The organism is Pseudomonas oryzihabitans (genome assembly GCF_001518815.1).
In the GTDB taxonomy this organism is placed as follows: domain Bacteria; phylum Pseudomonadota; class Gammaproteobacteria; order Pseudomonadales; family Pseudomonadaceae; genus Chryseomonas; species Chryseomonas oryzihabitans_E.
On record NZ_CP013987.1, the window covers coordinates 2,585,395 to 2,642,291 of the forward strand.

Annotated in this window: 50 protein-coding genes (2 of these 50 only partly in view); 33 read left to right on the forward strand and 17 right to left on the reverse strand. The window is 67.5% G+C overall.

Annotated elements, in window-relative coordinates:
• The 16 genes from APT59_RS11985 to madM all read left to right on the forward strand — a co-directional run.
• Positions 1-48, forward strand: the 3' end of a protein-coding gene (locus APT59_RS11985) for an enoyl-CoA hydratase-related protein (RefSeq protein WP_059315048.1). Its footprint begins 753 nt before the window's first position; only the last 48 of its 801 coding nucleotides appear in the window; the start codon falls outside the window, past its left edge; its stop codon occupies positions 46-48.
• Entirely contained in the window at positions 45-1,979 is a 1,935-nt protein-coding gene (locus tag APT59_RS11990; protein WP_059315049.1) for an acetyl-CoA carboxylase biotin carboxylase subunit, read from the forward strand. The genes APT59_RS11985 and APT59_RS11990 overlap by 4 nt, the downstream gene beginning before the upstream one ends.
• Complete coding sequence (locus APT59_RS11995) at positions 1,976-2,890, forward strand: hydroxymethylglutaryl-CoA lyase (RefSeq protein WP_059315050.1); 915 nt, start codon at positions 1,976-1,978, stop codon at positions 2,888-2,890. Before APT59_RS11990 ends, APT59_RS11995 begins: the two co-directional genes overlap by 4 nt.
• A gap of 79 nt (positions 2,891-2,969) precedes the next feature.
• Positions 2,970-4,001 (forward strand): LacI family DNA-binding transcriptional regulator, encoded by a 1,032-nt coding sequence (locus APT59_RS12000; RefSeq protein ID WP_059315051.1) that lies wholly within the window; start codon positions 2,970-2,972, stop codon positions 3,999-4,001.
• 308 nt (positions 4,002-4,309) lie between these two features.
• Complete coding sequence (locus tag APT59_RS12005) at positions 4,310-5,665, forward strand: MFS transporter (protein WP_059315052.1); 1,356 nt, start codon at positions 4,310-4,312, stop codon at positions 5,663-5,665.
• 18 nt (positions 5,666-5,683) lie between these two features.
• On the forward strand, positions 5,684-7,042 hold the full coding sequence (gudD, locus tag APT59_RS12010) for a glucarate dehydratase (RefSeq protein ID WP_059315053.1): 1,359 nt from the start codon (positions 5,684-5,686) through the stop codon (positions 7,040-7,042).
• A gap of 206 nt (positions 7,043-7,248) precedes the next feature.
• Positions 7,249-7,959, forward strand: a complete 711-nt coding sequence (locus APT59_RS12015) for a YfdX family protein (RefSeq protein ID WP_059315054.1) — start codon at positions 7,249-7,251, stop codon at positions 7,957-7,959.
• Between the two features lie 164 nt (positions 7,960-8,123).
• Complete coding sequence (gene mdcA, locus APT59_RS12020; RefSeq protein WP_059315055.1) at positions 8,124-9,800, forward strand: malonate decarboxylase subunit alpha; 1,677 nt, start codon at positions 8,124-8,126, stop codon at positions 9,798-9,800.
• A complete protein-coding gene (locus APT59_RS12025; RefSeq protein WP_059315056.1) occupies positions 9,800-10,657 on the forward strand; it encodes a triphosphoribosyl-dephospho-CoA synthase in 858 nt (285 codons plus the stop codon). Before mdcA ends, APT59_RS12025 begins: the two co-directional genes overlap by 1 nt.
• Positions 10,657-10,971, forward strand: coding sequence for a malonate decarboxylase subunit delta (locus tag APT59_RS12030; RefSeq protein ID WP_059315057.1), 315 nt, complete (start codon positions 10,657-10,659; stop codon positions 10,969-10,971). The genes APT59_RS12025 and APT59_RS12030 overlap by 1 nt, the downstream gene beginning before the upstream one ends.
• Positions 10,964-11,830, forward strand: coding sequence for a biotin-independent malonate decarboxylase subunit beta (locus APT59_RS12035; RefSeq protein WP_059315058.1), 867 nt, complete (start codon positions 10,964-10,966; stop codon positions 11,828-11,830). Before APT59_RS12030 ends, APT59_RS12035 begins: the two co-directional genes overlap by 8 nt.
• Positions 11,827-12,642 carry a biotin-independent malonate decarboxylase subunit gamma gene (mdcE, locus tag APT59_RS12040; RefSeq protein WP_059315059.1) on the forward strand — a complete coding sequence of 272 codons (816 nt, stop codon included), beginning with the start codon at positions 11,827-11,829 and terminating at the stop codon, positions 12,640-12,642. The genes APT59_RS12035 and mdcE overlap by 4 nt, the downstream gene beginning before the upstream one ends.
• Before the next feature lie 134 nt (positions 12,643-12,776).
• On the forward strand, positions 12,777-13,343 hold the full coding sequence (locus tag APT59_RS12045) for a malonate decarboxylase holo-ACP synthase (protein WP_237140512.1): 567 nt from the start codon (positions 12,777-12,779) through the stop codon (positions 13,341-13,343).
• Positions 13,340-14,275 carry a malonate decarboxylase subunit epsilon gene (gene mdcH, locus APT59_RS12050; RefSeq protein ID WP_059315060.1) on the forward strand — a complete coding sequence of 312 codons (936 nt, stop codon included), beginning with the start codon at positions 13,340-13,342 and terminating at the stop codon, positions 14,273-14,275. Before APT59_RS12045 ends, mdcH begins: the two co-directional genes overlap by 4 nt.
• Positions 14,276-14,388: 113 nt before the next feature.
• Positions 14,389-14,823 (forward strand): malonate transporter subunit MadL, encoded by a 435-nt coding sequence (gene madL, locus APT59_RS12055; protein ID WP_059315061.1) that lies wholly within the window; start codon positions 14,389-14,391, stop codon positions 14,821-14,823.
• Between the two features lies 1 nt (position 14,824).
• Positions 14,825-15,589, forward strand: a complete 765-nt coding sequence (gene madM / locus APT59_RS12060) for a malonate transporter subunit MadM (protein WP_059315062.1) — start codon at positions 14,825-14,827, stop codon at positions 15,587-15,589.
• Here madM and APT59_RS12065 read toward each other — a convergent pair.
• On the reverse strand, positions 15,586-16,494 hold the full coding sequence (locus APT59_RS12065; protein WP_059315063.1) for a LysR family transcriptional regulator: 909 nt from the start codon (positions 16,492-16,494) through the stop codon (positions 15,586-15,588). The two genes, madM and APT59_RS12065, sit on opposite strands and share 4 nt — an antisense overlap.
• Before the next feature lie 132 nt (positions 16,495-16,626).
• Between APT59_RS12065 and APT59_RS12070 the strand changes: the two genes are divergently transcribed.
• The 3 genes from APT59_RS12070 (at position 16,627) to APT59_RS12080 (ending at position 20,077) form a co-directional block, all read left to right on the forward strand.
• Positions 16,627-17,526, forward strand: a complete 900-nt coding sequence (locus tag APT59_RS12070) for a LysR family transcriptional regulator (protein WP_059315064.1) — start codon at positions 16,627-16,629, stop codon at positions 17,524-17,526.
• Between the two features lie 188 nt (positions 17,527-17,714).
• Positions 17,715-19,031 (forward strand): MFS transporter, encoded by a 1,317-nt coding sequence (locus APT59_RS12075; RefSeq protein WP_059315065.1) that lies wholly within the window; start codon positions 17,715-17,717, stop codon positions 19,029-19,031.
• Positions 19,032-19,078: 47 nt separating this feature from the next.
• Positions 19,079-20,077: a succinylglutamate desuccinylase/aspartoacylase domain-containing protein gene (locus APT59_RS12080; protein ID WP_059315066.1), complete on the forward strand. Its 999-nt coding sequence runs from the start codon at positions 19,079-19,081 to the stop codon at positions 20,075-20,077.
• A gap of 72 nt (positions 20,078-20,149) precedes the next feature.
• On the opposite strand, the gene APT59_RS12085 is transcribed toward APT59_RS12080, so the two are convergent.
• Positions 20,150-21,031, reverse strand: a complete 882-nt coding sequence (locus tag APT59_RS12085; RefSeq protein WP_059315067.1) for a LysR family transcriptional regulator — start codon at positions 21,029-21,031, stop codon at positions 20,150-20,152.
• On the opposite strand from APT59_RS12085, the gene APT59_RS12090 reads away from it, so the two are divergent.
• Genes APT59_RS12090 through APT59_RS12100 form a run of 3 tightly spaced genes read left to right on the forward strand, consistent with a single transcriptional unit; the run spans position 20,974 to position 24,134 of the window.
• Positions 20,974-22,470, forward strand: coding sequence for a citrate:proton symporter (locus tag APT59_RS12090; protein WP_335343158.1), 1,497 nt, complete (start codon positions 20,974-20,976; stop codon positions 22,468-22,470). The two genes, APT59_RS12085 and APT59_RS12090, sit on opposite strands and share 58 nt — an antisense overlap.
• The gene (locus tag APT59_RS12095) at positions 22,471-23,823 is read left to right on the forward strand and encodes an acyclic terpene utilization AtuA family protein (RefSeq protein WP_059315069.1); all 1,353 of its coding nucleotides are present in this window, start codon (positions 22,471-22,473) and stop codon (positions 23,821-23,823) included.
• Positions 23,820-24,134, forward strand: a complete 315-nt coding sequence (locus tag APT59_RS12100; protein ID WP_059315070.1) for a hypothetical protein — start codon at positions 23,820-23,822, stop codon at positions 24,132-24,134. Before APT59_RS12095 ends, APT59_RS12100 begins: the two co-directional genes overlap by 4 nt.
• An 18-nt stretch (positions 24,135-24,152) precedes the next feature.
• Here the strand turns inward: APT59_RS12100 and APT59_RS12105 are convergent, their stop codons facing one another.
• On the reverse strand, positions 24,153-24,434 hold the full coding sequence (locus APT59_RS12105) for a hypothetical protein (RefSeq protein ID WP_059315071.1): 282 nt from the start codon (positions 24,432-24,434) through the stop codon (positions 24,153-24,155).
• Positions 24,435-24,834: 400 nt separating this feature from the next.
• On the opposite strand from APT59_RS12105, the gene APT59_RS12110 reads away from it, so the two are divergent.
• Positions 24,835-25,116: a hypothetical protein gene (locus tag APT59_RS12110; RefSeq protein ID WP_059315072.1), complete on the forward strand. Its 282-nt coding sequence runs from the start codon at positions 24,835-24,837 to the stop codon at positions 25,114-25,116.
• A gap of 60 nt (positions 25,117-25,176) precedes the next feature.
• On the opposite strand, the gene APT59_RS12115 is transcribed toward APT59_RS12110, so the two are convergent.
• Positions 25,177-26,148, reverse strand: a complete 972-nt coding sequence (locus APT59_RS12115) for an SDR family NAD(P)-dependent oxidoreductase (RefSeq protein ID WP_059315073.1) — start codon at positions 26,146-26,148, stop codon at positions 25,177-25,179.
• A gap of 169 nt (positions 26,149-26,317) precedes the next feature.
• Complete coding sequence (locus APT59_RS12120; RefSeq protein ID WP_059315074.1) at positions 26,318-28,201, reverse strand: sigma-54-dependent Fis family transcriptional regulator; 1,884 nt, start codon at positions 28,199-28,201, stop codon at positions 26,318-26,320.
• Positions 28,202-28,566: 365 nt separating this feature from the next.
• On the opposite strand from APT59_RS12120, the gene APT59_RS12125 reads away from it, so the two are divergent.
• From APT59_RS12125 to APT59_RS12145, 5 genes are read left to right on the forward strand one after another with little or no spacing between them, the layout of a single operon-like run.
• Positions 28,567-29,616, forward strand: a complete 1,050-nt coding sequence (locus tag APT59_RS12125; protein ID WP_059315075.1) for an ATP-NAD kinase family protein — start codon at positions 28,567-28,569, stop codon at positions 29,614-29,616.
• Position 29,617: 1 nt separating this feature from the next.
• Entirely contained in the window at positions 29,618-30,595 is a 978-nt protein-coding gene (locus APT59_RS12130) for a thiamine pyrophosphate-dependent dehydrogenase E1 component subunit alpha (protein WP_059315076.1), read from the forward strand.
• Positions 30,596-30,620: 25 nt separating this feature from the next.
• The gene (locus APT59_RS12135; protein ID WP_058791369.1) at positions 30,621-31,640 is read left to right on the forward strand and encodes an alpha-ketoacid dehydrogenase subunit beta; all 1,020 of its coding nucleotides are present in this window, start codon (positions 30,621-30,623) and stop codon (positions 31,638-31,640) included.
• Entirely contained in the window at positions 31,637-32,758 is a 1,122-nt protein-coding gene (locus APT59_RS12140; protein WP_059315077.1) for an acetoin dehydrogenase dihydrolipoyllysine-residue acetyltransferase subunit, read from the forward strand. Before APT59_RS12135 ends, APT59_RS12140 begins: the two co-directional genes overlap by 4 nt.
• Before the next feature lie 12 nt (positions 32,759-32,770).
• The gene (locus APT59_RS12145; RefSeq protein WP_059315078.1) at positions 32,771-33,835 is read left to right on the forward strand and encodes a 2,3-butanediol dehydrogenase; all 1,065 of its coding nucleotides are present in this window, start codon (positions 32,771-32,773) and stop codon (positions 33,833-33,835) included.
• A 46-nt stretch (positions 33,836-33,881) separates the two neighbouring features.
• Here the strand turns inward: APT59_RS12145 and APT59_RS12150 are convergent, their stop codons facing one another.
• From APT59_RS12150 to APT59_RS12160, 3 genes are all read right to left on the reverse strand, one after another.
• Complete coding sequence (locus APT59_RS12150; protein ID WP_059315079.1) at positions 33,882-34,460, reverse strand: glutathione S-transferase family protein; 579 nt, start codon at positions 34,458-34,460, stop codon at positions 33,882-33,884.
• A 65-nt stretch (positions 34,461-34,525) separates the two neighbouring features.
• Positions 34,526-35,488 carry a methyltransferase gene (locus APT59_RS12155; protein ID WP_059316891.1) on the reverse strand — a complete coding sequence of 321 codons (963 nt, stop codon included), beginning with the start codon at positions 35,486-35,488 and terminating at the stop codon, positions 34,526-34,528.
• A 69-nt stretch (positions 35,489-35,557) separates the two neighbouring features.
• A complete protein-coding gene (locus tag APT59_RS12160; RefSeq protein WP_059315080.1) occupies positions 35,558-37,030 on the reverse strand; it encodes an iron-containing redox enzyme family protein in 1,473 nt (490 codons plus the stop codon).
• Positions 37,031-37,301: 271 nt separating this feature from the next.
• On the opposite strand from APT59_RS12160, the gene APT59_RS12165 reads away from it, so the two are divergent.
• Entirely contained in the window at positions 37,302-38,219 is a 918-nt protein-coding gene (locus APT59_RS12165) for a sensor domain-containing diguanylate cyclase (protein ID WP_059315081.1), read from the forward strand.
• Here APT59_RS12165 and APT59_RS12170 read toward each other — a convergent pair.
• Together APT59_RS12170 and APT59_RS12175 are read right to left on the reverse strand one after the other, a co-directional pair.
• Complete coding sequence (locus APT59_RS12170) at positions 38,216-38,524, reverse strand: hypothetical protein (RefSeq protein WP_059315082.1); 309 nt, start codon at positions 38,522-38,524, stop codon at positions 38,216-38,218. The two genes, APT59_RS12165 and APT59_RS12170, sit on opposite strands and share 4 nt — an antisense overlap.
• 155 nt (positions 38,525-38,679) lie before the next feature.
• Positions 38,680-40,299 carry a methyl-accepting chemotaxis protein gene (locus APT59_RS12175; RefSeq protein ID WP_059315083.1) on the reverse strand — a complete coding sequence of 540 codons (1,620 nt, stop codon included), beginning with the start codon at positions 40,297-40,299 and terminating at the stop codon, positions 38,680-38,682.
• Between the two features lie 225 nt (positions 40,300-40,524).
• On the opposite strand from APT59_RS12175, the gene APT59_RS12180 reads away from it, so the two are divergent.
• Entirely contained in the window at positions 40,525-43,605 is a 3,081-nt protein-coding gene (locus tag APT59_RS12180) for a response regulator (protein WP_059315084.1), read from the forward strand.
• A gap of 21 nt (positions 43,606-43,626) precedes the next feature.
• Here APT59_RS12180 and APT59_RS12185 read toward each other — a convergent pair whose 3' ends face one another.
• Positions 43,627-44,943, reverse strand: a complete 1,317-nt coding sequence (locus APT59_RS12185) for an APC family permease (protein WP_059315085.1) — start codon at positions 44,941-44,943, stop codon at positions 43,627-43,629.
• A 392-nt stretch (positions 44,944-45,335) separates the two neighbouring features.
• Between APT59_RS12185 and APT59_RS12190 the strand changes: the two genes are divergently transcribed.
• The gene (locus APT59_RS12190; RefSeq protein ID WP_082696342.1) at positions 45,336-48,251 is read left to right on the forward strand and encodes a PAS domain-containing protein; all 2,916 of its coding nucleotides are present in this window, start codon (positions 45,336-45,338) and stop codon (positions 48,249-48,251) included.
• On the opposite strand, the gene APT59_RS12195 is transcribed toward APT59_RS12190, so the two are convergent.
• Together APT59_RS12195 and APT59_RS12200 are read right to left on the reverse strand one after the other, a co-directional pair.
• Complete coding sequence (locus APT59_RS12195) at positions 48,248-49,093, reverse strand: SphA family protein (protein ID WP_420480517.1); 846 nt, start codon at positions 49,091-49,093, stop codon at positions 48,248-48,250. The genes APT59_RS12190 and APT59_RS12195 overlap by 4 nt on opposite strands.
• Positions 49,094-49,276: 183 nt before the next feature.
• On the reverse strand, positions 49,277-50,260 hold the full coding sequence (locus APT59_RS12200; RefSeq protein WP_059315087.1) for a helix-turn-helix transcriptional regulator: 984 nt from the start codon (positions 50,258-50,260) through the stop codon (positions 49,277-49,279).
• A 277-nt stretch (positions 50,261-50,537) separates the two neighbouring features.
• Here APT59_RS12200 and APT59_RS12205 point away from each other — a divergent pair, with 277 nt between their 5' ends.
• On the forward strand, positions 50,538-51,503 hold the full coding sequence (locus APT59_RS12205; RefSeq protein WP_059315088.1) for an alpha/beta hydrolase: 966 nt from the start codon (positions 50,538-50,540) through the stop codon (positions 51,501-51,503).
• 15 nt (positions 51,504-51,518) lie between these two features.
• Here the strand turns inward: APT59_RS12205 and APT59_RS12210 are convergent, their stop codons facing one another.
• The 3 genes from APT59_RS12210 to APT59_RS12220 form a co-directional block, all read right to left on the reverse strand.
• Positions 51,519-52,676: a D-alanyl-D-alanine carboxypeptidase family protein gene (locus APT59_RS12210; RefSeq protein ID WP_059316893.1), complete on the reverse strand. Its 1,158-nt coding sequence runs from the start codon at positions 52,674-52,676 to the stop codon at positions 51,519-51,521.
• A gap of 121 nt (positions 52,677-52,797) precedes the next feature.
• Entirely contained in the window at positions 52,798-54,171 is a 1,374-nt protein-coding gene (locus APT59_RS12215) for a sensor histidine kinase (protein ID WP_059315089.1), read from the reverse strand.
• A complete protein-coding gene (locus APT59_RS12220) occupies positions 54,149-54,826 on the reverse strand; it encodes a response regulator transcription factor (protein WP_059315090.1) in 678 nt (225 codons plus the stop codon). The genes APT59_RS12215 and APT59_RS12220 overlap by 23 nt, the downstream gene beginning before the upstream one ends.
• 151 nt (positions 54,827-54,977) lie before the next feature.
• On the opposite strand from APT59_RS12220, the gene APT59_RS12225 reads away from it, so the two are divergent.
• A complete protein-coding gene (locus APT59_RS12225) occupies positions 54,978-55,766 on the forward strand; it encodes an extracellular solute-binding protein (protein WP_059315091.1) in 789 nt (262 codons plus the stop codon).
• Between the two features lie 17 nt (positions 55,767-55,783).
• Here the strand turns inward: APT59_RS12225 and APT59_RS12230 are convergent, their stop codons facing one another.
• Positions 55,784-56,897, reverse strand: the 3' portion of a protein-coding gene (locus tag APT59_RS12230; RefSeq protein WP_059315092.1) for a CitMHS family transporter. 200 nt of this gene lie beyond the right edge of the window; 1,114 of the gene's 1,314 nt are visible here — the last part of the coding sequence; its start codon lies beyond the right edge, outside the window; it ends in the stop codon at positions 55,784-55,786.

Here is a 56,897-nt window from a genome sequence, read left to right on the forward strand (position 1 = left end):
GCTTTCCTGGAAAAGCGCCGCCCCGCCTGGCAGGAGACCACGCCATGACCTTCGACCGTCTGCTCGTCGCCAACCGAGGCGAGATCGCCTGCCGGGTGATGCGCACCGCCAAGGCCCTGGGCCTGGGCACCGTCGCCGTGCACAGCGCCATCGACGCCAGGGCACGCCATGTGCGCCAGGCCGACCTGGCGGTAGACCTCGGGGGCGCCAAGCCGGCCGACAGTTACCTGGCCGGCGAGCGGATCATCGCCGCTGCCCTCGCCACCGGCGCCCAGGCCATCCACCCTGGTTATGGCTTTCTGTCCGAGAACGCCGCCTTCGCCGAAGCGGTGGCCGCGGCGGGACTGGTCTTCGTCGGGCCGCCCGCCGCGGCGATTCGCGCCATGGGCAGCAAGTCCGCGGCCAAGGCGCTGATGACCGACGCCGGGGTGCCCCTGGTGCCGGGCTATCACGGCGAGGACCAGTCCCTGGCCACCTTTCGCGACGCCGCGGCGCGCATCGGCTATCCGGTCCTGCTCAAGGCCACCGCCGGCGGTGGCGGCAAGGGCATGAAGATCATCGAGCGCGAAGCCGACCTGGCCGAAGGTCTCGCCTCCGCCCAGCGCGAAGCGCTCTCGGCCTTTGGCGATGCGCGGATGCTGGTGGAGAAGTACGTGCTGCAACCGCGCCACGTGGAGATCCAGGTCTTCGCCGACGGGCAAGGCCATTGCCTCTATCTCAACGAACGCGACTGTTCCATCCAGCGCCGCCACCAGAAGGTGATCGAGGAAGCTCCCGCGCCCGGTCTTACCCCCGAATTACGCCGGGCCATGGGCGAAGCCGCGGTACAGGCGGCCCAGGCCATCGGCTATGTGGGCGCCGGCACCGTGGAATTCCTGCTCGACGCCCGCCGCGACTTCTTCTTCATGGAAATGAATACCCGGCTGCAGGTCGAGCACCCGGTTACCGAGGCCATCACCGGCCTGGATCTGGTGGCCTGGCAGTTGCGCGTCGCCGCCGGTGAGGCGCTGCCCCTCACCCAGGCCCAGGTGCCCCTGCACGGCCATGCCATCGAGGTGCGCCTCTATGCTGAGGACACCGACCAGGGCTTCCTGCCGGCCTCGGGCACCCTGCAGCTCTACCGCGAGCCCACGGCGGGTCCGGGTAGGCGCGTGGACAGCGGCGTGGAGGAAGGCGACGAGGTATCGCCCTTCTATGATCCCATGCTGGCCAAGCTCATCGGCTGGGGCGACAGCCGCGAACAGGCGCGCCAGCGACTGCTGGCCATGCTTGATGAAACCGCGGTAGGCGGCTTCGCCACCAACCTCGCCTTCTTGCAGCGCCTGCTTGCCCATCCGGCCTTTGCCGCGGCCGAACTGGATACCGGCTTTATCGAGCGTCACCGGGATGCCTTGCTGCCCGTACCCTGTGAGCTACCGGAGGCCTTCTGGACCCTGGCGGCCCAGGCCTGGCTGGCGACGCTGCCGGCCGCTGCCGATCCGACGTCGCCCTGGGCTTCCCGCCAGGGCTGGCGCCTGGGTGGACCGCCACAGATATCGCTGCGCCTGGCCTGTCGCGGCGAGGTACGCACCGTCGCCCTTCCCGGTTCGTCGGCGGTGGAGCTGAGCGGTGATCGCCTCCATTGGCATGCAGACGACATCCGCCAGAGCGCCCGCTTCTATCGCCGTGGCCAGACACTGTTCCTCGAATGGGAGAATCGTTTCGAAGCCGTTACCTGGGCCGATCCCCTCGCCGAGGTCGCGCGCCAGGCCGATGCCGGTGGGCTCACGGCGCCGATGAACGCCAGTGTGGTAGCCGTCTCGGTGGCGGTGGGCGACACCGTGGACGCCGGTACGCCGCTGGTGGTGCTGGAGGCGATGAAGATGGAACACAGCATCCGCGCGCCCCGCGCCGGCGTCGTGACCGCGCTGTTCTGCAGCCCTGGCGAACTGGTGGCCGAGGGCACAGCCCTGGTGGAACTGGAGGAGTCGGCACCATGAGCGATGCCCTGCCGTCCCGGGTGCGGGTGGTCGAGGTCGGGCCACGCGATGGCCTGCAGAACGAACCCCAGGCGCTTGGCATTGCCGAGCGCATCCAGCTGTGCGAGGCCTTGGTCGCCAGCGGTGTGCAACATCTGGAAGTGGGCAGCTTCGTTTCGCCCAAGTGGGTGCCGCAGATGGCCGGGACCGCCGAGGTGCTGGCGGGACTGGGCTGCCCGGCGGGCGTGGTCCGTTCGGTGCTGGTGCCCAATATGAAAGGCTTCGAGGCTGCCCTGGCGGCGGGGGTAGATGAAATCGCCGTCTTCGCCGCCGCCTCGGAGGGCTTCTCCCAGCGCAACATCAACTGCTCCATCGCCGAGAGCCTGGCGCGCTTCGTGCCAGTGGTCGAGGGCGCGCGGGCGGCGGGGATCCGGGTGCGAGGCTATGTATCCTGCGTGCTGGGCTGCCCCTACGACGGCGAGATCGCACCTGATCAGGTGGCGAGCGTGACGCGCGAGCTGCTGGAGCTGGGCTGCGCCGAAGTCTCCCTGGGGGACACCATCGGCGTCGGTACCCCCGGCCGAACCCGGGCGCTCTGGCAGCGGCTGGGTCGGGAGGTGCCGCTCACCCGGCTGGCCGGGCATTTCCACGATACCTATGGCCAGGCCCTGGCCAATGTCTATGCCAGTCTGCTCGAAGGTATCGCGGTGTTCGACAGCTCCGTTGCCGGGCTCGGCGGCTGCCCCTATGCAAGCGGCGCCAGCGGCAATGTCGCCAGCGAGGACTTGGTCTATCTGCTCGACGGCCTGGGCATCGCCAGCGGTCTCGACCTGCCCCAGCTCATCGAGGCGGGCCACCAGGTGTCCGCCCAGCTGGGGCGGCGCAACGAGTCCCGGGTCGGTCGCGCCCGGGCAGCGCGAGCGGTCGACTAGCAAAGGCTCTGGCGGGCGCCCATGGCAACCGCCGGGGCTTGCTCTCATAATGGCGACTTCTCTTCTCCAAGGACCCGTTTTGGCCAGGAAGTCTCGACGCGAACTCGCCCAGCTCGATGGCACCGCGCTGCCTCTCACCGTGCGCGAGGTCGCCCTCGCCGCCGGGGTGTCGCCCATTACCGTATCCCGGGCGCTGCACCGCCCGACCCTGGTGAGCGCTGCCACCCGCGAGCATGTCCTGGCCGTGGTCAAGGAGCTGGGCTACGTGCCCAATCTGCTGGCGGGCAGCCTCGCCTCCAGCAAGAGCCGGCTGGTGGCCATCCTGTTGCCCACCATCGCCAACTCCATCTATGCCACGGTGGTGCAGGCGATCATGGAACGCCTCACCGAGGCCGGCTATCAGGCGCTGATCGGGCCCACCGGCTATTCCCCGGAAAAGGAAGAGGAATTGCTCGAAGCCATCCTCGGCCGTCGGCCCGATGGCATCGTGCTCACCGGCACCCTGCACACCCCGGCGAGTCGCGAGCGCCTGGCGGCGCTGAACATCCCCGTGGTGGAAGCCTGGGATCTGAGCGAAGAAGCCCTGGACATGCAGGTGGGCTTCTCCCATGAGCAGGTCGGTGTCGCCCTGGCCGACCACTTCGTCGCCCGCGGTTATCGCCGCTTCGGGGTGATCTCGGTGGACGATCCCCGTGCCATGCGCCGCAACCTGGCACTGCAGGCGCGGCTTGCCGCCCTGGGCGTCACCGAGGTACCCATGGAAGTCCTGCCCCTGCCGGCCACCTGGGAGGTCGGTCGCATCGGCCTCGCGCGGTTGCTGGCAAGGCCCGAGCCCGCGGAACTGGTGCTGTGCAGCTCAGACACCCTGGCGCTGGGCGTGGTCGCTGAGGCTACCAGCCGCGGCTTGAGCATTCCCGAGCAGCTGGCCGTGATCGGCTTCGGCGACACCACCAATGGTCGTTTCGCCAATCCGGCGCTGTCCACGGTCAGCGTCAACGCCGACGCCATGGGTCACCGCGTGGCTCAATCACTGCTCGATCGGCTGGCCGGCGATCAGCGGACCGTCCGCCTGGATACCGGCTTCGTGCTGATCGAACGCCAGAGCTCCTAGTGCGGTAGTCCAGGCGTCACCCACACCATTTTGACGGCACTTTTTTGACCTGGCAGGCGTCGCCCTTCTTGCAATAGCGCTGCCATGACTCGTCATGGCGTCTGGCACAAATCGCCAACCGCTCAACCGTGCCTGTACGATTTTTCGAAGCACCACGCTGACCAGTTTTTTGCGCCTTGCCACAGATTTACCGGTTGAATGATAGCGTTATCTGTTTAATGATACCGCTATCGTTGTCAGACGACTTACAACCTAAGACCGCTGCTCGATCTCCGCCCGCACACAAAAACAACCAGTGGGAGCTATCCATGCAAGACACCAAGCAGACGCGCGTCCGCTATCTGATCCTGTTCATGTTGTTCGTGGTGACCACGATCAACTATGCGGACCGCGCCACCATCGCCATCGCCGGCTCCAGCCTGCAGAAAGACCTTGGCATCAGTGCCGTCTCCCTCGGCTACGTCTTCTCCGCCTTCGGTTGGGCCTATGTGCTCGGCCAGATCCCGGGCGGCTGGCTGCTCGACCGCTTCGGTTCGAAGAAGGTCTATGCCGCAAGCATCTTCACCTGGTCGGTGTTCACCCTGCTGCAGGGCTACATCGGTGAATTCGGCATCGGCACCGCGGTATTCCTGCTGTTCGCCCTGAGATTCATGGTCGGCCTGGCCGAAGCCCCCTCCTTCCCCGGTAACGCCCGCATCGTCGCCGCCTGGTTCCCCACCAAGGAGCGCGGTACCGCCTCGGCCATCTTCAACTCCGCGCAATACTTCGCCACAGTGCTGTTCGCGCCGCTGATGGGCTGGATCGTCTACACCTTCGGCTGGCAGCACGTCTTCGTGGTGATGGGCGTACTGGGCATCGCCTTCTCGGCGGTCTGGATGGCGGTGATCTACAGCCCGCGCGAACATCCCCGCGCCAATGCCGCCGAGGTCGAGTACATCGCCAGCAACGGCGGCCTGGTCGACCTGGACACCCCCGGCAAGAAGAGCGAGGGTCCGAAGTGGAGCTACATTGGCCAGCTGCTGACCAACCGCATGATGGCCGGTATCTACCTGGGCCAGTTCTGTATCAACGCCCTCACCTACTTCTTCCTCACCTGGTTCCCCGTGTACCTGGTGCAGGAACGCGGCATGACCATTCTCAAGGCTGGCATCATCGCCTCCCTCCCGGCGATCTGCGGCTTCATCGGTGGCGTGCTGGGCGGGGTGATCTCCGACTACCTGCTGCGTCGTGGCAACAGCCTGAGTGTGGCGCGCAAGACCCCCATCGTCGCCGGCATGCTGCTGTCGATGAGCATGATCCTGTGCAACTACGTCGACGCCGACTGGATGGTAGTGGGCTTCATGGCCATGGCCTTCTTCGGCAAGGGCATCGGCGCCCTGGGCTGGGCGGTGGTCTCCGACACCACGCCCAAGCAGATCGCCGGTCTTTCGGGTGGCCTGTTCAACACCATCGGCAACCTGTCCTCCATCAGTACTCCGATCATCATCGGCTACATCATCGCCGCCACCGGCTCCTTCAAGATGGCCCTGGTGTTCGTCGGTGCCAACGCCCTGGTGGCCGCCATCAGTTACCTGTTCGTCGTGGGCGAGATCAAACGCGTCGAGTTGCGCGGCGTCACCACGCCGCCTGCCGAAGCCCCGCTCGCCGCTGAAACCTCTCGCTGATCGACAAGGAGCCCGACCATGACTCAATTCAATGCCTCCCCAGCCCTGCACACCGGCACACCCGTGGTCACCTCGCTGGAAGTCGTCCCCGTTGCCGGCCAGGACAGCATGCTGCTCAACCTCAGCGGCGCCCACGGTCCCTATTTCACCCGCAACGTGCTGATCCTCAAGGACAACGCCGGTCGCACCGGTGTCGGTGAGGTACCCGGCGGCGAGACCATCCGCCAGACGCTGGAAGACGCCCGCCAATTCCTCATCGGCCAGCCGCTGGGCCAGTACCAGCGCATCCTCGGCCAGGTCCGCCAGGCCTTTGCTGGCCGCGATGCCAGCGGCCGCGGCCTGCAGACCTTCGACCTGCGCGTCACCATCCATGCGGTGACCGCCATCGAAGCCGCCCTGCTCGACCTGCTCGGTCAGCACCTGGAGGTACCGGTGGCCGCCCTGCTTGGCGAAGGTCAGCAGCGCGATGCCGTGGAGATGCTCGGTTACCTGTTCTATGTCGGCGACCGCAACAAGACCACCCTGGACTATCGCAGCGAAGCCGAGAGCGACGACGCCTGGTTCCGCGTGCGCAACGAAGAGGCCCTGACCCCCGAGACGGTGGTGCGCCTGGCCGAGGCTGCCTATGACCGCTACGGCTTCAAGGACTTCAAGCTCAAGGGCGGGGTGCTCAGCGGCGACGCCGAGATCGAGGCGGTCACCGCCCTGGCCGAGCGCTTCCCCGAGGCACGCGTGACCCTGGATCCCAATGGTGCCTGGTCGCTCAAGGAAGCCATCCGCCTGTGCCGCGACCAGCACCACGTGCTGGCCTATGCCGAAGATCCCTGTGGCGCCGAGAACGGCTACTCCGGTCGCGAAGTCATGGCGGAGTTCCGTCGCGCCACCGGCCTGCCCACCGCCACCAACATGATCGCCACCGACTGGCGCCAGATGGGCCATGCCATCCAGCTGCAATCGGTGGACATCCCCCTGGCCGATCCGCACTTCTGGACCATGCAGGGTTCGGTGCGGGTGGCGCAGATGTGCAACGACTGGGGCCTGACCTGGGGTTCGCACTCCAACAACCACTTCGACATCTCCCTGGCCATGTTCACCCATGTCGCCGCCGCGGCGCCGGGCAAGATCACCGCCATCGACACCCACTGGATCTGGCAGGATGGCCAACGCCTCACCCGCCAGCCGCTGGAGATCAAGGGTGGCCTGGTCGAGGTGCCGCAGCAGGGTGGCCTGGGCGTGGAACTGGACCTGGACGCCCTCGCCCGCGCCCACGAGCTGTACAAGACCAAGGGCCTGGGTGCGCGGGACGACGCCATGGCCATGCAATTCCTCTCGCCCAACTGGACCTTCGATAACAAGAAGCCCTGCCTGGTGCGCTGAGCCGCTTCCGCCCGCCAGCAACGACCGCTCCGAGCCTTCGGGGCGGTCGCCTCTTCCGCTACAGCCTCCCGAAATACCTGGTTACAGCTACCGATAGCCTGCTAAGCGTTCGTTAAGCTCACCGGATCGACACTGAACTCACGGTATCTCGCAGCCCCGCCCGATACCTCCGCGGTTCCAGTCACTTTCGTATCCGGGAGAAGCACATGAACCTCAATCGTCGTATCGCCAAGAGCCTCCTCGTCCTGACCATCGCCTCGGTGTTTTCCACCGTCGCCCTGGCCGATACCCGTCCCGACGTTGCCAGCCAGCAGGTCGCCACCCTGCCGGCGATCTCCCAGCAAGGCCAATCGGCCTTCAAGGACGTGATCGCCGCACGCCAGGATCTCTTCGAAGGTCACGTCGATCAGGCCAAACAGCAACTGCGCGCCGCTGAAAGCGCATTGCAAACCGCCCAGACCGACAAGACCGTCTATATGAAGGCCGCCAAGGACCTGCGTGGGCAGACCGGCCAGGCGGTCCCGGTAGCGGAGCAGGACGCCAAGGCCACCGCCTGGCTACCGATCTGGAGCGGCATGACGCTCAGGGACGACTATGTCGCCACCCCCGCCAAGAATCAGGCCGTGGCCCAGGCCAGTGACAAGATCCAGCACGGCGACACCCAGGGCGCCAGCGAGATCCTCAAGGTGGCCGGTGTCGATGTCGACTACTCCACCGCCGTACTGCCCGCCCAGGAGGCCCTGGACCTGGTTCACAGGGCCAATCAGGAACTGGCCCACGAGCAGTTCTGGCAGGCCGGGCTGACACTCAAGCAGGTGCAGAGCAGCCTGAAATACGACAACGCCAACGTCGACGTGACCCCCACCAGCTGGTTCTCCAGGACCACCTCGATCTTCACTCCGGTCGACAAGACCTGAGCAGACCCTCGCCCGCCGGGACCTTGCCTCCCGGCGGATTTCCCCAAGGACTGAACAGCCTGAAAACGTTAACTTCAGCGTAATGGTTTCGCCTCCAGGTTGATTGAATGTCAGGCAGCCGAGGTCTAGGGTAGCTCCACGACAGGTGATTCGTGGAGACCACAATGACAACGACATCCTCCCCACCGGCTCGGATCGCCAGGCGCCGCAGCGACAAGCAGCAGCGCCTGGACCGGGTGGCCGCGCTGGCCGATGGCAAGGTGTTGCCCACCGCCTCCATCGTCGCCGCGCTGGAACAGCTGCTGGCCCCCGGTGATCGGGTGGTGCTGGAAGGCAACAACCAGAAGCAGGCCGACTTCCTCTCCCGCAGCCTGGCCCAGGTCGATCCGGCCAAGCTCCATGACCTGCACATGATCATGCCCAGCGTGGGTCGCGCCGAGCACCTGGACCTGTTCGAGCGCGGCATCGCCCGCAAGCTGGACTTCTCCTTTGCCGGCACCCAGAGCCTGAGGATCAGCCAGCTGCTGGAGGACGGCCTGCTGGAAGTCGGCGCCATCCATACCTACATCGAACTCTATGCCCGGCTGCTGGTGGACCTGATTCCCAAGGTGGTACTCAGCGCCGGCTTCATGGCCGACCGTGCCGGCAACATCTACACCGGCCCCAGCACCGAGGACAGCCCGGCGCTGATCGAGCCGGCGGCCTTCAGCGACGGCATCGTCATCGTCCAGGTCAACCAGCTGGTGGACGATGTCTCCGAGCTGCCACGGGTGGACATCCCGGCGGACTGGGTCGACTTCGTGGTGGTGGCCGACCGGCCTTTCTATATCGAGCCGCTGTTCACCCGCGATCCGCGCCACATCAAGCCGGTGCACGTGTTGATGGCGATGATGGCGATCCGCGGCATCTACGAACGCCACCAGGTGCAGTCACTCAACCATGGCATCGGCTTCAACACCGCCGCCATCGAGCTGATCCTGCCCACCTACGGCGAGCGCCTGGGCCTCAAGGGCAAGATCTGCCGGCACTGGACCCTGAATCCGCATCCCACGCTGATCCCGGCCATCGAGAGTGGCTGGGTGGAAAGCGTGCACTGCTTTGGCACCGAGCTAGGCATGGAGGGCTATATCGCCCAGCGCCCGGACGTCTTCTTCACCGGTCGCGATGGCTCGCTGAGATCCAACCGGCTGCTCTGCCAGCTGGCCGGTCAGTACGCCGTGGACCTCTTCATCGGCGCCACTCTGCAGGTGGATGGCGACGGCCATTCCTCCACCGTCACCCGAGGGCGCCTCGCCGGCTTCGGTGGCGCGCCCAACATGGGCCATGATCCGCACGGTCGCCGCCATCCCACCCCAGCCTGGCTGGACATGCGCCAGCAGACCGGTGACAGCGCGCCCGCCCTGCTGGAACGCGGCAGGAAGCTGGTAGTGCAGATGGTCGAGACCTTCCAGGAAGGCGGCAAACCCACCTTCGTCGACACCCTGGATGCCGTGGAGGTGGCGCGCAAGAGTGGCATGCCCCTGGCGCCCATCATGGTCTATGGCGACGACGTCACCCACCTGCTCACCGAAGAAGGCATCGCCTATCTCTACCGGGCGCGCTCGCTGGAGGAACGCCGGGCGATGATCGCCGCCGTGGCCGGGGTCACCGCCATTGGCCTGCGCAGCGACCCGGCCGAGGCCCGGCGCCTGCGCCAGGAAGGCCTGGTAGCCCTGCCCGAGGACCTCGGCATCCGCCGCACCGACGCCAGCCGCGAGCTGCTCGCGGCGAAGAGCATCGGCGAGCTGGTGGAGTGGTCCGGCGGTCTCTATCAACCTCCGGCCAAGTTCAGGAGCTGGTGATGCGCGCCCTCGCCCGCCTTGCCCCGTCACCCGCCGAGCGCCTGGCCGATTTGGCCGTTTCCGCCCTGGTGGACGAAGCCGAACTCTCGCCCAAGCCGGCCCTAGTGGATCGCCGCGGCCAGGGCGCCCACAGTGACCTCACCCTTGGCCTGATGCTGACCTCGGCCCAGGCATTGCAGCCCTGTTTCCAGGCCATGGCCGAAGCCGCCGAGCGGGGGCTGCCCGCGGCCGAACTGCGCTGCCTGATCGGCCAATTGGGGCGTGACGGCGAAGCCGCCATGCTGCAGGTCACCGGCGGAGTCAACACCCACCGCGGCGCCATCTGGGCGCTGGGGCTGCTGGTGACGGCGGCCGTACATGAGCGTCCGACTTCCGCCCAGGCGCTGTGCCTGGCGGCCGGTCGCCTGGCCAACCTGCCCGATCCGGGAGCGCCCCAGGCCGCGCCCAGCCATGGCCAGCGCGTCGCCCAGCGCTATGGCGTCGGCGGTGCCCGGGCCGAGGCCGCCGCGGGCTTTCCCGCCATCCATCAGCGCGGCCTGCCGCAGCTGCGCGCCAGCCGCCAGGCCAGTGCCGGCGAACAGAACGCTCGCCTGGATGCACTCCTGGCCATCATGACCGCGCTGGACGATACCTGTGTGTTGCACCGCGCGGGCCCCGCGGCCCTCACCAGCATGCAGCAGGGTGCCCGCGCCGTGCTGCAGGCCGGGGGCAGCGCCAGTCTCGCCGGTCGCCGCCAGCTGCTGATACTGGACCGCCAGTTGCTGGCCGCCAATGCCTCCCCCGGCGGCGCCGCCGATCTGCTGGCCGCCACCCTTCTCGTCGATCGCCTGGAGCCCCGGCTCCCTGGAGACCTCTGATGGAACACTTCACTTGCAGCTATCCGGCCAGCCAGCGCCGCCAGGGTCGCGCCCTGGTGGGCTGTGTCGGCTCGGGGGACCTGGAAGTCCTCCTCGAACCCGCCAACGCCGACTTCACCCTCAAGGTGACCACCTCGGTCAACGGCAGCGAGCCTCGCTGGCGTGCCCTCTTCGACCGGCTGTTCGCTACCCGCGAGGATCTGCCGGCCCTGACCCTGGACATCCATGACTTCGGCGCCACCCCTGGCGTGGTGCGCCTGCGCCTGGAGCAGGGCCTGGAAACCCTCGACCTGGAGGAAAGCACCCATGGCTGAAGCCCCTCTTCCCGATGTCCAGGAGCTGCTGCACAGCCGCAGCTTCGTCGAACTCGGCGCCCGCGAGCGGGCCCGTGTGGTGCTCGATGCCGGCAGCTTTCGCGAGCTGGCCGGACCCTTCGACCGGCTGATGTCGCCGTGGCTGCCCAAGCAGGGCATCGTTTGCCAGGCCGATGACGGCGTGGTGGTGGCCAAGGGGCTGATCGACGGCCAGCCCGCGGTGGTCTGCGCCATCGAGGGCGCCTTCCAGGGCGGCAGCATGGGTGAAGTGGGCGGCGCCAAGATCGCCGGTGCCCTGGAGCTGGCGCTGGAAGACAACCTCGCCGGTACCCCGACCCGCGCCGTACTGCTGCTGGAAACCGGCGGCGTGCGCCTGCAGGAAGCCAATCTGGGCCTAGCCGCCATCGCCGAGATCCAGGCGGCCATTGTCGCCCTGCGCAACCATCAGCCAGTGATCGGCGTCATCGCCGGCAGCGTTGGCTGCTTTGGCGGCATGTCCATCGCCGCCGGCCTATGCAGCCAGCTGATCGTCACCCGCGAGGCACGCCTCGGGCTCAATGGCCCCCAGGTGATCGAACAGGAAGCCGGCATCGAGGAATACGATTCCCGCGATCGCCCCTTCATCTGGAGCCTGACCGGCGGCGAACAGCGGGTCGCCACGGGTCTAGCCGACGTCTTCGTCGCCGACGACAGCACCGCCGTGACCGCCGCCATACGCCAGGGCTTCGCGGACGGCGGTGCAGCCCCCCTACGCAGCCAGCAGACCGAACACTACCTGACGCGCCTCGCCGACCTCGACACCCATCCCCAGGCGGACGCCGCAGCGGTTCGCCACCTCTATGCGGGAGACCAGCCATGAGCACCCAGCCTTCGCAACGCGGCCTGACCTGGTTCCAGGCCCTGGCCGGCCAGGGTGAGGCCGTCGCCGGCCTGCCCGCCTCCCTGCGCGTCGCCGACCTCGAACTGGCCGGCCGGCCCGCACGCTGGCTGGCCGTGGTGCCCGATACCGACAATCCCTTCCCCCGCGCCCGGCAGGGCGAGGTCGGCCTGCTGGAAGGTTGGGGCCTGGCCCGGGCGATCCAGCAGGCCGTCACCCAGGATCGCGACGCCTCGGTAAAACGCACGTTGATCGCCCTGGTGGACGTGCCCAGCCAGGCCTATGGCCGGCGCGAAGAAGCCTATGGCATCCATCAGGCCCTGGCCGGAGCCGCGGGTGCCTATGCCGAGGCGCGCCTGGCCGGCCACCCGGTATTGGGCCTGCTGGTGGGCAAGGCCATGTCCGGGGGCTTTCTGGCCCACGGCTACCAGGCCAATCGGCTGCTGGCCCTGCGTGATCCCCAGGTGCAGGTGCACGCCATGGGCAAGGCCTCGGCCGCGCGGGTGACCCTGCGCAGTGTCGAAGACCTGGAGCGCCTGGCCGCCGACATCCCGCCCATGGCCTACGACCTGGACAGCTATGCCTCCCTGGGCCTGCTCTGGCGCCAGCTGGAGGTCGCTCAGCCCGACCAGCCCTCGGCCGCCGATCTGGAGCAGGTACGCCAGGCCCTGGCCGAGGCTCAGGCCGATGTGCTCGCCAGCGGCGCCACCGATCTCAAACTGCGTCTGAACGGCGCCAATCGCGCGGCCTCTCGCGAGGTGCGCGAGCGCCTGCGGGCAGGTTGGAACGCGTGATGAGCGGGCGGAAGAGCCCGTTGGGCTTCGCTGGCGCTCAACCCAACCTACCGGACACCCCCATAGGTTGGGTTGAGCGCAGCGAAGCCCAACACAGGCCCCACGACCTCCTCTGGGGCCTGACCCCGGACGCTTTGCCCGCGCACGCTCCACTCTGGGCCCACCAGATCGCTCAGACTGGGCTGCCCGTGGTGGTGCGCCGAACCGCACCCGAGGCCGGCCGCATCCCGGTCGGCCTGCGTGGTGCCACCCGCGTCGAGCGCTTGGCGGCCTGGCTGGCACCGACCGCCGTAGTGCAACAGCGCGCGCCTGAAAACCTGCGGATCGCGGAGGGCTGTCGCGATCTACCCGTCTTCGACACCCTGGCCCGCGTGCAAACCCTGCTGGATGACCTGGGGCTGCCCTGGGGTCCTACCGGTGCTGCCGGTTACGAACTGGCCTCTGGCTGGCCGGCGCTGCATGCCGGGAGCGATCTGGACCTGCTGGTCCGCTGCGATGTCCCGCTGCCTCGCGATCAGGCACGGGCGCTGCTGGCGTCGCTGCAGGCGCAGGCCCTGTGCCGGCTGGATATCCTCCTGGAAACCCAGCATGGCGGCGTCGCTCTCGCCGATTGGGCTGGACGGACCGCTCGGGTATTGCTCAAGACCGATGCCGGCCCCTGCCTGGTGGACGATCCCTGGCAACGGGAGCGTGCCGCATGAGCACCCTCTTCCAGTTTCCCGGCCAGGGCGCCCAGCGTCCCGGCCTGCTGCATGCCCTGCCCGTGGACCCCGAAGTCCGGCGCACCCTGGAGGAAGCGGCCAAGGTGCTGGAGGCCGACCCCCTGAGCCTGGACACCGCCCACGCCCTGGAACACACCCGCGCCGTCCAGCTGTGCCTGCTGATCGCCGGCGTCGCCACCGCGCGCCTGCTGCTGAATCGCGGACCGGCGCCGCAGCTGGTGGCGGGTCTGTCCATTGGCGCCTATGCCGCGGCGGTGGTGGCCGAGGCCCTGGACTTCGCCGATGCCCTGCGCCTGGTGGCGCGTCGCGGCGAGCTGATGCAGACGGCCTATCCCAAGGGCTACGGCATGCTGGCGATCCTTGGTTTGGACCGTGCCACGGTGGAAGGGCTGGTCGCTGACCACCATCGTCCCGAAGCGCCTATTTATCTCGCCAACGCCAATGCCGAACAGCAATACGTGGTCGCGGGTAACGACGCCGGCCTGGCGGTGCTGTCCGAGGCGGCGCGCACCCAGGGCGCCGCAGCGGCCAAGCGCCTGGCCATGAGCGTGCCCTCTCACTGCCCGCTGCTCGCCGAAGCCGCCCAGACACTCAACCAGGCCTTTGCCGAGGTCGAGCTACGTGCGCCTCGGCTGGCCTATCTGAGTGGGACTTCCGCACGGCGGCTGGTGCGCGCCGAGCAACTGCGTGACGACCTGGCCTTCAACATGGCGCGGCCCATCGAATGGCACGCCACCCTGGAAGCCGCCCGCGAGCGCGGCGTGCGCCTGGCTATCGAACTGGCGCCCGGCAGCGTCCTCAGCCAACTGGCCAGGCGAGTCCTGCCTCCGGCCGGCGTACTGGCCTGGCAGGATACCCACCCCGAGACCCTGGATGCGCTCAGGCGCGAGGAGGCGGCACGACTGGACTGAGCATTCCCCATACGGCTATTGCCCTCACCCCAGCTCTCTCCCCGAGGAGGAGGTAAAAGCGGGAGCAGTGGCCAGGCTTCACCCCACCCCAAGCACAACCGAGGACAACAACAATGATCATCTACGGTGTAGCTCTCCTGGCCGTCTGCATGCTTGCAGGCGTCATCATCGGCGACTTCCTGGGCGTCTTGCTCGGAGTCAAGTCCAATGTCGGCGGGGTGGGCATCGCCATGCTCCTGCTGATCTGCGCCCGACTCTACATGGAGCGGCACGGTGGCATGAGCAAGGAATGCGAATTCGGCGTCGGCTTCTGGGGCGCGCTGTACATCCCGGTGGTGGTGGCCATGGCCGCCCAGCAGAACGTGGTCACCGCCCTGCATGGCGGACCCGTGGCAGTGCTGGCGGCCGTTGGCGCCGTGGGTATCTGCGGGGTGACCATCGCCCTGATCAGCCGCAGCCATCGCGGCGAACCGTTACCCCCGTTGCCGGACGCAGCCGTGGTACCCGCGCCAGCGGTCGCCCATGCCGCGCCGGCCGGAGGTCGCTAGGATGAACGACATCGTCACCAAAGCGCTGCAACACAATGGCCTGGTCGCTGCCTTCGCGCTGATCGGCCTGATCATGTGGATCTCGGTGGTTCTCTCGCGCAGATTGACCTTCGGCCGGGTGCACGGCTCGGCCATCGCCATCGTCATCGGCCTGGTGCTGGCCTGGGTCGGGGGTACCGTCACCGGTGGCCAGAAAGGCCTGGCTGACCTGGCCCTGTTCTCCGGCATCGGCCTGATGGGCGGCGCCATGCTGCGTGACTTCGCCATCGTCGCCACCGCCTTCGAGGTGCAGGCCACCGAGGCACGCAAGGCGGGGATGATCGGCGCCGTGGCCCTGCTACTGGGTACGGTGCTCCCCTTTATCGTCGGCGCCGCCGTGGCCTGGGCCTTCGGCTATCGCGACGCCGTGAGCATGACCACCATCGGCGCCGGTGCGGTGACCTACATCGTCGGCCCGGTGACTGGCGCCGCCCTGGGCGCCAGTTCCGACGTCATGGCGCTGTCCATCGCCACCGGCCTGATCAAGGCCATCATCGTCATGGTGGCGACGCCCGCCTCGGCGCGGCTGCTGGCGCTGGACAATCCGCGCTCGGCAATGGTCTTCGGCGGCCTGGCAGGCACCGTCAGCGGCGTTACCGCCGGCCTCGCCGCCACCGATCGCCGGCTGGTGCCCTATGGTGCCCTCACCGCCACCTTCCACACGGGTCTGGGATGCTTGCTGGGGCCGTCGCTGCTGTTTTTCTGCGTGCGGGCATTGGTCGGTTAATTACGCGCATACATCCGGCATTCAGCGACGAAGGCCAGCAGATTGGGATCGCGCTCGCGGCTGCGCAGGAACACCGCGCCAATGCGCTGCTGCAGACGGTAGCGCGGCGCCAGGGGCAACAGCTTGAGGCGGTTCTGGTAGACCGCCTCGACCCGCCCGGGCAACAGGGCGTAGCCCACCCCGGAGCTGACCATGCTCATCAGCGAGAAGATGTCGTTGACCTGCATGATCACCTCCGGCTCGAAGCCGGCCTGGGCGAACACCTGGCGCCCGTCGCGAAAGGTGGCGAAGCCCTGGGTCAGGGTCACGAAGGGCACGCCGGCGAGGTCGCGCAGGTCGACCTCGGCTTGGTCGGCGAAGGGCGAATCAATGGGCGCGGCGAGAAAGATGTCGTCACTGAACAGCTCCACGCTTTCGCAGTCGGCATCCACCACGGCGTCGTCCAGGGCCACCAGCATGGCGTCCAGCTTGAAGTCGTGCAGTTGCTCGGCGAGATCGGCGTTGGAGCCCAGCACCAGATCGATGTTGAGTTCGCTGCGCCTGAGCTTGAGCCCCATGATCAGCTGGGGCACGGTCTTGACCGTCAGCGAATAGAGCGCCCCCAGACGAAAACGATCAGCCGAGAAGCCCGCCGCCTGGCGCGTGAGCCGTACCGTCTCGGCCAGGTCCTGCATCAACCGTTCGGCACGGGCCTCCAGCACGAAGGCGCCGTCCAGCGGCGTCAGGGTGCGCCCCTCGTGCTTGAACAGCGGGCAGCGCAGGGCGTTTTCCAGCGAGTGGATGGCCCGATGCACGCTGACATGGCTGGTGCCCAGTTCAGCGGCGGCGCGTGCCAGGTTGCGACTGCGCATGAAGGCCAGAAAGATCTCCAGCTTGCGCAGAGTGAGTTCGTCGGTATCGGACATGGCGGCCAGCGGGCGAGAAAGACAGCTGCTCACCTTGCCCGGATGGGCGGGCGGCGTCGAGGCCCGTGGCGGACTGGTCGTGAACGCCTGCACACCGTACCCTGCCCTGGCCTCGAAACAGGTCTGGGATCTATGCAACTGGAATGGCTGGAAGACTTCATCGAACTGGCGCGCACCCGTAGCTTCTCGCGTGCGGCGGAAAACCGCTTCGTGACCCACCCGGCTTTCGGCCGACGTATCCGAGCCCTGGAAGACTGGTGCGGCGCTTCGCTGATCCGTCGTCAGCAGCCCATCAGCCTGACGCCCGAGGGCCTGCTGCTGTTGGAAACGGCGAGCGAGGTGGTCGATCGGCTGAGCGAATGCCGCTCGCTGTTTCAGGGCGCCGCCCTGCAGCGCGAACAGCCGATCCGTATCGCCACGGGCCGTACGCTGGCCAGCGACTTCTTTCCGGAGTGGTACGACAGCCTCAGTGCGCGCTTCGGCGAGTTTCCGGTCTCGCTCATTACCAGCGGAGCGCAGGAAGCCATCAGCCGACTGGCCGCGGGCGATGCCGATCTGATGCTGATCTTCAGCAGTCCGCTGACCGAACGACTACTCGATCCGGCACGCTTCGATACCCTGGTCATCAGCCAGGACGAGCTGCTGCCCGTGAGCGCGCCGGATGCCGACGGGCAACCCCGCCACCGTCTGGACGATGGCGCTCCCGCCGTACCCTGGCTGGCCTTCGCACCGTCGCTGGCCCTGCGTGGCGTCCTGGCGCGGCATCTCGCCCGCCTGCCAAGCAAGCTGGCCATGCGCATGATCTACCAGGCCGACTCCTACCCCGCCATCCACCAGATGGCCCGACGCGGCCACGGCCTGGCCTGGCTGCCCCGCATGGTGGTACGCGAGTCCCTAGCCCAGGGCAGTCTGGTGCTGGCGGGATCGACCGGTCTGGTCGCCACCTTCGACATCTGCCTGCATCGGCTGCGCGGTCGCCACGATGAGCGCCTCGAACGCATCTGGCAGACCCTGGCAGAAAGCGCCCCATAACGGTGCACGGCGAAATAATCGGCTCCAGGCACTCCGCCAGCACGCAGGCTCTTGAGCCCCTGTGCCCACTTGGCCCTCAGTTGTGCCGAAACGGCAATTGAGCCACTGCCCAACCATGACCCAAGGTTGAACCTCACTCGTGAAGGCGCCGCCACCCTCGGCCGCGCTCCGCCAAGGGGAACCAGGCCATGCCGCACTCCATATCGACCCTTGCCAGCGCCGAGGCTGGCGCACCAGCCCGGCGCGGCTCCTGGAAGGAAATCTGCGCGGCCGGCATCGGCAACGCGCTGGAATTCTACGACCTGCTGATCTACGGTTACTTCGCCGTCATCATCAGCCGGCAGTTCTTTCCTGCGGAAAATGAAACCACCTCCCTGCTGCTGAGCGTGGCCACCTTCGCCATCTCCTTCATCATGCGGCCTCTGGGTGCCGTGGTGCTGGGCTCCTATACCGACCGCCGCGGTCGCAAGGCCTCGCTGACGCTGTCCATCGCCCTGATGATGATCGGCACCCTGCTGATGACCTGCGTCCCCACCTACGGCCAGATCGGCCTGCTGGCGCCGCTGATCGTGATTATCGCGCGGATGCTGCAGGGCTTTTCCAGCGGCGGCGAGTTCGGCGCCTGCACCGCCTTCATGGCCGAGAACGCCACCGAGGGTCGGCGCGGCTTCTTCGCCAGCTGGCAGCTGTCCACCCAGGGCCTGGCCACGGTCTTCGCCGCTGGCGTGGCGGCGGTCCTGAGCTATGTGCTCAGCCCCGGGCAGCTGGACGACTGGGGCTGGCGCCTGGCCTTCGGCATCGGCCTGCTGATCGGCCCGATCGGCCTGTATATCCGCCGGCAGATGGATGAAACCCCTGAATTCAAGGCGCTGGCCCGCCGCGAAGGCCCGGAGCCAACCCCGGTGCGGGATCTGCTGAAGGCCGACTGGCGCGTGCTGCTGCTGTGCATCGGCGTGGTGTCCGGCGCCACCGCCTTCAACTACGTGCACAAGCTGTACATGCCCACCTACGCCATGAAGCAACTGCACATCGCCGCCACCTCCTCCTTTCTGGGCGCCTTCATTACTGGCCTTGCCATCATGCTGATGTCCCCGGTATTCGGCATCCTGTCCGATCGCTTCGGCCGCCTGCGGGTGCTGGGCATCGCCATGACCCTGGTCGGCCTGTCGTCCTATCCGCTGTTCCTGCTCCTCAACGCCCTGCCCTCCATCACCACCCTGCTGCTGGTGCAGGCGCTGGTGGGCGTCTTGATCGCCGCATCCCTCGGGCCAATCCCGGCGATGCTGGCCGATGCCTTTCCCACCCGTACCCGCGGCTCGGGCCTGTCGCTGAGCTACAACTTCTCGGTCACGGCCTTTGGCGGCTTCGCCCCGTTGGTGGTGACCTGGATGATCAACAGCAGCGGCGACAACCTGGCCCCCAGCTATTACGTGATGGCCACCGCCGCCCTGAGCCTGGTCTCGATCCTGGCGCTGACCCGCGCCCGGCGCCACGTCCCGTCCTGATCCATCGCCGGGGCCCGGCCCCGGCCTGCCCACCCTAGGAGCCTGCCATGACCACTCTCGCCCAGATCCGTGCCGGTCTGCCCCGCTACCCCATCGAAGTCGCGTTTCCGGACGTCGACCGCTGGAAGACCGGCAACACCGGCATCGACTACGTCCACACCTTCGACAGCGGCGTCGAAGGTCCTCACGTGGCCATCATGGCCCTGACCCACGGTAACGAGGTCAGCGGCGCCATCGCCGTCGACGAATTGCTGAGCCGGGGTATCCGTCCGCGCCGCGGCAAGCTGACCCTGGCCTTTGGCAACGTGGCCGCCTATCACGCCTTCGACCCGGACGACATCGACGCCACCCGCTACCTGGAGGAGGACATGAATCGCGTCTGGCTGCCACAGCGACTCCAGGGTCCGGCCACCACGGCAGATCTGGCGCGTGCCCAGCAACTGCGCCCGCTGATCGACGAGATCGACTGGCTGCTGGATATCCATTCCATGCACGAGCATTCCGCGCCGCTGATGATGACCGGTCCCCTGGAAAAAGGGCTGCGTCTGGCCGCCCAGCTGGGTACGCCGGAGTTTGTCATCGCCGACGCCGGACATCAGAACGGTCGGCGCCTGCGCGACTATGGCGGCTTTGGCGAAGGCGATAGTCCCAAGAACGCCCTGCTGATCGAAACCGGCCAGCACGTGCTGGCCGTGAGCCGTCAGATCGCCCTCGATTGCGTCGCGCGCTTCCTGCTATTGGCCGAGGTGGTGGATGAAGCTGCGGTGGCCGACCTGTTACAGGTGGCCAAGCCGGTGCGCCAGCGCTTCCTGCGGGTGACCGATGCCATCGTCGCGGACACCCTGGACTTTCGCTTCACCCAGGACTTCAAGGGCCTGGAGACCATCGCCGAAGCGGGCACTCTCATCGCCACCGACGGCGAGCGCGAGATCCGTACGCCCTACGCCAACTGTGTGCTGATCCAGCCCTCGATCCGCCACCTGGGTAGCGGTGTCACTGTCGTGCGCCTGGCGCGGGAGCTGGACGAGGACGAAGTGCCGCGCTGAGTCGGGGAGTGAGGCGCTGCAGGTGCCGCTTGTCACACTGTCTTAGCAGGAACGAGGGTGATCCTTCGACCACTAAGGCACCTGCAGCCGCTCCCGGAGCAAGGCAACGAACGCCTGAGCCGCCGGGGTGAGGCTGCGGCCGGCGGGGGTCAGGATGCCCAGCGGGCGGGCCAGGCTTTCGCCGCGCACCGGCAGCGCAACTACCGGCGCCTCGCCGCCCGCCGACTCCGGCAGCAGGGCCACGCCCTGTCCGGCGGCCACCAGGGCCAGCAGGGTGCTCATGTAGTTCGCCTCCAGGGCCGCCACCAGGCGCAGGCCGGCGGCGGCGAAGGCGAAGTCCAGGCACTCGCGCACGCTGCTGTCACGCCCCGTCAGCAGCAAGGGTACAGCGTCGAGTTCGGCCAGGGTGATTTCCGCCCGCTCCGCCCAGGGATGGTCGCGGGGCACGAACAGCTGCAGGTGATCGACGTACAGCGGCTGAAAATCGAGTCCCACGGCGCGCGGGCGGACGCCGATGCCGAGATCGACATGACCTTCGCGCACCAGGGCCTCGACCCGTCCGGCCACCACGTCCTGCACCCGGATTTCGATGGCCGGATGACGCGCCTGAAAGACCCTCAGCAGTTCCGGAAAGGGCCCCATGAAAAACGACGGCAAGGCGGCCAGGGTGACCCGCCCGCGGCGCAGGCCGGCCAGGTCCCGGGCATGGGTCTGGACATCGCCCAGATCCACCAGGACCCGTTCCAGGGGGCCGCGCAGTTCTTCACCCGCGGTGGTCAGCTGGACCCGCCGCGGGGTGCGTTCGAGCAGCTGCACCTCAAGCCAGGCTTCAAGTTGCTGGATCTGCACGGTGAGCGCGGGCGGTGACAGGTGCAACTCCTCCGCCGCGCGGGCGAATGAGCCATGGCGGGCCACGGCGAGAAAGGCCTGCACGTGCTGGAGCAGATTCTTCATTTTGTTTTTCTGAACGCCGCTTCGGAAGATTCCAATTTACAGGACGTCGACCGTCTTCGAATACTGCGAGCACAACAACAAAACCTCCCGTGTGCCCGCTCGCCGCGCCACGGTCCAAGGAGTCCGCCATGCTCGCCCTGCTCGGTGTCGTCACCATTCTTGCGTTGCTCGTCGCGGTCATGAGCAAACGCGTTTCACCCCTGGTCGCCCTCATCGTCATCCCCATCGCCGCCGCCCTGATCGGTGGCTTCGGCCTGGGGACCAGCGCCTTCATCATCGCCGGGATCAAGGGCGTCGCCCCGGTGATCGGCATGTTCGTCTTCGCCATCCTGTTCTTCGGCATCATGACCGACGCCGGGATGCTCGATCCCATCATCGATCGCATCCTGCGCACCGTCGGCACCCGGCCGACGCGCATCGTCTGCGGCAGCGCCCTGCTCGCCCTGCTGGTGCACCTGGACGGCTCCGGCGCGGTGACCTTCCTGGTGACCATCCCCGCCATGCTGCCGCTCTATACCCGCCTGGGCCTGGATCGCCGCATCCTGGCCTGCGTCGCGGCCATGGCCGCCGGGGTCAACTTCCTGCCCTGGACCGGGCCGGTGCTGCGCTCGTCCGCCGCCCTGCACGTGCCGGTGGCCGATCTCTTCCAGCCGCTGATCCCCGTGCAGCTGGTGGGCCTGGCCTTCGTCTTCGCCAGTGCCTGGTGGCTCGGGCGCCGCGAAGAAAAACGCCTGACCCTGGCCGGCCAGGCGCCCTGGCTGGACGCTGGTGGCGCGGGCGCTGCGCCGGAGCGGGTACTCAGCGACGCCGAGCGCGCCCTGCGTCGCCCTGGGCGTTTCTGGATCAACCTGCTGCTGACCCTGGTTGTGATGGGCGTGATGATCGCCGGCTGGGTCGATCCGGTGGTGATGTTCATGCTCGGTACCGTTGCCGCGCTGTGCCTGAACTACCCTTCGGTGGACGCTCAGAAGGCGCGCATCGACGCTCACGCCAAGACCGCCCTGACCATGGCCAGCATCCTCTTCGCCGCCGGCGTCTTCACCGGCATCATGCAGGGCAGCGGCATGCTCAAGGCCATGGCCCAGGTGGCGGTGGCCGGCATCCCGGCCGGGCATGGCCAACTGATCCCGGCGGTGGTGGGCTTCCTGTCCATGCCGCTGAGCCTGCTGTTCGATCCGGATTCCTTCTACTTCGGCGTCATGCCGGTGATCGCCGAGGTCGGCCGCAACCTGGGTGTCGACCCGGTGCAGGTGGCCCAGGCCTCGCTGCTCGGGGTGCACACCACCGGCTTCCCGGTCAGCCCCCTGACCCCGGCGACCTTCCTGCTGGTGGGCCTGTGCAAGCTGGACCTCGCCGATCACCAGCGCTTCACCATCCCCTTTCTGTTCGCGGCCTCGGTCCTGATGACCCTGACCGCCCTGCTCCTGGGAGTCTTCTAGATGACCCGTCTTCTTCGCATCGGCTGCGGCGCCGGCTATTCCGGTGATCGCATCGAGCCCGCCGTGGAGCTGGCCGAGCATGGCCGCCTCGACTACCTGGTGTTCGAATGCCTGGCCGAACGCACCATCGCCCTGGCGCAACAGGCGCGACTGGCCGATCCCGAGGCCGGCTTCGATCCGCTGCTGGAGGCGCGGATGCGCCGCATCCTGCCACTGCTGCGCCAGGCGGATCGTCCGCGCCTGCGGGTGATCACCAACATGGGCGCCGCCAACCCGACCGCCGCGGCGCGCAAGGTCGCCGCCCTGGCCCGGGAGCTGGGCGTCACAGGGCTGAAGATCGCCGCGGTAGCCGGCGACGATGTGCTGGCCCAGCTGCCCGCCGACGCCCTGCTGGACAATGGCCAGACCCTGGCCGAACTCGGCGATCGGGTGATCTCGGCCAACGCCTACCTGGGGGTGGACGGCATCGTCCAGGCCCTGGAAGCGGATGCCGATATCATCGTCACCGGCCGGGTAGCCGATCCCTCGCTGTTTCTCGCCCCCCTGGTGCACGAGTTTGGCTGGGCCGCGGATGACTGGGAGCGCCGCGGACGTGGTACCCTGGTCGGTCACCTGCTGGAATGCGCCGGTCAGGTCACTGGCGGCTACTTCGCCGACCCGGGCTACAAGGACGTCCCGGACCTCGCGCGCCTTGGGTTTCCGCTGGCGGAAGTAGACGCCGATGGCCACGCCACCCTTACCAAGGTGGCCGGTTCCGGCGGCTGCGTGACCCCGGCGACCTGCACCGAGCAGTTGCTTTACGAAGTGCATGATCCAGCCGCCTACCTGACCCCCGACGTAACCGCCGATTTTTCCGGTGTCGCGCTACAGCAAACGGGCCCGGACCGGGTATCCGTGAGCGGCGCTCGTGGCACCGCGCGGCCGGACCAGCTCAAGGTGTCGGTGGGCTATCGCGATGGCTGGCACGGTGAGGGTCAGCTCTCCTACGCGGGTCCCGGCGCCGTCGCCCGCGCCCGACTGGCCGCTGCCGTGGTACGCGAGCGTTTGCAACTCTGCGGCGTACCGGTCGAGGAGCTGCGCTGTGAGCTGATCGGCTGCGACGCTCTCCATGGAGAGACGCTCGCTGCCCGGGCCTCCGGCGAACCCTGGGAGGTACGGCTGCGGGTGGTTGGCCGCTGCGCCACCCGCGCGGCGGCAGTGCAGATCGGCAACGAGGTGGAAACCCTCTATACCAATGGCCCAGCGGGCGGCGGCGGCGCGACCAAGGCGGTGCGCGAGGTCATCGCCGTGGCTTCGCTGCTCTGGCCCCGAACCGCCGTCACCCCCACCCTGGATCTGGAGACGCTGCCATGAAAGTACGCGAGATTGCCCACGTCCGTACCGGCGACAAGGGGGACACCTCGAACATGGCGGTGATCGCCTATCGTCGGGAAGATTTCGACCGCCTGCGCCAGGCCCTTACCGCCGAACGGGTCGCGGCCTGGTTTGCCGACAGTCGCCCGACCGATGCCGCGCCCGTCCGCCGCTACGAGTTGCCGGCCCTGGGCGCGCTGAACTTCGTGCTGCCAGGCGCGTTGCGCGGGGGCGTCACCCGCTCTCTGGCCCTGGACGCCCATGGCAAGGGCCTGGGCGCAGCCCTGCTGGAGCTGGAACTGGACGACTGATCAGCCGCGGCGCGGTACTCAGCCTGGTGCGCCGACCTCGCCGCTGGGCAGCGCTGTCAGCAGCACCGTATCCGCGTCGAGTGGCACCTGGGCACCCTTGCGGCGCAATTCGTTGATGGCGTGGAGCAGGATCAGATTGACCTGTTCGACTTCCCTCATGTCGTCGGCCTTGAGCAGGCGCGATACTCGGGCGTTGTGGTCCGGCTCGATGAGGATGATCAGCAGCCCATCGCTGCGCCGCTCTAGTTGATGGTGGACGGGCGGATCGAGTCTGGCCAAGCGTTCGTGCAACCCGTCCATATACATCCCCCCGAAAAACAACTGCTTCACATTCAGGCTAGCTGCCGCACGGGGGAACGCAAGATGTCTGCGCTGGGCCTTTCTGCTGGAGGGGGATGACACCCGGCAGGAGACCGACGCCTGCCGAAGGACCTCACTTCGTCCTGTCACGAAGCTGCCATCAGCCCCCAGCACGCTGGGGTTCCTGATCGCCCCCTGTGGCCGAGGCCGCCTCATGGATAACCGTCGCACCCCTCACTCGCTCAGTTCGCCCGGTATCACTCGACGTCCCTGCCTAATTACTGCGGCTGAACGCTGCCTGGCGCCGCAGGCACAGACCCAGCGCATCGCCGATGCTACTCGATGCCTGGTCGCACTCGGTCATGAGCGAATCCTGCTGGTTTCAACAGCGGAGCGAGCCATGGCACTGGCGGACGCCGAGTTGCAGGGACACTGCCAGATCATGCTTGCAGCCGGCCTGCCGCTCTTGCCCCGTCTGGAACTCGATGAGGCAGGCGAGCCAGTCTGGCCGGAGCTGACAGCCTTGCTTACAGAGGTCACCCCCACCGCCTTGCTGTGCACTCAGCACGCACTGGTGGCAAGACTCAGAAGCGCCCTGCACCAGCACGCCGGGCTGCTGGGCTCTGTGCTCGTCGTGGGGCCAGGGACCAGCGACCCGCAGGGAGGTACGACCTGGCATTGACCCCGTGGAGACATCTGGAAGCACCAGCCCCAACCAGACGTCTGCCGATTCTTTCCTCGCTCAGAAATTCGAACCCCGGATGCCCTGCCCGGCCTGATCGGGCTGCTGCAGGTTGCCCGAGGTATCGGCCTTGACCGGGTTCCAGTCGATCTCGGCGCGCTGCACCGCATCGGCCGTGAAGCGTTCGTTGAGTTCCGGCGCCAGGCGATGGCCCCAGTAGGCCATCTTCGCCTTGTAACCCACGGTGATTTCCTTTTGTGGTTGCAGCAACGCCTTGACGATGGCCTGGACCGCCTTGTCCGGTGCGTCCTTGGTCGGCAGATCGGGGCGGTGACCGGTATAGGTGGCCGAATGGCCCCAGATCGGGGTATCCAGCGCCCAGGGCAGCACCGTCGACAGCTGGATGTTGGGCTGCCGACCACGCCGCAGTTCCTGCTGGAGCACACGGCCGAGGCTGAGTACCGCGGCCTTGGACGCCGAATAGGAGGCCTGGTAGGCATGGGGGATCTCGCCGTCGACCGACGCCACGTTGACCAGCCGGCCATAACCCTGGCGGCGGAAGCGCTGCATGGCCAGGTGGGTACCGATGACCACGCCTTTGACATTGGTATCCAACAGACGCAGGTGGTCGTCCAGCGGGATTTCTTCGAAGCGACCCACCGCGACGACGCCGGCATTGTTGATCCAGCCGTCGATACGACCGAAGCGCTGCTCGGCCTGCTCGGCCAGGGCATTCATCTGCGCCACGTCGGCGACGTCGGTCGGCACCACCAGGGCCGCGACGCCTAGCGCCTGCACCTCCACCGCCAGGGCTTCGAGTGCTTCGGTCCGCCGTGCGGCCAGCACCAGATTGGCACCACGCTGGGCCAGCGCCAGGGCCACACCGCGACCGACGCCACTGGAAGCGCCGGTGACGACGATGGTCCGGCCGATCAGCTGCTGGCGATCAGGCCGCTCTGAGCGCCGGGACGAGGTGCGGTTCAGCAGGGCCAGGGCGGCAGGCAGGGCAAGTAACAGTGGCAGGGTACGCATCAGGGGTCTTCCTCGGGTCTGTGTCTGAGGTGTGACCCGTAGGCGACCGCGGTAACGTCCCGCTTGGGACGACCGGGGCCTGACGCGACGACGGCAACCGCTTCGCTTGATCGACGAGATGGCCGCGCCAGGGCGGCTGCCATGCTTCACGACCGTTCGGCGGAAGACCTCAGGTTTCTGGCTGGCGATGCGGCATGACGATGCCATGCAGCTTGAGCCGCCGATAGAAGGTGGCCCGGGACATACCCAGCGCTTGGGCAGCAGGAACCGCCTTCCAACGGTGCCGCACCAGCGCGGCGAGGATAAATCGCCGTTCAGGGCTATCGACCTGTGGCTGTGGCTCCGTGGACAGCGGCACGTCTAGCCCCAGGCTGGGCGGCAGGTGATCGAGGGTGATGAGGGCGCCGTCGCAGAGCGCACAGGCGTAACGCAGCACATTGCGCAACTCGCGCACGTTGCCCGGCCAGTCGTGAGCGAGGATGGCCTCTTGCACCTGGGGTGCCATTTCCGGGATGGCATCGCTACCGCGCTCCTCCGCCAACAGGCGCTGCGCCAGGGCCAAACGGTCGGCGCGTTCACGCAGCGGTGGCAGCTGGAAGACGGCGCCGTTTAAGCGATAGAGCAAGTCTTCGCGAAACAGGCCGGCCGCGACCCGTTCGCCGAGATCCCGATGGGTCGCGCAGACCAGACGGACGTCCACCCGCCGTGGCTGGGCGCTGCCCACCGGCAGCACCTCGCCCTCGGCCAGCACGCGCAGCAGGCGAGTCTGCAGGACCAAGGGCATATCGCCAATCTCGTCGAGAAACAGCGTGCCGCCATCAGCCGCTACGATCAGGCCGTCGCGGCCCTGGCGCTGGGCCCCGGTAAAGGCACCGGCCGCGTGGCCGAACAGCTCGCTCTCGATCAGGCTCTCCGGCAGCGCCGCGCAGTTGAGGGCGACGAAGGGCCGTCCTGCGCGGTCACCGCCCTCGTGCAAGGCGCGAGCAAAGACCTCCTTGCCAGTGCCTGTCTCACCCGTGACCAGGATCGGCAGGCCGTGGCGATAGAGGCGCTTGCCAGTCTGCAGTGCCTGGCTGATCCGTGGTTCCTGTTCCGGCTCGGCCTCCACCTGGGCGCGAACCAGGGGAATGACCACGCCCGCACGCTGGCGCGGCGCCCGCACCCGGGCATGGAAGTGCGCTTCGCCCAGGCGCAGCGGTTCGCCATAGTCCTCCTGTAGCCGCGCCGAGGCGTCGCGACCGAACAACTCGTCGAGGCGCTGCGGCAGATAGCCCAGCTGGCCCAGGCAGAGCTGTCGGGCCGGACGATTCAGACCGGTCAGGCGACCGCTGGCATCCCAGGCGAGCAGAAATTCCGGCTGGGTGTCCAGGTAGCTGGCCTGGGCATGGCCGCAGAGTACCCAGTCGCCCCGGGCACTGTGCATGAAGTAGGCATTCTCGATGCGCTGGGCGCTGTCACGGGTGAATTGCTGGATCAGCAACTGGCTGCGGCGATCGTCCGGCGAGCGTGGCGCCGACACGTCCAGCACCCCAAGCAACTCGCCACCCGGGGCGAACACCGGCGCGGCGGTACAGGTCAGGCCGGTGAAGGCCACGCGGAAGTGATCGGCCTTGTGCACCGTTACTGGCGCCCGGTCGGTCAGCACCGCGGCCACGCCGCAGGTGCCCTCCTCCTGCTCGGACCAGCAGGTCCCCAGGTAGAGTCCGGCGCGGCGGCATTCCTCATCGAGCCGATCGCTGACCCGGTAGTCCAGGGTATGGCCCTGGGCGTCGGCCAGCAGCACGCAATAGTCGGCGGCCTCGACCCGCCCATGCAGGGCCGCGAGTTCGCCGTCGGCCACGCGCAGGAAGTCTTCGGCGGCCTGCTGGTGCTGGCGCAATTCATAGCGCGAGAGGATGCGCGGGCCGCGCAGGCTGCCCGGGTCGAGCTGATACTGCTCGAAAGAGCGTCGCCAGGAATCGAGGATGCGCCCGGGCGGACTGGCCGCGCGCAGCGGGGCGCGCAGGGCCTGGTCGATGGCGCGGGCGTGATAGCGGGCCTGGGTAGACAACATGGGCGTCTCTCCCTGAATTCCGGTCATGGCATGGAAGGCCGGTCATTGTTCTGTCCCTCATTTAGCGCTCCCAGGGCGCTGCCTTCAAGTCCGCCGCTCCGTGAGACGAATCGTCTCAGCGTCTCGCTATTCCGCCATCGCCCTGAGACGAGCGGGCTCGTCCAGCCGCTCCCGATCAGACCGCTCCAGGTGCCTGCAGCCCGCGCCAGGCCTGACCCGCAAGGGATCGACGCCAACCTGGCACTGGCCTTGCTCTGGGCTCTGCGACGCTCCCATGACAACGACAAGAGGGCCAGACCCATGAGCGCATCGCGGTATAGCAGAGCGGCTCCCATGACGGGCGACCTGGCACTCCGGAGCCCGCCATGCCCATAACCGTTGGCATCCTGCCCAACCCGGCCTCGGGCCGTGACCTGCGGCGGCTGACCGGTAATGCCGCCCTGACCTCCAGCACCGACAAGGCCGGGGTGGTGATGCGCCTGCTGGCCGCCTTTGGCGCCACCGGTGTGGAGCGGGTGCTGCTGCCGCCGGACATGACCGGCATCGCCGCCGCCGTGCTCAAGGCCAGCAGCAGCCGTCAGGCCCGCGAGCAGCACTGGCCGGAGCTGGTGTTTCTCGATCTGCCGCTCACGCAAACGGTGGATGACACCCGCCGTGCCGCCAGGGCCTTACTGGCCCAGGGCGCCCGGGTGATCGCCGTGCTCGGCGGCGACGGCACCCACAAGGCGGTCGCCGCCGAGGTGGGCGACCTGCCGCTGCTGACCCTCTCCACCGGCACCAACAACGCCTTTCCGGAATTGCGTGAGGCCACCAGCGCGGGACTGGCCGGCGGCCTGGTCGCGGCCGGCCGGGTCGACCCAGCACTGGCGCTGCGGCGCAACAAGCGGCTGCGGGTGGAAGTGCCCGAGCGCGGCATTCGCGACTGGGCGCTGGTGGACGTGGCGGTCTGTCGCCAGACCTATATCGGTGCCCGCGCGGTGACCCAGGTGGAGGATCTCGCGGAGGTCTTCACCACCTTCGCCGAGCCCTGGGCCATTGGCCTGTCGGCCCTCTGCGGCCTCTGGCATCCGGTCGCGCGTAGCGCCTCCCATGGCGGCTGGGTGCGGCTGGAGCCGGAGGCTCCGGCACAACTGACCGTTCCCCTCGCCCCCGGCGTGCTGGCCCAGGCCGGCATCGCCGCCAGTGGCCTGCTTCTGCCCGGCGAACCCCGGGCGCTGTCCCTCGCTACCGGCACCCTGGCGCTGGACGGCGAGCGGGAAATCGAATTCAGCCCCGAGGAGCGTCCGCAGGTGACGCTGGACCTCGACGGCCCCCTGAGCATCGACGTGGAGCGGGTATTGGAATTGGCGGCGCAGCAGCGCCTGCTGGTCCGCCGCCTGCCCGCGTCGGCCCTCGGCAATCCTGGAGAACAATAAGATGAGCGAGAACCCCAGCGTCGAAAATCTGAGCCATGCCTACCGGGTGATGCGCACCATCCGCGCCTTCGAGGAGCGGCTGCACGTGGAATTCGCCACCGGCGAGATTCCCGGCTTCGTCCACCTCTATGCCGGCGAGGAGGCCTCGGCCGCCGGTGTCATGGCCCACCTGGGCCACGAGGACAGCATCGCCTCCACCCACCGCGGCCACGGCCACTGCATCGCCAAGGGCGTGGACGTCTACGGCATGATGGCCGAGATCTACGGCAAGAAAACCGGCGTCTGCCAGGGCAAGGGCGGCTCCATGCACATCGCCGACCTTGAAAAGGGCATGCTCGGCGCCAACGGCATCGTCGGGGCTGGCGCGCCCCTGGCCGCAGGTGCCGCCCTGGCAGCCAAGCTCAAGGGCAGCGACGCGGTGGCCGTGGCCTTCTTCGGCGACGGCGGTTCCAACGAGGGCGCGGTATTCGAGGCCATGAACCTGGCCTCGGTGTGGAACCTGCCGTGCATCTTCGTCGCCGAGAACAATGGCTACGCCGAGGCCACCGCCGCCAACTGGTCGGTGGCCTGCGACCACATCGCCGACCGCGCCGCCGGCTTCGGCATGCCCGGCGTGACGGTGGACGGCTTCGACTTCTTTGCCGTCCATGAGGCCGCCGCGGCTGCCGTGGCCCGTGCCCGGGCCGGCGAAGGCCCCTCGCTGATCGAGGTGAAGTTCACCCGCTACTTCGGCCACTTCGAGGGCGACGCCCAGACCTATCGCGATCCGGACGAGGTCAAGCAGGCCCGGGAGCAGCGCGACTGCCTGATGCAGTTCCGCGAGCGGGTGACGCGCTCTGGCCAGCTCCAGCCCGCCCTGCTCGACAGCATCGACCAGGAGGTGGAACAGCTCATCGAAGACGCCGTGCGCAAGGCCAAGGCCGATCCCAAGCCCGGCCCGGAAGACCTGCTCACCGACGTCTACGTCACCTACGCCTGATCGGAAAACAACAAGGAGCGCCACCATGGCCAGAAAGATCAGCTACCAGCAAGCCATCAACGAAGCCCTGGAACAGGAGATGCGCCGCGATCCCACCGTCTTCCTCATGGGCGAAGACAACGCCGGGGGCGCCGGAGCGCCTGGCGAGCAGGATGCCTGGGGCGGCGTGCTCGGCGTCACCAAGGGCCTCTACCACAAGTTTCCCGGACGGGTGCTGGACACCCCGCTGTCGGAGATCGGCTACGTCGGCGCGGCGGTAGGCGCCGCCGCCCGCGGCACCCGGCCGGTGTGCGAACTGATGTTCGTCGACTTCGCCGGCTGCTGCCTGGACCAGATCCTCAACCAGGCTGCCAAATTTCGCTACATGTTCGGCGGCAAGGCGGTCACCCCGCTGGTCCTGCGCACCATGGTCGGCGCGGGCCTCCGCGCCGCGGCCCAGCATTCGCAGATGCTCACCTCCTGGTGGACCCATATCCCCGGGCTAAAGGTGGTCTGCCCGGCCACCCCCTACGATGCCAAGGGCCTGCTGATCCAGGCCATCCGCGACAACGACCCGGTGATCTTCTGCGAGCACAAGCTGCTCTACGGGATGCAGGGCGAGGTGCCCGAGGAGTCCTACGCCATCCCCTTCGGCGAGGCCAGCTTCCTGCGTGAAGGCGACGACGTCAGCCTCATCACCTATGGCCGCATGGTGCACCTGGCCATGGAGGCCGCTGCCAACCTGGCGCGCCAGGGCGTTTCCTGCGAGGTGCTGGACCTGCGCACCACCAGCCCGCTGGATCGCGACAGCATCCTGGAAAGCGTCGAGAAGACCGGCCGCGCGGTGGTCATCGACGAAGCCAATCCGCGCTGCTCGGTGGCCACCGACATCGCCGCCCTGCTCGCCGAGCAGGCCTTCGACGATCTGCGCGCCCCGGTGCAGCTGGTGACCGCGCCGCACACCCCGGTGCCCTTTTCCGATGCCCTGGAAGACCTCTACATCCCCGACGCGGCCAAGATCGAGCGCGCCGTGCTGAAGATCACCCAAGGGAGGCAGGCCGCATGAGCCAGATCCATACCCTGACCATGCCCAAATGGGGCCTGTCCATGAGCGAAGGCCGGGTCAACGCCTGGCTCAAGGCCGAAGGCGACAGCATCACCAAGGGCGACGAGGTGCTCGACGTCGAGACCGACAAGATCAGCAGCAGCGTCGAGGCGCCCTTCTCCGGCACCCTGCGCCGCTGCCTGGCGCGGGAGGACGAGACCCTGGCGGTAGGCGCCCTGCTGGCCATCGTGGTGGAAGGCGAAGCCAGCGACGCCGAGATCGAGGCGGTGATCGCGCGCTTCCAGGAAGACTTCGTACCCGGTGGCGAAGACGCCGCCGACGCCGGTCCCCAGGCGCAGCGCATCGAGCTCGACGGCCGGCCGCTGCGCTATCTGGAACGCGGCGAAGGCGGCCTGCCGCTGGTGCTGATCCACGGCTTCTCCGGCGATCTGGACAACTGGCTGTTCAACCACCAGGCCCTGGCCGCCGAACGCCGGGTGGTCGCCCTGGACCTGCCGGGCCATGGTCAGTCCGGCAAGGGCCTCGCCACCGGGGACCTTGCCGAGCTAGGCGCTGCGGTGCTGGCTCTGCTCGACCATCTGGACATCCGCCGCGCCGTGCTCGTCGGCCACTCCATGGGCGGCGCCGTCGCCCTGCAGCTGGCGCAGACGGCGCCACAGCGGGTTGCCGGCCTGGTGCTGATCGGCAGCGCCGGGCTGGGCCAGGACATCAATGGCGCCTACCTGGAAGGCTTCGTCGCCGCCACCAGTCGCAACCAGCTCAAGGGACCGGTCAGCCTGCTGTTCAGCGATCCCGGCCTGGTCACCCGACCACTGCTGGAGGACCTGCTCAAGTACAAGCGCCTGGAAGGCGTGGACCAGGCCCTGAATCGACTGGCCGGCACGCTCTTCCCCAATGGCCAGCAGGCCCAGGTGCTGCGCCAGGTACTCGAAGGGGATCTGCCCGCCCTGGTGATCTGGGGCAAGGCCGACGCCATCATTCCGGTCCAGCATGCCCAAGGCCTGCCGGAAACCGTTCAGGTCGAGATCCTGGAGGGCCAGGGCCATATGGTGCAGATGGAGGCCGCGGACCGGGTCAATGCCCTGATCCAGGCCTTCCTGCCCCGCTGCGAACGCTAGAGGAGCCTCATGATGAAAGCAGCCCGTTTCCATGCCGCCCGCGACATCCGGGTGGAAGACGTCCCGGCTCCCGGCGCGCCGGGCCCTACCCAGGTCCTGGTGAAAAACCAGTTCTGCGGGATCTGCGGTACCGATCTGCACGAGTACCTTGGCGGGCCCATTTTCATTCCCACCGCGCCGCACAGCTACACCGGCGGTAAGGTGCCGCAGATCCTTGGCCACGAGTATTCCGGCGTGGTGGAGGCCGTTGGCAGTCAGGTGACGTCGGTGAAACCCGGTGACCGGGTCTCCATCCAGCCCATGGTGTCGCCACGCGACGACTACTACGGCCGCCGCGGCCAGTACCAGCTCAGCGAGCAGCTGGCTATCATTGGCCTGTCCCATCCCTGGGGCGGCATGGCCGAGTACTCCCTGGTGGAGGACTACAACGCCATCCCCATGCCGGACGACCTCAGCACCGAGCATGCGGCGCTGATCGAGCCCACGGCGGTGACCGTCTATGCCACCCACCGGGGCGGCGTGAAGCCCGGCGACAGCGTGCTGGTCGCCGGCGCCGGGCCCATCGGCCAGCTGCAGGTCATGGCCGCCCGCGCGGCCGGGGCTACCCGGATCTTCCTGGTGGACCTCAACGACAACCGCCTGGAGATGGCACACAGCCTGGTGGAGGGGCTCATCACCCTGAATCCCGGTAGCACCGATGTGCTGCGCGAGATCCGCGCCCGGACGGCGGGGGGCGTGGGGGTGGATGTGGCCTTCGAATGCGTGGGTGCCGAGGCGCCGTTGGGCATGTGCCTGGAAGCGGTGCGGCGCCAGGGCGTGGTGGTCCAGGTGGGGATGCAGGGCAAGCCACCGGCGCTGGATGGCTTCACCCTGACCTACAAGGACGTCGACCTGCGCGGCTCCTGGTGCTACTCCACGCTGATGTGGCCCCAGGTGGCAGCCCTGATCGCCAGCGGCCAGCTACCGGCCGAGAAGGTCGTGACCCGCCATATCGCCCTGGACGACGTGGTGGAACAGGGGTTCGAGGCTTTGCTGGACAAGGCCGGCACCCAGCTGAAGATCCTGATCGAGCTCTAGCGCTTACCACGCGGTCGGCGGGGGCCGCCGCGTGGGCTTTTACGCCTTACTGGAAGGTCGTCGCGGCAAAGCTGGGGCGCGCCATGAGCCGCCGATGAAAGGCCACCAGCCGCGTGCGGCCCGACCAGTCGATCTCCGGCAGGCGAAAGCTCAGGTAGTCCAGGCCGACGGCTACGAGGTAATGGCTGAAATCGAGGTCTTCCGCGTTACGCTCCGAATGTTCTTCCAGGCGCGCCAGCAGGCGTTCGATGGCTGCCAGCCGCCGTGCGCCGAGCACGGACCCATCCTGGCCCGCACCGCCATGCTTGCGGGCGATGACGGTGCCGAAGGCCGCGTCGATCAGGCCCTGGCCAAGGCCGGCCAGTTGCAGGCGTTCGGCCGCAAGCGCGGCACCGCCGCCCAGCTGGTGCAAATGGACGCAGATCAGCAGAGTCTCACTGAGGGCGATACCCTCGTCGGTGATCAGCACCGGCACCTTGTTGGCCGGGTTGGCGGCCAACAGCTGCGCGTCTTCGTTCCAGGGGTCGCTCCATACCAGTGCCAGTCGCTCGCCAAAGCCGGCTTCGAGGGCGGTGACGCGCGCGGAGCGGGCATAGGGCGAGGTCTGGTTCAGCAGCAATTGCATGGTCGACTCCTAGACACGAGCGGGCGGTGAAAGGGGCCCGCCCGTATAGCCGCTCCCGTGCGCCTTCAGCGCGGCCGGGTCACGGTCAGGACGACGGCGGCGATGCGATCGGTATGGGCATAGACCCCTGCCTCCAGCTCTTCACCGAAGACATCCGGATCCAGTTCGCGATAGCGCCAGGCCATGTCCTGGCCGTCCAGGCGGGTGCGGACTTCTTCGAGAAAAGGATCTCGACCGTCGACCATGGCGACGCCGGTATAGAGCAGCAAGGTGCCGCCCGGTGCCAGGCGCTGCAGCGCGGTGTCGAGGATGGCCAGGGACAGGCCAGCCCCGAGGGGACCGCCGCCATGGCGATAGGCGCGCTCACCGGGATCGACCAGATAAGGGGGATTGGACAGGATGAAATCGAAGTTGCCCGCCACATCGTTCAGCAGGTTGCTGTAGCACGCGCTGACATTGTCGGCACCGGCCAGCTCGGCGTTGGTCCGGGTCAGCGCCAGGGCGCGCTCGTTGATGTCCACGGCGAGCACCTCGGCATCGGGCCGCGCCAGGGCGACCAGGATGGCACCCGGACCGGCACCGCTGCCGATGTCCACGGCGCGGCGGATGTCAGCGGTGTCGAAGCGCAGCTGGGCTTCGAGGGCATTGGCATAGCGATAGGTGTCGGGGCCGAAGAACACCGCATCGGCGTCCTCGGTGGGATAGGCGGAATGCACGAACAGCTGGTCGCCCAGGCTCGATACCCGCACCCGGCTGCGCCAGCCACCCGGCACCGCGGTCAGCAGCTTGGCCGCCGCCAGGGTGTCGATCAAAGAACCGGGCAGCAGCTCGGGGGAAAACGGCCGGCTCCAGCCGAAGATGCCCTGCAGATCCTGTGCCCAGGCATTACCTGGCCGGGCATTGACCCGCGCATGGGAGGCCGGAGTGGGCGTAATGAAGTGATAGTCCGCTGCTCGGAGTGTCTCGATCAGGAGTTTCAGGACAGCGGCCGCGTCAGGGCTGGTCGCGGTACGTTCGGGATGTTCCATGGCCGTCACGGGCGGTTCCTTCAATGACAGTCGAAATGAAAAAGGACCCGCGAGGGTCCTTGAATAGGGTCAGCCCAACAGGGAGACGAACAGCCGCGTCGCCAGCAGGCCGGCGCGGCTGTGATGGCGTGCCGGTGACAGCTGCTCCACCAGCAGGCCCATGGCGGCCGCGCGGCTGGGCTGGCTGGCCAGACGCTGCTCCAGCGCGACCTCATCGCTATCGAAGTCGCTCGCCTGGGCCTTGCTCGCATTGGCCGCCGTGCTCTGCTCGGCTTCCAGCGCCGGGCACAGGCGCTCCTGCTGACGCTGGCGAGCGCGAAAGCTCACCTCCCGGCGTGGCAGTACCGCCACCCGCTCGGCGGCAGCCTGGTTCCGGGCGCCGCTGTGCACGAAGTCGCCAGCGATCCAGTCGTGGATCAGCTGTTGCTCGTAGGCAGTGAAGACGCCGAACATCTCGGCGCGCTCCCCCTGGATCAGCCGCCAGAAACGACTGTTGGCCGGATCTTCATGACGCTTGATCCAGCCCTGCTCCTGCATGACCTGAAGGAAATCGGGAATCTGCGAGGGATCGGTCAACCAGTCGCTGACACTGCGACCACCGATGCGGCAATAGTCCGAGTGCACATAGCGGCCAACGGTACTCTTTTCCGCCAGCACCTCGATCACCGCCTGCTCCAGATCGAAGCTGCCGATCACCGACGTGGTGCCGGCGCCCAGCTCATTGAGCAAATAGCCCTGCACCACTCGCTGGTAGAAGGCGGTGCGGCCTTCGGCAGGCATGGCATCGTGCACCGCCTGCAGCGCCTTGCGCGCATGACCGGTGCCGGCATTGTCGACGGTAACGTGCAGGGTGAAGTAATAGGGGTCGATACCCAGTTCGTTGAGCTCGTAGGAGGTGATCAGCAGGTGCAAGGGCAGCTGCTCGTAACCCAGATTGAAACCGAGCACCTCGGGCAGGTAGTGATCGGCGTGGTAGGCCAGGGCCAGCTGGATCGCGCCCTGGACATAGTGGTCGTCGCTCAGCTGCGAGAAATCTTCACAGCCGTGGCTGGCCAGCAGCTTGCGATAGAGCACCACATGATTCTTGTCGGGCTGACCGTCACCCAGTTCTTCGAGATAGATCTGGATGGCCGCGCGATAGCGCAGGTCGTCCCAGTGGGCGAGCGTGCCATAGAGCCAGGCGCCATCGACCAGCTTGGTAGGCGCCACGCCACGCAGGAAGTACAGCGCATGGGCCTTGCTGCCAAAATAGCGTCGCGGCGCACCAGCCTTGCGGGCCGCCAGATAGTCCTGGTACTGGGCGCCAACCCGGGCGTTGTTCTCCAGCACCCAGGCTTCCAGCGTGTCGGGATCCGCCGGGAGGTCGGCCTTCATGGCACTTACGGCCTGCAGCTGGTCATCGAGATAGTGCCGCGCCTGCTCCCGCGCAACACCGCTGGGTTTTTCCACCAGCAGCTCGCGATAGAGCGACTTGGCGGGTTCCAGGGCGACGGGAGTCGACCCAGGGCGCTGGCCGGTTACGGCTCTTGTAGTGGTCTGCATAGAGGGCACATCTGGCAGCTGATGAATACCCTATTCGGCCTGCAGGCCCCAGCTTGGTTCCGACCGGCCCGGGCATGCGGGCCGGCCGTCTCGCTTGAAGCCGTCAAACGCCTACGCTTGCCCGGCCTGCCATTCGTCGGCGAACGCCCCAATCGGCTGACCTGCCCTGCTTTCACCCACAACGCGGCGACGGGTGACCGGACGACAGACCTCAGTTCCTGCCGTACCAGGCCGATAGCCTGACAATTCGTACGACCTCCAGGCCCTGCCCATGTCCCCTGCCAATTCCGACGTCGATCTTCGCGCCCTACTCGATTCGATTCAGGAGTTCATCGTCGCCAAGGACGGCCAGGGGCGCTGGCTGTTCGTCAACCGCATCGTGCTCGAAGCCTATGCCATGGTTGGCTTCGACTACGTCGGCGTCACCGACGCCGAGTTGATCGAGCGCTTTCCCGCCTTTGCCGAGGCGTTCGTCTACAACATCCGGACCGATGAACTCGCCTGGCAGAACGCGGCGCCGACATTGGTCGAAAAGTCCTTCATAGGTCCCGATGGACGTATCAATACCTGGGAGGTGGTCAAGACCCCGCACTTCGACACCCAGGGCGAGCGCCGGCTGCTGACCATCGTCAGTCGCAACGTCACCGAGCGCAAACTGGCCGAGACAGCCCTGCAGGAGAGTGAAAGTCGCTACAAGTCCCTGGCCTATCTGGATGCCCTGACCGGGGTGGCCAACCGACGTAGCATTCTCGACCAGATCGCGCGCCATAGAGCCAGTGATGCCAACAGCCCCTGTGCCCTCTTCTACCTGGACCTCGACTGCTTCAAGGCCATCAACGACGAATTCGGCCACGAGTTCGGCGATCTGCTACTGGTGGCCTTCGTCGCCCGGGTGACCGCCTGCCTGCGTCAGGGGGATCTGCTCGGCCGCATCGGCGGTGACGAATTCATCGTCTTCCTGCGCGATACCTCGCCCGCTGCCGCCCTGTCCATGGCCGAGCGCCTGTGCCGCGCCCTGCAGGAGTCCTGGCAACTCCAGGGCGTCACCTTGAGGACCACCTCCTCCATCGGCATCGCCCGCTGCACCGATGGCAGCCTCAGTGTCCATGAGCTGATCCGCCGGGCGGACGCCGCTCTTTACCAGGCCAAGCGAGCTGGGCGCGCGCGGGTCGTGCTGGACGAGGCCTAGAGTCGTTCCGTGGGCTGGGCCCGGATCAGGATCTCGCGCTGCCGGAAGGCCACTTCCAGTTGTCGGCGATAGCCGTCCCACCAGGCCCGATCCAGGGCCTCGGTCATCACTTCGTAGACCAGCAACTCATCGTCCTCGACCTGATCCGCCTCGTCCTGGCACAGACCTTCGACCGGAGCCCGGCTGAAGGCCGTTAGGCCGCCGAAGCGCTCGACCAACACCTGGCGCACCTCCTGAAACAGCGCCCCCGGCAGGCGCTGGCCGTCATTGTCGTTAAGGGGTAGCAGCAACTGGACGAGGTACATGGTCGTCTCTCCTGGGGTATTGGCTGCAGACCCTGGCACACCCCGGATGGGTTCCCGCCCGTTGGTCCTGCGGCCCCTGCCCGCCAGCCGCCCGGAAACGAAAAGGCCCTGCCGAGACGCTCTCGGCAGGGCCTTTCATCACCTTTGCGTCTGGATCAGACCGAGAAGCGGCCAACCAGGCGATTCATGTCCACCGCCAGGCGCGAGACCTCGTGAGCGGCCGCGGCGGTCTGGTGGGCACCGGCCGAGGTCTGGATCGAGAGGTCACGGATGCTGACCAGGTTCTGATCCACTGAGCGGGCGACCTGGGCCTGCTCTTCCGACGCCGTGGCGATGAGGAAGTTGCGCTCGTTGATCTCGGTGATCGAGCGCGCGATCTCTTCCAGGGCGGCGCCTGCTTCATTGGCGATCTTCAGGGTAGCGTTCGCCTCGTCGCGGCTGCGCTGCATGGCCTGGACGGCTCCTTCCGAACCGCTCTGGATACCGCCGATCATCTGCTCGATTTCACGGGTGGATTCCTGAGTCCTATGGGCCAGGGCGCGTACCTCATCGGCGACCACGGCGAAGCCGCGGCCCTGTTCACCCGCCCGGGCGGCCTCGATGGCCGCGTTCAGCGCCAACAGGTTGGTCTGCTCGGCGATCCCGCGGATCACGTCGACCACGGTGGCGATACCCTGGGCCTGCCCGGCCAGCGCGACGATCTGCTCGCTGGTATGGGACACGGTGCCGGTCAGCGAGTGAATGGCGTTGACGGTTTCGGTGACCCGCGCCGCGCCCAGACCGGTAGACCGCTCCGACTGCTGCGCCGAGGTCGAGGCCGAGGCGGCATTGCGGGCCACCTCTTCGACAGCCGCGGTCATCTCGTTGACCGCGGTCGCCGCCTGTTCCACTTCGCTGTTCTGCCGCTGCAGCCCGCGGCTGCCCTCTTCGGTCACCGCGTTCATCTCTTCGGCCGCCGAGGCCAGTTGCGTCGAGGCCTCGCCGATGTGGCTGACGGTATCGCGCAGGGTCTGCTGCATCTGCACCGTAGCCTGCATCAGCTCGGCCATCTCGTCGCGCCCCTTTACCTCGGCAACGACCCGCAGGTCACCCTCGGCGATACGGCGGTTGATCCCGAGTACCTCGCGCAGCGGTTGCAGGATGCTGCGGGTATAGAGCACGGCCAGCACCACGGTCAGGGCCACGGCCACGGCCGAGATCAGGCCCAGCAGCCAGAGGTTGCGGCTGTAGGTATGGGTCGCCAGTGCGCCGGCCTGTTTGGCCCCGCGCTGGTTGAAGTCGCCCAGGGCCACGATCTTGTTTTGCAGGTCGTTGGTCAGCGGGCGAATGTTGGCGTTGATGAAAACGGTGCCTGCGCTGGCGGGTTGGGTACGGGCGATGCTGAGGATCTCATCCAAGCGCGCATCATAGGCCTTGACCCCGGTCGAAACAGCGTCAGCTAGGTGCTGCTCTTCCGGCGAGGCAACCAGCGCCTGATAGTCCGCCACTGCCTGTTGCAGGTCGCCGCGGGATTGGGCGATGGTCGCGGCAGCGGTCTGTTTCATCTGCTGGTCTTCAGAGGCCACCATGCGCAGCGTCTCCAGGCGCAACCGGAGCACCAGGGTGTCCATCTTGCCGGTCTGGGCGATGCTGGCCATCCAGTTGGTTTCAACGTCCTGTTCGGCGTTGTACAGCGAATTCAGGCCCAGGGCCGAGGTGGCAGCAAGCACCAACAGCAACAGGGTGACGGTGGCAAAGCAAACGGCCGAGCGGGCCGACAATTTCAGGGTACGCATGGCGCAACTCCGAGAGGGAAAGGCAGGTTCACCCCTTCTGGTCGGCGGCCCAGGCGCCAGCTGAACCGCCACCCATCGCCGATCAGCGGCATTCACCGTCCCAGCCGCATGCTAGAGCAGGCGCGGGTTCCATGAGGTCGGACAGCTTCCCGACCACTGTGCATTCCTGGCAAATCGCCACCGGTGCTCAGGCTAGAATGACGACTTTCCGCCATTGAAACCGACATGCCACCGCCGATCGCTCGCCCCAAGCGTCTGGTCCCCTTGCGCAACCGCCTGCTGGCGATCGCTCTCGCGGGAATCGTGCCCCTGGCCCTGGTGGCCGGCCTCGGTCTCTGGCTGCTGGTGCAGCACCAGCAACGTGAAACGGAGCAGCGGGCGCTGGAATCCAGTCGCCAGGCGGCGACCACCATCGAAATCGAATTGCGCCGCTCCGTGACCATCCTGCAGGCGCTCGCCGAGTCTCCCCTGCTGAACGAGAACCTCGACGACTTCGCCACCCAGGTCGGACGGGTATTGCCCCTGGTCCCGGGCTGGCGGACGGTATTGCTCGCCGCTCCCGACGGCCAGATCGTGCGGCGGATCTCGGCCCACAATCGGGCACCTGGGGGCCCCCTGGCCGAACCGGACAGCTTTGCCGAGGTGATCGCCCAGCGCCGGCCGGTGATCGGCCATTTGGCCCGCGGACCCGCCGGGCAGTTCGCCTTTCCGATACGGGTACCGGTACTCCGCGACGGGCAGCTCAGCTTCGTGCTGACCGCCGTGATGACGCCTGAGAGCATCAGAGCGGCCCGGATGACCCGCACCCTGCCGAAAGACTGGATCGGTTCGGTGTTCGATCGCCAGGGTCTTCGCATCGCGCGAACGGCCTTGCACGAAGAATCCCTCGGCCAGCGGGCCTTGCCGGGGTTGACAGAGATCCTGGCGCAACCGGGTGACGAAGGGGTCGGCATTTCTCGTACCCGGGAGGGCCATGACGTCTACACGGCCTTCGTACGCCTGCCCGATTCCGGCTGGACCGTGACCACGGCCATCCCGACCGAAGAGGTGTCGGCAGCCGCCATCCGCTCCTTCGCTCTCTATGGCGGCGGGCTGGTGCTGTCGGTGGCCTTCGCCTGGGCGGTGGCCCTGCTACTGTCACGGCGGATCAGCCGCCCGGTGCAGGCACTGCAGAAGGCGGCCGAGGCCCTGGGTCAACGCCTGCCACCGGTACTGCCCGACAGCGATGTCCTGGAGGTCCAGCTGGCAGGCGAGGCGCTGCTGGCCGCCGCCGAAGCGCGCCGGCTGATCGAAGAGGAGCGCGACGACTACCTGCGTGGTCTGCAACTGAGTCAGGGGGAGCTGCAGCTGCAGGTCGCCGATCTGGAGATCCTTCAGCGGCTGAACCATCGCCTGCTGCAACTCCCTTCGCTGCCGCAGCAGTTGCAGGAGATCCTGGATATCCTGTGCCGCTTTCATCAGACGCCCTTCGGCTGTGTGTCGCTGGTCGAGGACGGCAGGCCGCCGCAACTGTATTTCACCGCAGGCTTCGCGGCCGAGGACCACGCGCAGTTGGCCGCCCTGCCGCCCGAGGCCAGCGCCTGTGGCGCTGCCATTCGCAGCGGTGACCGAGTAGTGGCCGAACTCGCGGCCGCGACCGAATTCGCCGCCCTGGCGACCGTCGGCCGCCGCCTGGGCTTCGCCGCCGTGCATGCCGTGCCCCTGCGCAGCACCCTGCATGGCACCCTTGGAGCCATCACCGTACACCTGCCGGCGGCCCGGGCACCCACGCCACGCGAGCAGCGTCTCGCCGATCTCTGTGCCTCCAAGGCGGTGCTGGTGATCGACCGTGCGCGCAGCCAGGAAACCGCGCAGCGATCCCAACGACGCCTGCGGGTGGCCCTGGAGAGTTCGCAGGTCTGCTTTGGCATCGCCGTGCCCACGGCGGGGGCTACCCTGGCCTGGGACTACCTTAATCCCATCGGCGCAGCGACCCTGGGTCTCGCTCAGCCGGAGGCCCACGGCAGCCTGACATGGGCCAGCGCCAGCATCCTGCAGCTCTGTCAGGAACGACTGGGCAGCGACACGACCTGGTCCACCGAGGTGCAGGGCCCTGACGTCGCGGGTACCAGCAGCTGGCTACAGGTCAGCGCGACGCCGTTCGATGGCAACGTGGCCGTCTGGTTCCTCGACATCAGTACGCGCAAGCAGCAGGAACAGGCGCTGAGGGACATCGATCGGCAAAAGGACGAATTCCTCGCCATCCTCGCCCACGAGCTGCGCAACCCGCTGGCGCCGATTCGCCATGCGGCGGCGCTGATCGCGTCCCCGGCCGCCTCGCCGGAACAACAGCGTCGCAGCTGTCAGACCATCGATCGGCAGGTGGAGCGCATGGGCGCCCTGCTCAACGACCTGCTGGACATCTCCCGCCTCACCTTTGGCCGGATCACCTTGCACCAGGAGTTCATCACCCTCCAATCGGTTCTCGACGCGAGCGCGGATGCGGCGCTGCCCCTGTTTCAGGAGCGGGGGCAGGCCTTCGACCTGCAACTGCCCGAGGCGCCCATCTGGCTCTATGCCGATCCACTGCGCCTGGAGCAAATCTTCCTGAACCTGCTGGGCAATGCGGCTCGCTATACGCCGGTGGCTGGGCAGATCAGCCTGGCCGTCTTGGAGCGCGCCGACGGGGTCCGGGTGGAGATCGCCGACAACGGCATCGGCATAGCGCCTGAGCGCCTGGACGCCCTGTTCCAGATGTTCGGCCAGGTCGATCCGCGCCTGACGGAGCGCTCGCCGGGGCTGGGCATCGGCCTGGCGCTTTCCCGGGAACTGGCGCGGCTACAGGGGGGCGACATCACCGCCGACAGCGCCGGACTCGGCCAAGGCAGCCGCTTCACCGTGACCCTGCCGGTCACGGTCGCGCCGCCGTCCGCCCTGCCGGCAGCGCCCGAGTTGGAGCCCGCGGCCCCAGTCGTTCGCCGGATTCTGGTCGCGGACGACAACCCCGACATCGCCAATACCATCGCCGAACTGCTGGAGCTGGACGGTCATCAGGTGCGAATCGCCTACGACGGTCAGCAGGCCCTGGACAGCTTCCAGAGTTACAACCCCGACATCGTCATCTCCGACATCGGTATGCCGGGCCTGACCGGTCATCAACTGGCCCGGGCGATCCGCGAGACCGCCGCGGGGCAGGCGGTCAAGCTGATCGCCATGACCGGCTGGGGCCAGGCGCAGGACAAGGCCGATGCCCTGGCCGCGGGCTTCGATCATCATCTGACCAAGCCCGCCGACATGCAGACGCTCTATGAGCTGGTTGCCTCCTGATCGCCTGAAAGTCCGCGGACCTCAGGCCGCGACCCGACGCGTTCCGGCCAGCCGGGTCAGGCCATAGAGCACGCCGCCGACCAGCAGCAGGACGCCGGCACGCAGCCAGGTCGCCGCGCCCTGCTGGGCGATCAGTAGCACACAAGAAGCCAGGGCCAGCACCGGAAAGACCCAGTGCACCCGGAAATGCGGATGCTCGACGCGATCGCGCTTGAGCACCAGTACCGCCAGGTTGGTGCTGATGAATACCACCAGAAGCAGCAGCACCACGGTTTCGGCCAGCACGTCCAGGGTGCTGGTGTAGGTCAGGGCGATGGCCACCGCCGTCGTGGCGAGGATGGCCACGCCAGGCGTCTGCCGGCGCGGCAGCACCTGCCCGAGTACCCCGGGCAGCAGCCCCTGGCGAGCCATGCCATAGGCCAGGCGGCTGGCCATGATCATGGTCAGCAGGGCGCCGTTGGCCACCGCGATCAAGGCGATGACCGCGAACAGCCGGGTCGGCACGCCTAGGCCCGAGGCACCGAGCACGTCCATCAGCGGCGCGCCCGACGCCTTGAGCTGGTCAACCGGCAGCACCAGGGCGGCGCCTGCCCCTACCAGCAGGTAGACGATGCCGGCGATGATCAGGGCGCCGAACAGGGCACGCGGATAGACGCGACTCACGTCCCGCACCTCTTCAGCCAGGTTGGCCGAGGTCTCGAAACCGACGAAGGAATAAAAGGCCAACAGCGACGCACTGAGAATGGCCACGGTGGCGGAAGGCGCATCCACTTCCAGCAGGCGCGCAGGCTCGGCCTGCCCCTGGGCGACGAACCAGGCCGCCGCCGCGACGACGATCACCAGGCCTGACAGCTCGATCAGGGTCATCACCAGGTTGACCGACAGCGACTCCTTGATGCCGCGGGCATTGAGCAGGCCTATCAGCAGCAGGAAGCCCAGGCAGACCCAGCTGGCGGGCCAGGGCACCAGTGCCTGCAGATAGCCACCGGCAAAGGCCACCGCTAACCCCGCGGCGCTGGTGACCCCGGCGGCCAGCATCGAGAAACCCACCAGGAAGGATAGCCACGGCCGCCCGAAGGCTCGTTCAGCGAACACCGCGGCCCCACCCGCCTTGGGATACTTGGTGACCAGTTCGGCATAGGAGGCGGCGGTGAGCAGCGCGAACAGCAGGGCGATCAACAGCGGCGCCCAGATGGCCCCGCCAACCCGTCCGGCGATGGTGCCGGCCAGGGCGTAGACGCCCGCCCCCAGCACATCGCCGAGGATGAAGAACAGCAGCATCGGCAGGGTGATGGCGCGGCGCAGCGCCGCCGGTGCGGAAGAGGATTCGGTGGCCATGCGGGTGGTGCTCCTGAGTAAGGGGGCTGCGGGGTCCTTGACGGTCGTGACGACTGCCCCGTGCCTTCGTAGAGAGCCGGGGTGGCGACCGGGTTCCAGGCCAGGCACCGTACGTCTGGTCGCCACGGCGCAGAGGGACGCCACGCGGCTCCTTTCGGCCAGGTCGGCGCAACCAGACGGTTTCCGCCACTCGCACGGCTCTAGCGCTGATATTTAAGCCAGTTAGCCGCTTCGCTGCCCTGCCCCCTTCGACCAGGTCCTCCAGGGAGATCGGTACCCCAGCAAACCGCCGATCAGCGGCAAGGGCTTTTCCGCTCCGCGCCGTGCGGCCACACTGCGCCGTTTGTATGGTCGAACGCCCCGTCAATGAATTCCGAGAGGTCCCCAGCGCGATGAATGAGGTACCCCTGGCCACGCTGACCCGCGAAAAGCTGGAAGCTGAAGTGCTCCGCCTACGCGAGGCGCTGCAGGCCAATTCCACACCTGCCTCGCCAAGGGACGAGCGCGGCCGCCTCAGCAAGGCCCGCAGCCGGGCGGTGTTGGAGAGCACGACTCAGTTCGCCATCGTGGTCAGCGATCGCGACGGCCGCATCACCGACTGGAATCCGGGTGCCGAACAGGTCATGGGCTGGACCGCCGAAGAAATGATCGGCCAGGACGCCTCGCGCTTCTTCACGCCCGAAGACTGCGCCAACCATCGTGCCGAGTACGAGATGGCCAAGGCCCTGCGTGACGGCAGTGCCTTGGACGAACGCTGGCACCTGCGCAAGGACGGCCAGCGCTTCTGGGCCTCCGGCGAGATGATGGCCCTCACCGATGACGACGGTGAGCCACTCGGCTTCGTCAAGATCCTGCGCGACCGCACCGTCGAACACCTGGCGGGCCAGGCGCTCAAGGAAACCCAGGAGCGCTACCGGCTGGTCGCCGAAGCGACCAACGACGCCATCTGGGACTGGGACTTCAGCTCGGGCCAGATTCGTTGGAACGAAGCCCTGACCGCCGCCTATGGCCATCTACCGGAGCACCTAGCATCCACTGGGACCTGGTGGCTCGAGCAGATCCATCCGGATGATCGCGCGCGGATCGATGCGTCCATCCATGGCGTGATCGACGGCGATGGCGTGGTGTGGACCGACGAGTATCGCTTCCTGCGGGCCGATGGCTCCTATGCCCTGGTGTTCGACCGCGGCCGGGTGATCCGCGATACCTACGGGCGCCCCACGCGCATGATCGGCGCCATGCTGGACATGAGTCAGCTGCAATCGGCGCAGACCGCGCTGCGCAAGAGCGAGGAACGCTTTCGCGCCATCATCGAGACCATCGGCTCGGCCTTCGCCATCATCCAGGTCAAGTTCGATGCCGACGACAAGCCCATCGACTACCGTTTCCTCGAAGCCAACCCGGCATTCGAACTCCAGGCCGGCGTCAACCTGCGGGGCAAATGGGTCACTGAATTCGCGCCCAACCTGGAGCGATTCTGGTTCGATACCTATGGCCACGTGGCCAAGACTGGCGAGCCGGCGACCTTCGAGAACTATGCCAACACCTTCGAGCGCTGGTTCGACGTGCGCGCCGTGCGGGTGGGCGACCCGGACGAGCGCCAGATCGCCATCCTGTTCAGTGACGTCACCGAGCGGCGCAATGCCCAGGAGCGCCTGCGCATCAGCGAGGCCCTGGCCCGCCAGAACATCGAGCGGGTGCAACTGGCGCTCTCCGCTGGCGCCATCATCGGCACCTGGCACTGGGACCTGCCCAGCGACAGCTTCACGGTGGACGAAGCCTTCGCCACGGTGTTCGGGCTCGATCCGCAGCTAGGTCTGGACGGCCTGAATCTCACCCAGGTGGTGACCAACGTCCACCCGGACGACAAGGAGGGCCTCGCCCGTGCCATCGGGGTGGTCGTCGCCCAGGGCGGCCCCTTTGCCCATCAATACCGCGTGCGCCGGGCTGACGGCCACTATTACTGGATCGAGGCCAACGGCCGGGTCGACCATGATGCCGACGGGACGCCGCTGCGCTTTCCCGGGGTGCTCATCGACGTGGAGGAACGCCGGGCCATCGAGGCAGAGCGCGACAAGGCCCTGGCGGCCCTGCGCGCCCTCAACGATACCCTGGAGATCCGCGTGGCCGAGCGCTCCGCCGAGCTGATGCAGGCCGAGGAAAAGCTGCGCCAGTCGCAGAAGATGGAAGCCGTCGGCCAACTGACGGGGGGCCTGGCTCACGACTTCAACAACCTGCTGGCCGGCATCTCCGGCGCCCTGGAGTTGATGGAAACGCGCATCGCCCAGGGCCGGCTGCGCGACCTGGATCGCTATCTGGTCGCCGCCCAGGGTGCCGCCAAACGCGCCGCCGCCCTCACCCACCGCCTGCTGGCCTTTTCCCGCCGGCAGACCCTGGCGCCGCGTCCGGTCGACGTCAATCAGCTGATCAATGGCCTCACCGAGCTCATCCAGCGCACCGTGGGCCCGGGCATCCAGGTCGAAACCGTCGGCGCCGCCGCCCTGTGGCCGGCACTGGTGGACCCGAGCCAGCTGGAGAATTCGCTGCTCAACCTCTGTATCAACGCCCGCGACGCCATGCCCGAGGGTGGCCGCATCACCATCGAGACCGCCAACCGCTGGATGGATCGGGAGGCGGCCCGCGCCCAGGACCTGCCGGAGGGTCAGTACCTGTCGCTGTCCGTGACGGATACCGGGGTAGGCATCCCGCCCGAGGTCGCCGCCCGGGTGTTCGAGCCCTTCTTCACCACCAAGCCCATCGGCCAGGGCACCGGCCTGGGCCTGTCGATGATCTATGGCTTCGCTCGCCAGTCGGGCGGCCAGGTGCGGCTCTACTCCGAGGTCGGCCAGGGCACCACCCTGTGCATCTACCTGCCGCGCTACTTCGGCGAGATGCCGGCCGACGAGGGCCTGGCGGCGCGCCTGGACGTAGCCGGCGCCGCCCAGGGTGAAACGGTGCTCATCGTCGACGACGAGCCGACGGTGCGGATGCTGGTCATGGATATCCTCGAAGACCTCGGCTATGCCGTCATCGAGGCGGGTGACAGCCTGACCGGCTTGAAGATCCTGCAGTCGGACGTCCACCTCGACCTGCTGATCACCGACGTCGGCCTGCCCGGCGGCATGAACGGTCGGCAGATGGCTGAAGCGGGACGCCAGTCGCGCCCCGGTCTCAAGACCCTGTTCATCACCGGCTACGCGGAGAACGCCGCCATCGGCAACGGGCATCTGGATCCCGGCATGGAGCTCCTCACCAAGCCCTTCGCCGTCGACCACCTGATCAGCCGCGTCCGCGACATGCTCGGCTAGAAGCTGGCGCCGATGCGCAGCGCCACGGTATAGCCCTCCGCCCGGTTGCGCGCCTCGAATTCCTTGTAGGCGTGCAGCCAGATGGCCGGCAACCCCGAGGTGGGCTGGAAGAAGCTTACCGCCGGGCCCAGCGCCAGCACCCGTGCGCGATTGCCGCGGGTCAGGCCCGGGGCGTCGTCGTCACTGAGCTGGCGGTAATAGTAGCCACCCAGGCCCAGGGTCCAGTCGCCGACATGCTGGCCCACGGCGAACTCGTGGCGATACTCCACCCCGCTGCGGTAGTCGGTGGCCGCGTTGCGCGCATTGATGTCGAGCTGGAAGCTGGACGACAGCTCCAGGCCGCTCGGGCTGATGTAGCTGGCGTTGAGGATCGGCGAAACCGTCCAGTGGTTGGTGCCGGGGCTGACCAGGCGGTCCTTGTCGTAGTCGCCGGTGGGCGCCTGGATGAACAGCTGGGTATTGATCCCCACCCCTGGCGCCGGCCGCCAGTCGAGGATCAAGGGGATCAGTTGCACGTCCGCCGGGCGGAACAGCTCGGCGCTGTCGCTGAATACCCGCTGCCCGCCCGCGTCGATGCCGAGGTCGGCGTCCATGCGAAAGAACACCGAGACCGCGCCAAAGCCGTAGCGCGCGCCGAGCAGCTGCTGGTCGGTCATGCGCAGATAGGCCAGGCCGATGGCCAGGACGTTGATGTTGAAGTCATTGCCATTGTCCTTGCCGTGGCTGTCCCTGATCACCCGCGCCTGGTAGTCGCTGATGCGCATGCCGACCGTGCCGAAGGGCGTCGTCGGCGGCATGAAGCCGGCCCCGAAGTCCTGCACCCCGGCCGCCGTGGTCGGCATGCCCTTCTCGGTGGCATGGGTGATGGGGGCGGCCAGCGCGGCGAGGGACAGGACGGCGGCGCGAGTCAGAGCTCCGGGCGAAGGCATGGCAAAGGTTCCTCAAGACGTTCGAGCGGGCGAGCGAGGCCTCACCAGGCGCGCGGGGCGCCCGGTCTTGGCGAAAGGGTCAGAACGGGGGTGGGATCAGTCCGGCGCGGCAGCGACCTGCTGGGCGATCTGCGCCTTGCGATTGACGCCGAGCTTTTCGTAGATCCGCCTCAGGTGATGACGCACCGTGGCCGGTGCCATACCCAGGGTGCGGGCGACTTCCTTGTAGGTCTGGCCCAGGGCGAAACACTGGGCCACTTCCAGTTCGCGGGCGCTGAGCCGCTCCGCCGAACTGCGCCGGCGCGCCTTGAGCAGCAAAAGGTCGCCCAGCGGCTGGGCGTCCAGCTGCAGGGTCCGGCCCTGGTAGCTGTGCTGGGGTGCACAGGCGGGTGGCAGCCGGTTGCCCTGCCAGCCCTCCCATTCCGCTGCCAGCAAGGCGGCGAAACCCGGCTCCATGGACAGCAGCACGCCGTAGCGATCGCACACCGCCAGGGCCAGTTCGTCGAAGCTGCCGCCGCTGTCCCTCAGGGTCGCCAGGGTGCGCAGGCAACTCTCGCGCTCGGCGTGCAGCAGGTGCGGCATCAGCCATTCCACCAGTTGGCATTCCAGGGCGGTGAAGGGGGTAGCGCGGAACAAGGTCAGGTGCACACCCAGGCGGGTCTGGTCGTCGGTCAGCACGATGCGCAGGCCCTGGGCCAGACCATGACGTTGCCCCAGGGCAGCCAGCGCCGGCGAGGCCGTTGCGTCATGGCAGTCGAACACCTGGCAGCGCCCCTGCTCCTGGTGCAGCTCGCCGAGGTCGTGATCGTCGGCCTTGAGGGCGTCCCATTCCCGGGTATAGGCGCTGGGCAGCCCCAGCAGGAAGGCGCTGTGCGCCACCGGCACCCCGTCACGCCAGGTGGAGTTGCCCCACCAGGCCTTGTCGAAGGCGACCAGGCGCCGCAGTTGCTCCAGGGCCTGGGCATGGAACTCGGTGATGGCCCCGCCGCGCAGACGGGACTGCAGGGCCAGGACGACCTCGCTGAAGCGGGCGACCACCTCGGCGGGCACACTGCAGGAAACGGCGGCTGACTGAGCCATGCTACCCCCATTGTTGTGATTGTCTTGGGTAGAACGCCGGCCCCAGGAGGGCTCGGCTTGGGGTCCGAGTTTACCGTAGCGGGGCGGCGCGCCTATCGTTCAGATGCAGGATAGGGAGCCCTCTGCTACCCGCATGCCAGCGCAACGGCCGCGTGATAGCGGAGGTCCCTGACGGGCGACCATCGTTCATCTGATCGATAGACCGGTCCGCGCCTGCCGGCGAGGCTGGCAGCGACTCGGCGTCCACCCTGGCGCCCCGACATTCAGGAGAAGCCCCATGCCAGACGCCTTCGCGCGCCTCACCCCGGAAGTTGCCCAGCTGCTGGCGCAGTTGGCGGCCCAGCCGCAGCCGCCAATGGACAGCCTCACGCCGCAGGACGCGCGCGCCGCCTATGTGCAGATGAGTCGCGCACTTGGTCTGCCGCCGGCCCCGGTGGCGCGGGTCGAGGCGCTGAGCGCACCCGGTCCCCTGGGGCCCATCCCGCTGCGCCTCTATCGACCCTATGCGGAAGACGACCGGCTGCGCCCGCTGGTGGTCTATTTGCATGGGGGCGGCTGGGTGATCGGCGACCTGGACAGCCATGATTCGCTCTGCCGACAGATTGCCCTGGGCACCGACTGCGCGGTGCTGGCGGTGCACTATGCCCTCGCCCCGGAACATCCGGCGCCGGCCAGTCCCGATGATGTCCTGGCCGTCCTGCACTGGCTGGCCGACGCCGGCAGCGCCTTCCACCTCGATCTCGACCGCGTCGCCGTAGCCGGCGACAGCGCCGGCGGTGGCCTGGCCGCCATGGCCGCCCTGCACCTGCGCGAAGGCCCCCTCACGCTCAGGGCCCAGGTGCTGATCTATCCCGGGGTCGACAACACCCCCGAGGCCTGGAATCACCCCTCACGGATCGAGAATGCCCAGGTCCCGCCGCTGACCCGGCCGATGATGGACTACTTCTCCGGCATGTACCTGCAGGACGTGGATACCCGCGATCCGCGGGTGTCACCGCTCTATGCCTCCTCCCACACCAATCTGCCGCCAGCACTGATCTTTGCTGCCGAATGCGATGCCCTGCGCGACGACGCCCGCCTCTATGCCCAGGCGCTGATCGGAACCGGTAACGCCGTGGAGTACCACGAACTGCCGGGCATGATCCATGGCTTCATCGAGATGCTCGGCGTGCTGCCAGGGGTGCGCTGGACCCTGGCGCGGACCAATGCCTTCCTGCGCGAGCACCTGCAGCACCAGGCCTGAGTCCGCCCCCGAGTGTCAGACCCGGCCGAACCAGTGCAGCACCAGACGATAGAGGTGCTGGGGCCAGCGTGACCACCAGCCGCCCTGCTCCACCGCCTCCAGGGCTACCAGCGGGCGGGTCTGCAGGACTCGCTCGCCATCCAGCAGCTCCAGTTGCCCCACCACCGCGCCCTGGGCGATGGGTGCCACCAGCGGCTCGTTCAGCACCAGGCGGTGCTGTGGGGGCTGCTGGCCCTTGGGATGGGTAAGGACCACGTCCTGAGTCACGCCCACCGGCACGCTGGAACGATCCCCCTCCCAGACCGCCGGGGTACCCAGGGTCGCGCCGGCCTTGTCGACGGTCAGGTTGTCGAAGAAGCGAAAACCATAGGTCAGCAGCTTCTGGGTATCGGCGGCACGATTGTTGATCGAATTGGAACCGAACACCGCGGTGATCAGCCGGCGCCCGTCGCGCAGTGCCGAGGTCACCATGCAATAGCCAGCGGCCTCGGTGTGGCCGGTCTTGAGGCCGTCCACGCTGTGATCGCGCCAGAGCAGCAGATTGCGATTGGGCTGGCGGATGCCGTTCCAGGTGAAGTACTTCTTGGCGTAGAGCTCATAGTAGGCCGACTCGTCCTGGATGATGGCGCGGGCCAGCAGCGCCATGTCGTAGGGCGAGGAAAAGTGCTCGGGATTGGGCAGCCCGGTGGGATTCATGAAATGGCTGTCGTGCAGGCCGAGGCGCTGGGCAGTGGCGTTCATCAGGCTGGCGAAGCTGTCGTTGCTGCCGGCGATATGTTCGGCCAGCGCCACGCTGGCGTCGTTACCCGAATCGATGACGATGCCCTGCAGGAGATCGTGCACCGACACCGGGGTGCGCGGATCGAGAAACATCCGCGAGCCCTCGGTCCGCCAGGCGTGCTCGCTGACGGTGACCTTGTCGTCGGCCTTGAGCTGGCCGGCCTGGATATCGCGGGTCGCCACATAGACGGTCATCAGCTTGGTCAGGCTGGCGGGTGGCAGGTGCTCATGGGCGTCCTCCTCGGCGATCACCTGGCCGGTGGTGGCATCCATCAGCACCCAGGCCTTGGCCGAGAGCTGGGGTGGCGAGGGAATCAGGACGGAGGCGGTAGGCGCAGCCTCGACCTGGCCGAGCCAGGTGAGACCCAGGGCGGCGAGGCCGAGAAAGAGCAAGGGGCGTTTCACGAGCGGCAAATCCGGATCGGCAGGAGGGGTCGCCACCCTAGGCAAGCCCTGCCTCGGTCTCAAATGAAGGAAAGTGAAGAAAAATTTAGGAAGGCCCCACCGCCGACGTTCAGTCGGCGGTGGCGATGACCACCCTAGCGCCCACCGGCTCAGCCGCCGCGATGCTCAGGTGGAACCCGTGCAGCCGGACGATGGCCGCCACCAGCGACAGGCCTAGACCGTAGCCTGGCTGCTGGCGACTGGCATCGCCGCGATAGAGCCGGCGCAGCACGCTCTCCCGCTCGGCTTCGGGAATGCCGGGGCCGTCGTCGATCACCTCGATGCGCACCGCGGTGCCGACCCCGCGTGCTACCAGGCGCACCTGGCCACCCTCGGGGGCGAACTTGAGGGCGTTGTCCAGCAGATTGACCAGCGCCTCGAACAGCAACTCGGCGTCGCCCTGCACCTCCGGCAACGCCTCGCCCAGTTCCAGACTCAAGGTCTGGGCCTTTTCCTGAGCCAGGGGCTCGTAGAAGTCGTGGGCCTGGCGCAGCAGCGCGGCCAGGTCCAGAGGGGCGAAGGCCATGCGGCGGCGGGTGTCCTCCAGTTCGGAGATGCGCAGCAGGCCCTGGAAGCGCGACATGATGGCCTCGGTCTCGGCCAGTGCCTCGCCCAGGCTGTCGGCCTGAGGCGCCGCCAACGGCAGCTGCTGCAATTGGTGCAGTCGCGCCCGCAATCGCGTCAGTGGGGTGCGCAGGTCATGGGCGATGCCGTCGCAGACCCCTTTCACCTCGTGCATCGAACGCTCCAGCTGGGCCAGGGTGGTGTTGACCGCATCGGCCAGCATGTCCAGCTCGTCATGCCGAGACGACAGCGGCAGGCGCTCCTCCAGATGACCGGCGACGATCCGTTCCAGGCTGCGCTGCAGCCGTTCCACCCGTCGTAGCGGGCGCCGCCGCAATAGGTGCCAGCCCACCAGGCCGGGTATCAGGGTCAGCGACAGCCCCCAGAACAGCGCCTGGCCGATGATGCCGCCTACCGCCGAGATCGAGCCGCCATCGCGCGCCAGCACCAGGATGCGGCCGTCCGCGCGGCGCTGCAGGAAGGCGTGGCTGCTACGCGTTTCGTCCAGGGCATCGGTGGTCCTGAGGCCGCGCTGCAGATAGTGCACCTGGCCGTCGTCCGGCAGGTTGCGCAGGAGCTTCACCAGGTTGCCGGCGATATAGCGACCATCGGCCTCGAACAGGCCGTAGGCGTCGATGCCGGGCATGGAAAAGACCTCACTGGCCTGCAGCTCACCCAGCAGGTCACGGTCGGCGACCTTGCGGTAGTAGTGCGCCCGTTGCAGCAGGGTGCGTTCCGCCACGGCGCCGAGGTAGTTGGAGATCTGCCAGTAGAGCACCCCGGTGAAGACCGCCCCCCAGGCGGCAAAGAACAGCGCATAGAGGGCCAGCAGGCGACTGCTGCCCGAGCGCCATCGTCTAGTCCTGGGCGACGAGGACATAGCCGGCCCCGCGTACCGTGTGCACCAGTGGCCGCCCTGCCCCCTCGATCTTGCGTCGCAGGCGGCCCATGTGCACATCGATGATGTTGGTGCCCGGATCGAAGTGATAGCCCCAGACCTGCTCGAAGAGCATGGTGCGGGTGACCAGCTGGCCCGCGTTGCGCATCAGGTAGGTGAGGATCTTGAATTCGGTGGGCAACAGGGCGATGGCCTCTCCGGCGCGGGTCAGGGTGTTCTCGATCAAATCCAGGGTCAGCTCGCCGACCCGCAGCTGGTGACTGGCGGATGACACGGCCGGCCGCCGCAACAGCGCCTCCAGCCGGGCCATCATTTCCACCAGGGAAAACGGCTTGGTCAGGTAGTCGTCACCGCCGCATCTCAGGCCGCGGACGCGTTCGTCGACATCGGACAGGGCGCTGAGCATGAGCACGGGGGTAGCGATGCCAAGACCCCGCAGGGTGCTGACGATGGTCAGGCCATCGAAGTCCGGTAGCATGCGGTCGAGGGTGATGATGTCGTGGCCGCCGGCAATGGCCGCGGCGAGACCGTCGCGGCCGGTGCTTTCCCAGCGTACCTGGTAGTGCTGGGCCTGCAATTCGCTGGCGATGGCGTGGGCGGTCACCTCGTCGTCTTCGATGACCAAAGCCTGGGTCATGATGGCCTCTGGATCTGGCGCCCGGTCTGGCGGACCGCACAGCCTAGGGAAAACCTCCAGGGTAATAAATTAAATTTTTCTTCATCCGGACTAACGCGCTCCGCGCACGCCCGCGGTCTATCGTCCGTTCTTTCCTATCGGAGTCATCCTCATGTTTCCACGTTTGCCCACCCTTGCCCTCGGCGCCCTGCTGCTGGCTTCCACCCCGCTGCTGGCCGCGCAACCCGTCACCACCCTCACGGTGCTGAGCTCGGGCGGCATCATGGGCACCATCCGCGAGGTCGCCCCGGCCTATGAAAAGGCCACTGGGGTCAAGCTGGACATCGCCGCCGCGCCATCCATGGGTGATACGCCCCAGGCCATTCCCAATCGCCTGGCACGCAATGAGCCGGCCGACGTGGTGCTGATGGTGGGTTCGGCGCTGGACAAGCTGGTCGCCAGTGGCCAGGTGGCCAAGGACAGCCGCGTCGACCTGGGCCAGTCCTTTATCGCCATGGCAGTGCGCCAGGGCGCACCCAAGCCGGACATCTCGAACATGGACGCCTTCAAGCAGACCCTGGAGAAGGCCCAGTCGGTGGCCTATTCCGACAGCGCCAGCGGCGTCTACCTGTCGCGCATCCTCTTCCCGCGCATGCAGCTGGACAAGAGCTTCATGGCCAAGGCACGCATGATTCCCGCCGAACCCGTGGGCGCCGTGGTAGCCCGTGGCGAAGCGCAGCTGGGCTTCCAGCAGTTGAGCGAGCTGAAGGCGGTGTCAGGCATCGACATCGTCGGCCTGATCCCCGACCAGGCGCAGAAGATGACCCTCTACTCCGGCGCCATGGTCAGCAAGAGTCAGCACCCCGAGGCCGCTCGCGCCCTGCTCCAGTACCTGGCCTCGAAAGACGCCGCCAAGGCCATCGAGGACAGCGGCCTCAAGCCGGTTCCCGCCCAGCCGTAATCGCCAGGCCGCCGGCGTCAGACGAAGAACGAAATGGCGCCTGTGAGCAGCGCGAGGGCGGTGATGACCAGGGAGGTCAGCACCGCCCATTTGACAGTGGCCTTCTGGAAGTCACCGATGTCGCGGTCGACCATGCCCACCAGCAACAGGGTGGAGGCCACCAGCGGACTCATCAGGTGCACCGGCTGGCCCAGCACCGAGGCGCGGGCGATCTCCACCGGGTCGATGCCGTAGGCCGCGGCGGCATTGGCCAGGATGGGCACCACCCCGAAGTAGTAGGCATCGTTGGACAGCACGAAGGTCAGCGGCATGCTGGTGATGGCCACCACCAGCGGGAACCAGTGGCCCCAGGCCGGCGGGATCCAGTCGACCAAGGTCTGGGCCAGGGCGTCGACCATCTTGGTGCCGGAAAAGATGCCGGCGAAGATGCCTGCGGCGAACACCAGCAGCACCACGGTCATGGCATTGCCGGAGTGCGCCAGGATGCGCTCCTTCTGCAGCTCCAGCTGCGGGTAGTTGATCATCAGCGCCAGCACGAAGCCGATCATGAAGAGAATGGCGGCATGCATCACGCCCATGACCAGGGCGGTCATCACCAGGATCACCAGCACCAGGTTGACGTAGGCCAGGCGGGGGCGCTTGTTCGGCGAGTCGCCGAGGATCTCCTCGATATAGCACCTGCCACCGGCCGCCCCACCACTTTCCAGGCTGACGTTGCCGATGCGGGCGCGCTCGCGGCGACCGAGCAGGAAGGCGGTGAACACCACCCAGGCCGCCCCGCCAATCACCGTGGGCAACAGGGGGATGAAGTAGGCGGTGGCGTCCAGGCCCAGCGCGGCGATGGCGCGGGTGGCAGGGCCACCCCAGGGACTCATGCCGCTCATGATGCTCAGGGAGAGCATGGACACCGTCGCCAGCACCATGGGATTCATGCCGATCCGCTTGTACAGCGGCAACATGGCGGCGCAGGTGATCATGTAGGTGGTGGTACCGTCGCCGTCCAAAGCGACCAGCAGCGAGAGCAGCGCGGTGCCGATGGCGATCTTCACCGGATCACCGTTGACGCGCTTGAGGATCTTGCGGATCAGGGGATCGAACAGGCCGGCATCGATCATCAGGCCGAAGAAGAGG

Coding starts and splice junctions, on each gene's coding strand:
- APT59_RS12170 (WP_059315082.1), bottom strand. CDS start 38,524: ATGTACCTCGTCCAGTTGCTGCTACCCCTTAACGACAATGACGGCCAG.
- APT59_RS12140 (WP_059315077.1), top strand. CDS start 31,637: ATGAGCCAGATCCATACCCTGACCATGCCCAAATGGGGCCTGTCCATG.
- APT59_RS12115 (WP_059315073.1), bottom strand. CDS start 26,148: ATGCGTACCCTGCCACTGTTACTTGCCCTGCCTGCCGCCCTGGCCCTG.
- APT59_RS12015 (WP_059315054.1), top strand. CDS start 7,249: ATGAACCTCAATCGTCGTATCGCCAAGAGCCTCCTCGTCCTGACCATC.
- APT59_RS11990 (WP_059315049.1), top strand. CDS start 45: ATGACCTTCGACCGTCTGCTCGTCGCCAACCGAGGCGAGATCGCCTGC.
- APT59_RS12175 (WP_059315083.1), bottom strand. CDS start 40,299: ATGCGTACCCTGAAATTGTCGGCCCGCTCGGCCGTTTGCTTTGCCACC.
- APT59_RS12065 (WP_059315063.1), bottom strand. CDS start 16,494: ATGTCCGATACCGACGAACTCACTCTGCGCAAGCTGGAGATCTTTCTG.
- APT59_RS12005 (WP_059315052.1), top strand. CDS start 4,310: ATGCAAGACACCAAGCAGACGCGCGTCCGCTATCTGATCCTGTTCATG.
- APT59_RS12075 (WP_059315065.1), top strand. CDS start 17,715: ATGCCGCACTCCATATCGACCCTTGCCAGCGCCGAGGCTGGCGCACCA.
- APT59_RS12220 (WP_059315090.1), bottom strand. CDS start 54,826: ATGACCCAGGCTTTGGTCATCGAAGACGACGAGGTGACCGCCCACGCC.
- APT59_RS12185 (WP_059315085.1), bottom strand. CDS start 44,943: ATGGCCACCGAATCCTCTTCCGCACCGGCGGCGCTGCGCCGCGCCATC.
- madM (WP_059315062.1), top strand. CDS start 14,825: ATGAACGACATCGTCACCAAAGCGCTGCAACACAATGGCCTGGTCGCT.
- APT59_RS12090 (WP_335343158.1), top strand. CDS start 20,974: ATGAGCCATGGCGGGCCACGGCGAGAAAGGCCTGCACGTGCTGGAGCA.
- APT59_RS12105 (WP_059315071.1), bottom strand. CDS start 24,434: ATGGACGGGTTGCACGAACGCTTGGCCAGACTCGATCCGCCCGTCCAC.
- APT59_RS12190 (WP_082696342.1), top strand. CDS start 45,336: ATGAATGAGGTACCCCTGGCCACGCTGACCCGCGAAAAGCTGGAAGCT.
- APT59_RS12080 (WP_059315066.1), top strand. CDS start 19,079: ATGACCACTCTCGCCCAGATCCGTGCCGGTCTGCCCCGCTACCCCATC.
- APT59_RS11995 (WP_059315050.1), top strand. CDS start 1,976: ATGAGCGATGCCCTGCCGTCCCGGGTGCGGGTGGTCGAGGTCGGGCCA.
- APT59_RS12165 (WP_059315081.1), top strand. CDS start 37,302: ATGTCCCCTGCCAATTCCGACGTCGATCTTCGCGCCCTACTCGATTCG.
- APT59_RS12130 (WP_059315076.1), top strand. CDS start 29,618: ATGAGCGAGAACCCCAGCGTCGAAAATCTGAGCCATGCCTACCGGGTG.
- APT59_RS12150 (WP_059315079.1), bottom strand. CDS start 34,460: ATGCAATTGCTGCTGAACCAGACCTCGCCCTATGCCCGCTCCGCGCGC.
- mdcA (WP_059315055.1), top strand. CDS start 8,124: ATGACAACGACATCCTCCCCACCGGCTCGGATCGCCAGGCGCCGCAGC.
- mdcE (WP_059315059.1), top strand. CDS start 11,827: ATGAGCACCCAGCCTTCGCAACGCGGCCTGACCTGGTTCCAGGCCCTG.
- APT59_RS12125 (WP_059315075.1), top strand. CDS start 28,567: ATGCCCATAACCGTTGGCATCCTGCCCAACCCGGCCTCGGGCCGTGAC.
- APT59_RS12100 (WP_059315070.1), top strand. CDS start 23,820: ATGAAAGTACGCGAGATTGCCCACGTCCGTACCGGCGACAAGGGGGAC.
- APT59_RS12025 (WP_059315056.1), top strand. CDS start 9,800: ATGCGCGCCCTCGCCCGCCTTGCCCCGTCACCCGCCGAGCGCCTGGCC.
- mdcH (WP_059315060.1), top strand. CDS start 13,340: ATGAGCACCCTCTTCCAGTTTCCCGGCCAGGGCGCCCAGCGTCCCGGC.
- APT59_RS12200 (WP_059315087.1), bottom strand. CDS start 50,260: ATGGCTCAGTCAGCCGCCGTTTCCTGCAGTGTGCCCGCCGAGGTGGTC.
- APT59_RS12180 (WP_059315084.1), top strand. CDS start 40,525: ATGCCACCGCCGATCGCTCGCCCCAAGCGTCTGGTCCCCTTGCGCAAC.
- APT59_RS12205 (WP_059315088.1), top strand. CDS start 50,538: ATGCCAGACGCCTTCGCGCGCCTCACCCCGGAAGTTGCCCAGCTGCTG.
- APT59_RS12155 (WP_059316891.1), bottom strand. CDS start 35,488: ATGGAACATCCCGAACGTACCGCGACCAGCCCTGACGCGGCCGCTGTC.
- APT59_RS12215 (WP_059315089.1), bottom strand. CDS start 54,171: ATGTCCTCGTCGCCCAGGACTAGACGATGGCGCTCGGGCAGCAGTCGC.
- APT59_RS12030 (WP_059315057.1), top strand. CDS start 10,657: ATGGAACACTTCACTTGCAGCTATCCGGCCAGCCAGCGCCGCCAGGGT.
- APT59_RS12095 (WP_059315069.1), top strand. CDS start 22,471: ATGACCCGTCTTCTTCGCATCGGCTGCGGCGCCGGCTATTCCGGTGAT.
- APT59_RS12160 (WP_059315080.1), bottom strand. CDS start 37,030: ATGCAGACCACTACAAGAGCCGTAACCGGCCAGCGCCCTGGGTCGACT.
- APT59_RS12225 (WP_059315091.1), top strand. CDS start 54,978: ATGTTTCCACGTTTGCCCACCCTTGCCCTCGGCGCCCTGCTGCTGGCT.
- APT59_RS12070 (WP_059315064.1), top strand. CDS start 16,627: ATGCAACTGGAATGGCTGGAAGACTTCATCGAACTGGCGCGCACCCGT.
- madL (WP_059315061.1), top strand. CDS start 14,389: ATGATCATCTACGGTGTAGCTCTCCTGGCCGTCTGCATGCTTGCAGGC.
- APT59_RS12195 (WP_420480517.1), bottom strand. CDS start 49,093: ATGCCGACCACGGCGGCCGGGGTGCAGGACTTCGGGGCCGGCTTCATG.
- gudD (WP_059315053.1), top strand. CDS start 5,684: ATGACTCAATTCAATGCCTCCCCAGCCCTGCACACCGGCACACCCGTG.
- APT59_RS12110 (WP_059315072.1), top strand. CDS start 24,835: ATGGCACTGGCGGACGCCGAGTTGCAGGGACACTGCCAGATCATGCTT.
- APT59_RS12145 (WP_059315078.1), top strand. CDS start 32,771: ATGAAAGCAGCCCGTTTCCATGCCGCCCGCGACATCCGGGTGGAAGAC.
- APT59_RS12135 (WP_058791369.1), top strand. CDS start 30,621: ATGGCCAGAAAGATCAGCTACCAGCAAGCCATCAACGAAGCCCTGGAA.
- APT59_RS12120 (WP_059315074.1), bottom strand. CDS start 28,201: ATGTTGTCTACCCAGGCCCGCTATCACGCCCGCGCCATCGACCAGGCC.
- APT59_RS12035 (WP_059315058.1), top strand. CDS start 10,964: ATGGCTGAAGCCCCTCTTCCCGATGTCCAGGAGCTGCTGCACAGCCGC.
- APT59_RS12085 (WP_059315067.1), bottom strand. CDS start 21,031: ATGAAGAATCTGCTCCAGCACGTGCAGGCCTTTCTCGCCGTGGCCCGC.